Genomic DNA, 55,377 nt, shown 5'->3' with positions numbered 1-55,377 from the left:
CGGGCCGCACCAGCACACGCTGACCGGGTTTAAGTGACTCCGCCGAGACGTCACGCAGATGGCCATTGTCCATCAGCCTCGCCGTTGAGGGTGTTAAATTTGCCAAGGCTGAGATACTGCGGCGCGCCCGTGACGCAGCTACCCCTTCGAGTAGCTCACCTACGGCGAACAAGAACACGACCATCGCAGCTTCAGCAGCAGCATCGATAGCCAATGCACCAAGCGCAGCGATGCACATCAGCATTTCGATGGTAAAGGGATTGCGCATCTTGAGGGCGCCCCAGGCACTCTGCGCAATGGGTATTAAGCCGACCAGCGTGGCCAAAATGAAAGGCATATTACCCAGCGCAGGCCATGCTAAACGAAGCGCGAAGGCTACGATCAGCAGATTGCCTGTGATAATGACCAAGCGCCCTTTAGCGGTTTGCCACCAAGAGGATGAAGCACCAGATGCGCGTGTTTGGCCATCAGGGGAAGTCACTTGATAGCCTAGTTCGTTCAGGATGCCCTCAATGGTCTGTTGCGAGGGGCCTCCATGATCGCGCTGGTGAATCTTCACCGATCCCGTGACGGAGCTTGCCGTGACTTCCTCAATGCCGTCCAGCCGCTCTAGCGCCGACACAACCTTGCGCTCACAACCGCCGCAGTCCATGCCTTCAACACGCAGCGTCAAGACGGTAGGCGCTGTTGTCGGCGTTGATGTTTTCATGGTGCCTCTCCTCCCAATGGGCTATGGTTTTGAAGTGTAAACCTTGTAGCAACTACAGCTTCAAGCCCTGCGTAAGGAGTTTTACCATGTCGATGATGGGGCAAAGTATCAGCATTGGTGAGTTAGCACGACGAGCCGATTGCAAACCTGAAACGGTTCGCTATTACGAGCGTATTGGGCTGTTGCGCGATGCGACACGAACCGGCGGAGGACAGCGCCGCTATGGAGACGACGCTGTGCGGCGCTTGACCTTTATTCGTCATGCCCGAGACTTTGGCTTTTCGGTAGAGTCAGTGCGAGAGCTTTTGGCCATGTCAGATCAACCTGATATGCCTTGCCAAGAAGTCGATGCCATCGCCACGCATCACCTAAAGAAAGTGGAGTCCCGCCTTCAACGACTGTCCGCACTGCGTGAGGAGCTTCAACGGATGGTCACGCAGTGTGCCGGTGGCAAAGTGGAAAGCTGTCGAATCATCGAGGTCATCAGTGATCATCAGCTCTGTATCACTGAAAACTCACATGGAGGGGCTCACGACTTGAGTTAGAACTAACGCTACGCCCCACGCCCAATGCTTAGCCCAGCGAGACATCCAAAAACAGCATGAGTACCAATCCGATGGAGAGGCCCAGCGTGGCCTTTTTTTGGTGCCCGCTCCGATGAGTTTCGGGAATAATTTCATGACTGATCACATACAACATCGCCCCCGCCGCAAAGGCCAACCCCCAGGGCAGTAGCGCTTGTGACATGCTGACGACCCCAGCGCCTAATAAGCCACCCAACGGCTCAACAAGCCCCGTAAGGGCAGCAATCGTCCATGACCGCCAACGTGAATAGCCCACGCTTAGCAGTGATACTGCTACGGCCAGTCCTTCTGGGGCATTCTGTAGTCCAATGCCAATCGCTAGCGGCATGCCTCCTTCGCTTCCCCCTGCGCCGAAGGCCACGCCAACGGCCAGCCCTTCTGGCAGGTTGTGTATCGTAATGGCAATAATAAACAACCAGATACGACGTAGTGAGGCGGCCTCCGGCCCTTCTCGACCCTGTTCGAAGTGTTCATGAGGTAAGAGCTCGTTCAGTAGTGCGACCGTTCCAATCCCTAGCAAAATGGCCGCACAGGCAATGGCAGCAGGCACAACGCTACCTCCATAACGCAGTTCCGAGGCTTCTAAGGAGGGTATGATCAGTGAGAAGAAAGAGGCCGCTAGCATGACGCCAGCGGCGAATCCCAACGCTAAATCGCGAACACCACGATCCGGTGTTTTGGTAAACAAGACGGGAAGCGCACCGACAGCCGTCATCAAGCCCGCCGTAAGGCTTGCCAATACCCCCATGGTGAGTAACCGTCCGGTAAACCCACCTTGCGCCATGCGCTGCCAACGTCAGGATAGTGTCCACTTATTTTCTAGTGGACACTTAACATGAACGAATTAAGCGCAACCAAACCCTATCAGCGCCGTCGCCGGTTTTCTCGGGAGTTCAAAGCCCAGATCGTAGCCCAATGCCTGGAGCCCGGCGCATCTGTCTCCCGGATTTTCTTGGATAACGGCCTTAACGCCAATATGGCCCGGCGCTGGATCCAAGAGGCGCAGCAGGCGAATAAAGCACCTTCAAAAAGGACAGAGTTCGTGCCGGTCAACTTGCCGACAGTACCTCCGGCGCTTGACAATGAATCAGTCCCTGATAAGCGTAGCACCATCCGCATCGAGGTTCCCCGCGCCGGTGGCGCGGTTGTGGTGGAATGGCCTGCGGAGCAAGCTCATCAGTGTGCTGCTCTGTTGCGGGACCTGCTGGGATGATCCGCATTGAGGAGATCTGGCTGGCCACCGAACCGCTGGATATGCGAGCCGGGCCAGACAAAGCTCTGGCTCGGGTGATTCAAGTGTTTGGTTCGGCCAGGCCCCATTGTGCCTATCTGTTCGCCAACAAACGGGGCAACCGGATGAAGGTGCTTATCCACGATGGCCTCGGCATCTGGCTGTGTGCCCGTAGGCTGAACCGGGGCAAGTTCCACTGGGGCGAATCTTGGCGCGGTGACCAACTGCGCCTGACAGAGGAACAGTTATCCGCCCCGGTTCAGGGCCTGCCCTGGCAGCGCCTTGGTGCGGAAGGCATCATCTCCATCCTGTAACCACAAGTGCCGTGATGCCGCTATAGCCAGAACCGCGAATCGCTTGCGGCTCATGGGCTTGGCATACTAAGCGGCATGACTCTGCGCCCCGATATCAACCAACTCTCTGCCGATCAGCTCCGTGCCCTGGCGACGGAACTGATGGACTCATTGGACGCCAAAGATCAAGTCTTGGACCGGAAGGACCGGGCGTTGGTGCGCAGCAATGCCATCATTGAGAAGCTGACCCAAGAAGTCGCCATCCTCAAGCGTCACAAGTACGCCCGTCGCAGTGAACAACTCGATGCGGTTCAGGGGAAACTGTTGGACGAACTGATCGACAGCGACCTGGCCGCCATCGAAGCCGAGCTGGACCAGGCGGTGACCGAGGAAGAGAAGGCCTCTCGGCGCAAGCAGCAACCCAAGCGCACCCCACTACCGCCAGAACTCCCCCGCACCCTGATCCACCACGAACCGGACGATTTCCAGTGCCAGTGCGGCTGCCAGCTCAAGCGCATCGGTGAGGATGTCAGCGAGAAGCTGGATTACGTGCCGGGCGAATTCACCGTCGAGCGCCACATCCGCGGTAAATGGGCCTGCGACCAATGCGAAACCCTGATCCAGGCACCGGTACCACCGCAGGTGATCGACAAGGGTATCCCCACCGCCGGTCTGTTGGCTCAGGTGCTGGTGGCCAAGTACGCCGACCATCTGCCGCTGTACCGCCAGGAACGCATCTTCGGTCGAGCCGGTCTGGAAATCCCACGCTCTACTCTGGCCGAATGGATCGGTGCCTGCGGTGTGCAGTTGCAGCCCCTGGTGGATGCGCTGAGAAACACCTTGCTGGAACACAACGTTCTGCATGCCGATGAAACCCCGGTCAGCATGCTGGCTCCGGGCAAGAAGAAAACCCACAAGGCCTACGTCTGGGCTTACTGCACCACGCCGTTCTCGGACCTGAAAGCCACCGTTTACGACTTCGCTCCCAGCCGGGCGGGCGAACACTCCCGCACCTTCCTGGGTGACTGGCAGGGGAAGCTGGTGTGTGATGATTATGCTGGTTACAAGGCCGGGTTCGGCAACGGCATCACCGAGATCGGCTGTATGGCCCATGCCCGGCGCAAGTTCTACGACCTGCACGAAGCTAACAAGAGCGAACTGGCAGCCAAGGCGCTGGAATACATCGGCGGACTTTACGAAATCGAACGGGAAACCAAGGACCTGCCGCCGGATAAGCGCCGGGAAATCCGACAAACCAGAGCCAAACCACTTGCTGACGCACTGCATCAGTGGATGCTGGCGCATCGACAGAAGGTGCCGGATGGTTCCGGCACGGCCAAAGCCCTGGATTACAGCCTCAAACGCTGGGAAGCACTGACGCGCTACCTGGACGATGGCGCTGTGCCCATCGACAACAACTGGGTGGAAAACCAGATCCGACCCTGGGCGCTGGGACGCAGCAACTGGCTGTTCGCCGGATCACTGCGCAGTGGCCAGCGTGCTGCCGCTGTGATGACATTGATCCAGTCAGCCAAGCTGAACGGACATGATCCCTATGCTTACCTGAAGGATGTGCTGACCCGCCTGCCGACGCAGAAAAACAACGCTATCGCCGAGCTGTTGCCCCACAACTGGAGGCTGGGCGAATCTAACAAGAATCAGGATTACGTGGCAGACGGTATCTCCCTGGAATCGGAAGCCTGCGGTGAATTGCTTTGCTACTAAATTCGGTGACCACCTTAACGGTCACCTGCAACGGAATGAGCTGTTACACAGAACTATTTGAAGGCTTCCCGATTACTGTACGTTTAAATTTTTCTGGTATTGCAGCATTTGCTCCATCATCAGCTGCATTTGATCCATGCGCTCTTGCATCATCTGAATCTGTTTTTCGGTAGTCAAACCATCGCCATTTTTTGGTTGACCGCCATTCATCATGTGCTGACCGCCCATCATGCCGCTTTGTCCCTGCATCATGCCGGGTCCCATCATGCCGCGATGCATAAAATTCATTTGCTCTTGCATCGCCTCCCTGTGTTCTCGCATCAATCGTTGCCGCTCCTGCGGTGAAGCTTCATCAGGTATGCGTTGCATGAGCTGGTTCATATGGGACCAGTTCTGGTGCATCTGCTGCATTTGCTCCTGATCCATCATCATGCCAGGACCATGCCCTTGCCAGGGGCCTTGGTCACCATGCGCCAGTACCAAGGCTGGAAAAACCAATAGCGCAGCGGTTGCTGCGAGCCCTTTAAATGAAATCATATAGTTATCCCCCGAAAATGAAATGCCCACTCCATTGCACTTATCATTGTAGATCTTTATTCAGATAAACGCCGATCTTTACGACTAGAGTAAACTAGCCATTGACCCTGTAGTAACTACAGGGTTTTAAATTGCACCATTTGTACAAGACCCGGAGCCGAGAAAATGCGCAACGCCTGTGACGGACAGTGTGGCAGTGAGGAAACTGGCACAGATAATTACACTCAGAACCCCATCGTCACCACGCCGGGAGCCCAGATCAGCACCTACAAAGTGCCAAAAATGGATTGCCCCTCAGAAGAGCGAATGATTCGAATGGCGCTCACGGGCTTTGACAACATTCAGTCACTCTCATTCGACCTATCGAATCGAAAGCTGGAAATTATTCATCAGGGCGAAACCGGACCCATTACCAGCAAGTTGGAAGCCCTGGGGCTGGGCGCTTCCTTGCAGAAGTCAGAAGAGGCCAGCGCTGAATCCGTTAGAGCGGCTGAGTCGTCTAATGCCAACGAAACCGAGGAATCCGGCACTTTATGGATACTGCTGGCAATCAACGGCCTGATGTTTCTGGTCGAGATGACGATGGGCCTGATCGCCCAGTCCGCTGGCCTGATTGCAGACTCGCTAGACATGCTTGCCGATGCCGCCGTCTACGGTCTCGCACTTTACGCCGTTGGGCACGGCATCAAAATGCAGGTCAGAGCGGCCCATGTGGCAGGCATCCTCCAGCTTATCCTTGCCGCTGGGGTATTGGTTGAAGTTAGCAGACGTTTTCTGTTCGGCAGTGATCCTCAGTCGTTAATGATGATGGCCGTCGCCTCTGTTGCTCTCATTGCGAATATCAGTTGCCTGCTCCTGATCGCAAAACACCGTGAAGGCGGTGCTCACATGAAAGCCAGCTGGATATTTTCAGCTAACGATGTGGTCATCAATCTGGGGGTTATCCTCGCAGGGCTTCTTGTCGCCTGGACCGGCTCCAACTACCCGGATCTGGTTATTGGCGGCATTGTTGGTGGCATCGTCTTGATGGGTGCCAAACGCATACTCGCACTGAAAGGCTGAACCTTTCGGGGGCAGGCGGTCGATTATCGGCTTGCCGTTGCCAATCTACGGGGAGTAAACATCAATGCACAGTGAACTGAAGCCATCCTATCTTGCGGAGCTTGAGGCGGCACGCAGGGCGGAAGGCGCGGGCGATTTCCAGACAGCCTTCACCCATCTGGAACGTGCCCATATCCTCAGCCAGAAATATGCTCTGGCGCACGCTGCAACCCACTTACGGATGCTCAGACTGGGTTGGCGAACAAGAGACGTCCGTGAAGTGCTGGGGCAGTTGACCCGAACCATTGCCGCCCTGATCTTTTCCCGAATTTGGGTTCCGGTCGGAAATACCGGTCGCGCAAACGTCAGCGCGTTTGCACCCATGCCGGTGCCCGAAGACTTGGCAGAGATACTGGGAAAAACGCGCGGTCAGTAGGGTTGCTCACACCGTACCGAAGAATCAGCGGCTCCCTTGACCCTATAGTTGCTACAGGGTTCATAACTAGACCAACATCGTTGTTGATCATTGATAGAGGAAAAAATGCACGATCACAGTCACGGTCACGACCACAGTCATCATTTCGACACCCATAACCGCTCCTTTGCGATTGCTGTGTTCCTCAACATCCTGTTCGTCGTCATCGAAGCGGTGTACGGGGTCATATCCGGCTCTCTCGCCCTGCTTGCTGATGCCGGCCACAACCTAAGCGATGTCATGGGGTTGATCATGGCCTGGGCAGCGAGTTGGCTGGCCAGCAAAGCGGCAACCAACGCCAAGACCTATGGCCTGAAGAAAACCACTATTCTAGCGGCCCTGTTTAACGCTCTGATTCTGATCGCCGCTGTCGGTGGTATTACCTGGGAAGCCATTCAGCGCCTGACAGATCCTGCCGACGTCGCCGGGCTGACCGTCGTGATCGTGGCTGGCATTGGCGTATTGATCAACGGCGCAACCATGATGCTCTTTCTCAACGGGCAAAAAGGTGACATCAATATCCGTGGCGCTTTCTTGCATATGGCCGCAGATACCGCAGTGTCGGTAGGCGTCGTGATCTCCGGCACGATACTGATGTTCACCAACCTGACCTGGATTGATCCGATTGTGAGCCTGGTTATTGCCGTTGTGATCTTTGTGGGCACCTGGCAGTTGCTGAAGGACTCCGTAAACCTGGCAGTGGATGCTGTCCCAAAGGGAATTGATCCTTCGGCTGTTCATGAGCGTCTTGAAAGTTTGCCCGGCGTACAATCGGCCCATCATCTTCACATCTGGGCACTGAGTACTACTGAAAATGCGCTGACCGTTCATCTGGTGAAACCGGACCCTGGGAGTGACGATCAGGTGATCAGTGAGGCTACGGAGATGCTGAACAAGCATTTTGGCATTCAGCATACGACCATCCAGTGGGAGCGTGGTGATGAACAATGCCCTAACACTGGCCACTGCGGGACGCAGGCTCACTAAAAAGGCATGAGAGCGTGAAACTGACACTGGCAACTACCTTTCCAGCGCCCGCTGATCACGTCTGGGCGCTGGTCAAACAAAGCAGTACGCTGCTGTTTGTTTGCAAGGGTCTTCTGGGTTTCGAGCGCTCAGAGCATTTTCCTCAAGAATGGCGAGAGGGAAACAGAGAAGTCACACGCTTAATGTTTTTTGGCTACATCCCGGCGTGGAAGCACACACTGACGTTTACAAGGATTGACGACGAACAGCGAATTCTTGCGACTGAGGAAGGCGGGGGGCTGGTTCCGGTCTGGAACCACGTCATTCAGGTTGCCCCGGATGGAAGCAAGGCCTGCACCTACAGTGATGAGGTGAACATAAAGGCAGGAATATTCACGATAGTGGTGTGGCTCTACGCTCACATTTTCTACCGGTATCGCCAGCATCGCTGGCGCACCTTACTGCGAGAGATCGCACATCATCCATCTGATTCTTGAATCAACAAGGCCACAAACTCCATGCGGGAAATGATCGAACGCCACCAGGTCTGGGCCTACCTCATCGCTGTTGTTCTCGGCCTGGTTGTGGGCTGGACTTCTTCCCTCGGCGACAGAGTGCCGGATGGCGTGATCTGGGCCTTACTCGGGGTTCTGCTCTACGCCACGTTTACTCAAACACCGTTGACTCACCTGTCTGATGTGTTCCGGGATCGTCGGTTCATGGGGGCCCTGCTGACCGGCAATTTTCTGATTATGCCGGCGATTACCGCTTTGCTGGTATTGGCACTGCCAGACAATGACGCGCTGAAGCTGGGGGTGCTTCTGGTATTGCTGATGCCCTGTACCGACTGGTTTGTCACCTTCACCCATCTTGGCAAGGGGGACAGCACCCGAGCCATTGCGGCAACGCCGGTTCTGTTAATTGCTCAGTTGGCGCTTCTGCCACTTTACCTCTGGTTTTTCCTGGGCAATCAGTTCGATGTAAATCTGGAGATTGGGCGACACCTTCTGCCAGCTTTTGCCGGGCTGATTATTGTCCCGCTTATCCTGGCATTTCGGACTGAAAAATGGGCCGAAAAGTCCGAAAAAGCGACCGGATTGATTCGCTCGATGGGTCTGATGCCGGCCCCCCTGCTGACTGTCGTGCTGTTCATCATCTCAATGACACAGGTCAGTCAGATCGACAGTACCGGCGCTCTCATCTGGCCCTTGATGATAGTGTTCCCGGCTTATCTGCTTGCGGCGGCCCTGGTCGGAAAAGTTCTACGGCGGGTCTATCGATTACCGGTAGCAACCGGACGCACCGTCATCTTCAGCCTTGGAACGCGTAACTCCTTCGTCGTGTTACCTTTGGCACTGTCACTGCCAGAGGCTTGGGCTGCGGCCGTCGTGGTGATTGTCGTGCAGTCTTTGGTGGAACTGTTTGGAATGATGTTTTATCTGAGGTGGGTGCCCGACCGGCTGCTACCAAATATCTGAAAATCTGCCACTCGTTAAATTCATCTAAAATAGGAAGATCCTGCGTGCTTACCCGAAACCTGGTCATAACTCTCGTTCTTTTTTGTCTGGTTGCCTTTGCTGCCGCTTTTGTATTTTACGACCGCTCTCAGGGCACTGATCAACCGCCGTTGTTGAAAAAACGCCCCTTGTAAGAGATTACTCTCCCGTTATCGGCCCTGAGGATGCGCCGGTGACCATTGTCGAGTTCTTCGACCCATCCTGCGAAGGCTGTCGCGCCATGTACCCCTATGTAAAACAGATTATGGCGGCTTACCCGGACAAAGTGCGCCTCGTATTACGCTACGTGCTGTTTCATAAAGGCTCGGAAGAGGCCGTCAGAATCCTGGAAACCGCCCGTGAACAGGGGGTCTATGAGCCGGTACTGGACGCTGTTATGGAAGCACAACCGAAATGGCACGATGATCCAAAGGTCGCCGCAGCATGGGATGCGGCGGAGTCAGCCGGACTTGATGTCGAAGCCGCTCGGGCCGGTATGAACTCACCCGAGATTGACGGCATTATTCAACAGGATGCTGCGGACGTTAAGGCGGTTGGAATTTCCGGAACCCCAACATTCTACGTTAACGGAGACACCTTGAGCCGCCTGGGGCCTCAGGAACTGTACGACCTGGTGACATCCAAGGTAGAGTCACTGAAATAACAACAAAACAACCGGCAACGCTATGTCACTGCTTGACTACCTTTTACCCTACGATTTCTCGCCGCTGACCATACTCAGCTACATGCTCGTGATGGGATTCTATGGCGTCGGGCTAATTCGGATGCCGAAACAGGACCGGCCAGGCTCACTGCGGATCTTTGCGTTCACCCTGGGGGTACTGATCTGTTATGCGGTGATGCAGACCCGCTTCGATTACTACGCACAATACATGTTCTTCGTCCATCGGGGTCAGCACCTGATTCTTCATCATATCGGTCCGATCCTGATCGCCCTGTCCAACCCTTTACCGGTGATGCGGTTCTGGTTCGCAAAAATCAGCCCGGGCTGGAGGCATACATTGAGTCCTCTGGGCTGGGTCTATAACGTTCTGCAACAGCCTTTTATCGCCCTTTTCCTGTTTGTCGGGCTTATCTATTTCTGGCTGTGGCCATCAATCCATTTTGACGCCATGCTCAGCCGGGATCTGTATTGGGTCATGAACTGGAGCATGTTGCTGGATGGCCTGCTGTTCTGGTGGTTGATCTTTGATCCAAGACCGCCGGCGATCACCTCATCGCTGGGATATGGCAAACGCATGTTGATCCTGGCTGTGGCCGGTGTACTTCAGATGATACTGGGAGCGTGGATCGTGTTCTCGCGAGACATGGTCTACGACGTTTACGAGGTGTGTGGCCGCGCCTGGCCTCTGGACCCCGAGGTTGACCAATTCCTCGGCGGCCTTTTGACCTACATTCCCCCGGCTATGATGAGCATTATCGGGATTCTGCTTATCCTCCGTCGTGCCATGCACCAGGACGGGAAATACACGAATCATTCCAGAAATCTTGAGGGAAAGGCATCATGAGCGCTCGTTTCTGGCGGCAACGCACCAAGGCCTTACCGTCCATTTCAGTGTTGGTCATGTCGATGCTTCTTACTGGTTGCTTTGGTAACGATGAGGACTGGCATGGGAAAAACATCAGCGGCCTGATGCCCGAGCTGGAATTCGATTTGATGAACAGTCAGGGCGAGCCGGTGTCTGGCAGTGATTACGACGGCCGCGTGCGCATGCTGTTTTTTGGGTTCACCTCGTGCCCCGATGTTTGCCCGACCGCCCTGCAAAAACTCAATCAGGTAACCAGCAGCCTGGCCCCTGAACTTCAAGATGAGGTGCTAACTCTGTTCGTGAGTGTCGATCCGCAACGTGACACACCTGAGCGCCTGGCAAACTACGTAGATTTTTTCGGCGACAACATTGTGGGGCTCACCGGAACCGAACCTCAGCTTCGCGAGCTGGCCAAACGCTATCGGACAACCTTTGGTTATGACGAACCTGGCCCCGACGGAAATTATGCGGTGTCACACAGCAGCGCGATCTATGTGTTTGATCGTGACGGCAGCGCCCGCTTATTAATTCGACCTGGTCTTAAGGCTGAAGAGATCAGACATGATCTCGTTGCTCTTATTCAGGAGGATTCCTGAGTTAATGACGTTCGCTATCGGAAGGTAATCCCCAGTTGCTGGGCCATTACGGCAGTAGCGCTTGGATCAAGATGGGATTGCCGTACGCTTACCATGGTGACGAGAGAAACCTCTTCCATACCGATTACCTGTGTTGTGATAGATGAGTGATTACACGACCCGGGTTCCATAACGAGGCAAACACAAGTTCACGATGCTAATGATCCATGCAAAGCTGTTAAGCACGGGTCGATATGGCTCGTTATGGGTCTTTAAACGAGATCAAGTCATAAATGGACGCCGTGCCGATAGCATGTTCCAAGCGATCTCTTGCCTCGTAAAGTGATGCTTGATATTCACTCTGAGTCGGCTGTTCACCCAGCATGATGCGTTCACCTTGACCAAGGGGATCAACAGGCTGGTTATTAATCCTCACTTCGTAATGCAGGTTGGGGCCCGTGGCGACACCAGAGGCACCTACCTCTCCGAGCGACTCTCCCGCGTTGACTAAATCCCCAACCATTAGCTGCGGGGAGAATCGGCTAAGGTGTGTGTAGCGACTCATTGCCCCTGTTTCGTGTTCCACCTCGATCACCTGCCCGTATCCCCCTTGGCGCCCTATAAAGGATACCCGCCCAGGTGCGGTGGCAATGACTGGTGTTCCCGTTGGTGCAGCCAAGTCAATTCCATTATGAGGGCGCATCCCTCCATACACAGGATGTCGCCGATTCCCAAAGCGAGACGTTAAGCGGGCACTAAGCACGGGCAACCGCAACGTGCCTAGTAGGCTGTCGTTTTTGAAAAGAGCTACGTCCCCCTTTTGGGCGACCGGCCATATGACCTCCAAGGGCTCTGCCTGATCAGTGCGTATTCCGGCGAACGTGACCGGTCATTCCGGTGATCGTGACCGATTTGCACACGGCCTTCACGCTGGAGAGAGTTTTGTACGCTGAGCGGTCACGATGGGTCAACCGATTCCGTTTTTTGTGCGTTGGTTTTTCTCAGTGATTCCCCTTTCAGATTGAGTCGGTGAGCGCCGTGCAGGAGCCGATCCATGATGGCGTCTGCCAGCGTGGCGGAGCCGATGTAGTCATGCCAGTGCTCCGTGGGTAACTGGCTGGCGATGAGGGTGGAGCCCCGCCCGTGTCGGTCTTCGATTACTTCCATCAGGTCCTGCCGCTGCTGCGCCGTGATCTTCTGCATGCCCCAGTCATCCAGGATCAGCAGGTTGGTCTTCAGCAACTGGTTCATCAGCCGACCGTAGCTACCATCACCGTGCGCGATGCGCACCTGCTCGAACAGGCGCGGCACTCGCAGGTAGCGCACCGAGAGGCCTTGCCGGCAGGCCTGATTGCCCAGGGCACAGGCCAGCCAGGTCTTGCCGCAACCGGTAGGCCCGGTGATGCACAGGTTCAGGGACTGGCGGATCCAATCGCTGCTCGCCAGGGCCGCCATACGCGAGCGTTCCAGTCCCCGGGGATGGCGGTAATCGATGTCTTCGATGCACGCCGGCACGCGCAGGCGGGCGGCCTTGAGCAGCCGGTCCAGCCGCCGGTTTTCCCGGTGCAGCACCTCCCGATCCACTAACAGGGCCAGGCGTTCCTCGAACGCCAGGTCATGCGTTTCCGGTTGAGCGCGTTGTTGTTCCAGGGCATCGCCCATGCCCGTCAGCTTGAGGTGGCGTAAGGTATCGAGGGTGTTGTGCGTTAGCATACGTTTCTCCGGGATCAGTGGTAGTAGTGGGGGCCGCGAACGTTGGTGTGAACCGGCAGCTCGGTCAGTTCCGGTGGCTCCTCGGCCACCGGCAGCGGTAACTGATCCAGCCCCTGCTTCAGAATCGAGGTGATGCTCTGGTAACTGGCGGAGTGGATGGCCAGCGCTCGGGCACAGGCCTGCTCAAGGCGATCACGACTGTAGCGCCGACTAAGGTTCAGAAGGCCCAGGCAGGCGCGGTAACCATGTTCCGGATGAGGCCGATCCTTGAGCTGCTTCTGCACCACGCCCAGCGTGCCGGGGCCGATGTCATTGGCCCAGTTCAGGAACCGTCCCGGTGACCAGTTCTGATGGGCCTGGTGCGATTTGGGCATGTGTTCAGTCAGGGTGACGAAGCGGCCCTTACCATGACGAGGGTGTAGCGCCACTCGCTGCCCTTTGTGCATGACCTCCACGGAGGTGTCGGTCACCCGAACGTCCAGCTTCACCCCCACCAGGGCGTGGGGCACGCTGTATAGCCGCTTCTCGATCTCGATGTGATAGTCGATACCCGGCCGTGCCTTACGCCACTCGGCGTAGGTGTAGGGCGTGGCGGGGAGTGGTCGTAGTGCCGGTCGGTCGAGGGCATCGAACAGGCTTTGACGACTCTCTGTCCGTCCTTGGAACGGGCGCTGGTTCAGCGCTGGTAACAACGCGGCGATGGCGGCGTTCAACTCGGCCAGAGAGAAGAACGTCTGGTGCCGTAACCGGGCCAGGATCCAGCGCTCGACCAACAGCACGGCGGCTTCAGCCTTTGCCTTGTCCTTGGGCTTGTAGGGACGCGCGGGCAGCACCGCCGTCTGATAGTGAGCAGCCAGTTCAGCGTAGGTCTCGTTGATCTTCGGGGTGTAACGGTCCGCCTTGGTGACCGCTGCCTTGAGGTTGTCCGGAACCAGCAGTGCCGGCACCCCGCCGAAGAACGTCAGCATCCGTTGGTGGGAGGCGATCCAGTCCGGCAGGCTCTGGCTCCTGGTGGCCTCGGCGAAGGTGTAGCTGGAGGCGCCAAGCACGGCGACAAAGACCTGGGCCTGACGCATCTCTCCGGTGCTCCGGTCCACCACCGGCACGGTCGGTCCGCAGTAATCGATAAAGACCTTCTCGCCGGCCCGGTGAACCTGGCGCATGCTGCGCCGTTGCCGCCCCCGCCAGAGCCGGTAGTGGTGGCAGAATTGGCTGTAGCGGTAGGCCTTGTCGCCGTGGCGTTCCGTGTACTCGGCCCAGAGCAGTTGCAAGGTAACGCCCTTGGTCTTGAGTTCCTGGTGGACCTGGAAGTAATCCGGCTCGGCAAAGCGTGAGGGCGGTGCCTTGACGGGGAACAGCCGTACTTCCAGCCAGGCCTCATCAGCATCCTCGGGCAACGGCCAAGTGATGCCCTTCGCCTGGGCCTGGCTGACGTACTTGCCGACCACGCCTTTGGAGAGACCACAGGCGCGGGCAATGCGGTCGTGGCTCAGGCCTACTTCGTGCTTGAGGCGCAAGACCTCGATGATCTGTTGCATGGAAATCCTCGCAGCCGGCATCCGCACTTCCTCGTGATGAAAAAGAAGGGTATGCCGAATAAAGTTGAAGAATTCCAGCGTGTTGGATGTGATTCCGGGGGAACGTGACCGATGATTCCGGCAACGTGACCGGCGATTCCGGAAAACTGCCCAAAATCGGTCACGATAAAACGGAATGCGCGGTCACCATCATCCAGAACAGACGGTCACGTTCAAACGGAATGGGCGGTCACGATAGGGGGGAATACGCACATCGCCAGTCGATCAGCCGATTCGTGAAAGTGACTGCCGCCATCTACATGCAGCGGGCTGTATTCTGCTGCCTGCTCGCGCCCCTCTGCATGGTGGCTGCTGGGTTGGTGACTAACAGCACCATGCGAATGGCCTGTGTCAGCAGCGGTTTCCGGCCCGTGGACCAGGGCTTCTCCCACGCCAGACACAACCAGCCCCTGCATGACCAACAGCAGTAATATTAGGCAACCAAGGCGGTGTTGTACGTAAAGGAGCATAAAAACTACCCACATTTAATCGGTAACCGGCGTGCATTCTCAGCCATTGAACCGCTACTGCTGGCAATCACACGGCGAATAGCCTAACATCCCCTCCAGGGGGATGGGAACAAATAAGAGGAAAATATGACAACGTCTAACCACCAAACGACGCACCAGACGCACCAGACGCACCCAGATATCATCAAGCGCCTGAACCGCGCACGCGGACATCTGCAAAGCGTGACTCAGATGATAGAGGACAGCCGCGCCTGCCTGGACATTGCTCAGCAGCTGCACGCCGTCGAAAAGGCCATTCAACAGGCCAAAAAAACCTTGGTGCAAGACCATATCGACCACTGCATGGAGGAGGCGATAGGTCCCTTAACGGCGACTCAGCGTGAGCACGTCAGGGATTTTAAGGCCATCGCCCGCTACCTGTGAATGCATCTAAGCCCTCTCATTGAGGAGCGATCTATGATCGGTGTACTCGCCCATCGCGTCTATCGCCATCTCTTTTTCGCTCAGGTCATTGCACTGATTGGCACCGGTCTGAGCACCGTTGCCCTAGCGTTACTGGCTCATGATCTTGCTGGAGGGCAGGCGGGTGTCGTATTAGGCACAGCGCTGGCAATTAAGATGGTCGCCTACGTGGGCATTGCGCCACTGGTGGGTGCTTACGCCTCACGCCTGCCACGACGCATGTTGTTGGTTAGCCTCGACTTGCTGCGTGCAGCCGTGGTTTGCGCACTGCCTTTAGTTACAGAAGTATGGCAAATCTATTTGCTAATCTTTCTACTCAATGCTTGCTCTGCAACCTTCACGCCCGTTTTCCAGGCGACAATACCGGACATCCTAGAAGACGAAGATCAGTACACGCGAGCATCATCCCTGTCACGTCTTGCCTACGATTTAGAGAATCTGCTTAGCCCGATGGTGGCAGCCGCATTGCTGATGGTGATGAGTTTTGATGTCCTGTTTGTACTCAACGCCCTGGCGTTCGTGATCTCAGCTTCCTTGGCTATATCTGTGATGTTGCCTGAGTCACAACCACTAGAAGAAATTCCCGGCGTTTGGCGTCGCGTTTCTCACGGCTTACGGATTTATCTAAAAACACCTCGTCTGAGGGGGCTGTTGGCATTGAACTTGGCGGTCTCAGCCGCCGGAGCGATGCAGATCGTCAATACGGTCGTGCTTGTGCGCTCTATGTTGGGACTTGGCGAGAAAGAAGTAGCTTTGGCCTTTTCTGCCGCAGGCGGGGGCTCCATGCTGGTGGCCTTACTGCTACCCAAGATACTGGACCGAGTGACAGAAAGACCAGTCATGCTGCTAGGTGGCGTTATGATGGCACTCAGTCTCTACCTGGGCTGGCTGGGACCATCGTTTGCGGGGCTTGTCGGGCTATGGTTACTGCTGGGCGCAGGGGCCTCATTGGTCATGACGCCCACCGGTCGCTTGCTTAAGCGCTCATGCCAGCCGGAGGATCGTCCTGCGCTGTTTGCTGCCCAGTTTTCGTTGTCACACAGCTGTTGGCTGCTCACTTATCCGTTGGCTGGCTGGCTGGGGGTGAACCTGGGACTGACGGAAACGTTCGTTTTGCTCGGGACATTGGCTTTAACCGCGACAGGGCTTGCGATGCTTGCTTGGCCTCGTCGTGACCCAAGAGAGATTGCGCATGAGCACTCGCCTATAGGTCATAGCCATCTTCACTATCACGATGAACACCATAAACACGATCATGAAGGGTGGGAGGGGCCGGAACCTCATCGCCATTCCCACCATCATTCTCGAGGCTCGCATAGACACGTTTTTGTTATTGATGACCACCATGCACACTGGCCATCACAGCACAAGCTTAGGTGAAATGTTCCATTCTTCGATCTCCACCCGATGGAGGACCTTGCCATGAACGTTTCGACTCAACCCCCCTTTACTCCTGGGAATAAAGGCAAGTTGGTTGGGCAGAAGACACCTCTACGCCTCAGAGATATCTGGGCCATCCGTGTTCGGCTACAACTTGCGAAAAAGACGAGAGACCTTGCCCTCTTCAATTTAGCCATCGATAGCAAATTAAGGGGCTGCGACCTCGTCAATTTATGAGTACGCGATATAGCCCATGGTGCACGCATATCCCCACGAGCCATCGTGATGCAGCAAAAAACGCATCGACCTGTCCAGTTCGAAATAACCGAGCAAACCCGTATCGCTATTATGGACTGGATACAGCTTGCTCAACTCAGAAACGAAGACTTCTTGCTCCCTAGCCGAATCAATAGCGCAAAGCATCTCTCCACGCGCTAATATGCCCGTATCGTGAAAGTCTGGGTCACCGAAATAGGTTTAGATGCGTCAATCTATGGCACGCACACGATGCGCCGCACCAAAGCGTCGCTGATATACCGTCGCACGAAAAACTTAAGGGCAGTGCAGCTGCTCCTGGGTCACACGAAGCTGGAAAGCACTGTCAGGTATCTAGGGATAGAGGTAAATGACGCGTTGGAAATGGCTGAACAGACAGAAGTTTGATGAGGATCAACGACGGCCTATTTCGGGCCGTCGTTGTCCGGCCAAAAGCGGTCTTTTAGCGAAGGCTGGTATAATTTCAGAAGCAAATTCCATATAGAGCAACGAAGAATGCGACCACTTGCTCCAATTGGCTTCAGTCATCCATTTATTCCTAGGCCACATACAGGAAAGCTCACCAATCAAAAAATCCATCGGCTGCAATGACATATTGGCATGCTATATCGGTAATCCAGATGGACAAATGTGATCAAAAGCACGCGTTTACTGTTTTCTTATCCAGCTTTTTCTGCATGGTGACCTAGATGTCAATTTCCGTCAGCATCCCGAACCGTGATCGGTTAGCGCCTGACGCTGTCTTTTGTCCACGGCCTCAAGATCGGTATTTGCGATAGCGCGATTGATCCTACACGACGCTGTTATCTCCCGATATTCATAGTTTATTGGAAAGATAAGATACGTCCGCACGTAGCCCTGCGCCACTAAGCAAATGCCCTGACCAGGAAAAACTGAGCAGCGAAGCCGATGATAAGCGTAGCCGCAAGCGCCGTTATCACTGCGATTCCGTGCCATGGGTCCGTTGCCGCGGACGTCGACTCCCCAGCCCGGTACATCGGCACGATGACGCGGAGATATACCGCGAGAGACAGCACGCTGTTAATGATTGCCACCACAGCCAGCCAGGTAAACTGGACATCGATGGCTGCAGCAAAAAGCATAAACTTACCGACGAAGCCGGCCAGTGGCGGAATGCCGACCAGCGACAACAGGAAAATCACCATTGCGATTCCCATCAGCGGTCGCGTGCGCCCCAACCCGTCAAAATCACTCAGAGTGCGCCCGGTGGTGGCAGTAACTGAGAATGCGCCCAGGTTCATGGCCACATACGCGGCAGCGAACAGTATGATTGATGGTAAGGCAAGCTCACTGGAGCCCACCGCCAGGATGCCCAGAAGGAAATAGCCGGACTGGGCAATCGATGAATAGGCCAGCAGCCGGATAACGTTGTCCTGCACCAGCGCCGCAAGATAGCCATAGGTCATGCTCAGCACGGCCAGGCCCGCCATGACTACCGTCCAGCCAGTTTCCAGGGGCAGCTCACGAACCACCTGCGCCAGCGCAAACAGGGCACCAATTTTGGGCACTACCGACAGATAGGCGGCAATTGACAGGGGTGCACCTTCATAGGCGTCGGGTGCCCAGAAGTGGAACGGAACCAGTGATGCCTTATAGCCCAGACCCACAACCACAGCCACGAACCCAAGAATCACAGCCAGCGGCATCGTATCCATGCCCGGCAGATCGACGAGTAGCGTAGAGCCAGAGGCACCGAACCAGTAGCTCAGGCCGAAAATCATGATCGATGTGGTGACCGAAGCGAACACGAAGAATTTCATGGCGGCTTCGGTCGCCGGGTCGGTGTCCGGGTAGGCAACCAGGGCAAAAGTCGCCAGGCCGGTCAGCAGTGTGCCCAGCACCAGGAACATGGTGTCCCCTGCTCCCGCCAGCACCAGGGCACCCAGGGTGGAAAAAATCAGCAGGCTGTAGACCGTACCCTCGCGGGCGCTACCCCGGACATCAACTCTCGCCAGCAGCATCGAAAGCACTGTAGTTGGCAGCAGAATGAGCTTGGCCCAGATACTTAATGTATCGATACGGAAGCTGCCGCCAAATATCGTGGTGTCTGTGCCGAGTAGTCGCAGGGTCAGCCCCGTGGCGACGACCAGTCCAATGACGGCAACGACCAGTGAAATTCGTGGCCGGCGCAGCATCTCCGCGATCAGCGCACCGACAGCCGTCAACAGAACGGCAATTTCCGGAATTAATAGTGCGAGATCATGACCCATTACAGCACCAGTGCTGATGTGGTGCGGTGAATGACGTCCAGCACCCAGGATGGCGCCACGCCAGTGGCAACGGTGAGCACCAGCAAGGGCGCCACCGCGAGAATTTCGCGTGGGCTCAGGTCCGGCATTCTATTCCAGCGATCCCGGGGCTCACCCAGAAATATTTCACGCAGAGCCTTGAGAAAGGTTCCGGCGATAATGGCAATGCCCAAAATCACGATAACCGCAATGGGAGCAGTGCCGAGAGTCGCGAGGAATATCTGGAACTCGGCCGGGAAGTGCGCCAAGCCCGGAAGACCCAGCGACGCGAAGGCCGCCAGCACAAAGAACCAGCCAAGTAACGGTACCGTTTTGAGCAGGCCGCCAAACTCCCCCATTTCGCGGGTATGGGTGCGCTCCTGAATAATGCCCACCAGCAGGAACAAGGCACCGGTGACCAGGCCGTGACTGAACATCTGCAGCACGGCGCCATCCAGAGCGGTGGCGCGGATCGCTGGATCCAGCGTCAACGCGGCCGCAGCGACGCCGACAATGACGTAGCCCATGTGGTTGACTGAGGTATAGGCCACCAGGCGCTTGAGATCGGTCTGTGCCAGGGCGGCAAAGGCACCGTAAATCGCGCTAACTACGCCGAAGAATAGAACAACGATTCCGGCCTCGCGGAAAGCATCAGGGGTCATTTGCAGGGCGAAGCGCACCAGCCCGTAAGTACCGAACTTCAGCATGATGCCCGCCAGGATGACACTGCCGACTGTCGGTGCCTGAACGTGGGCCGCAGGTAACCAGGTATGCAAAGGTATCGCAGGAATCTTGACCGCAAAGGTAATCAGCATGGCAATCAGTGCCCACATGGCCACCGCTCCCTCCAGGGGAGGATTGGCAATCCAGGCCCGCATATCGAAGGTAGGATCAGGGCTGCCGAGGTAAAGCCCCAGAATCGCGAGCAATAATGGCAAGCTGCCCAGCAGGGTGTAGATAAAGAACATCAGCGCGGCACGCTGCCTGTCCTCGTGCCCCCAGCCGGCAATCATGAAGTACATCGACACCAGGGAAACTTCGAAGAAGACATAGAAAAGAATGCCGTCCAGGGCGGTAAAGGTGCCGATTGCCGTGGTCTCAAGAAGCAGGATCAGAGCCACATAGGCACGCGGGCGATCGCGAAGCGACGACGCATAGATGAGAGAAACCAGGAAAAGCACGGCACTCAGCAGCACCAGCGGCAGGCTGATGCCATCCACCCCGACCCGGTAGGCGGCGCCGATGACCGGCATCCACTCCAGCTCTTCGACCTGGGAAAAGCCGTCACCACTTACCCCCTGCAGCCACATGGCCAGAGCGCCAACCAGTGTCAGGGCGGCACTGACGATCGCGATGCCATGCACCGTGCGCGCCGTCGGTTTCGGCAGACACAGAATCAGCACGGCGCCGACGAGAGGCAGAAAGAGGGTCAGGGATACGAGTGGTAACATGAGTACAGGGTTCCTTTAGAAACTCAGTGAAGCTGAAAACAGGATGACAACAAAAAGCACAGCGGTGGCTACCGCGCTGATCGCCAGACTGTGGTGGATCATGCCGCTTTGCAGGGATCTTGCCCGGGCGCCCAGGGCCTGCACAGCGGCCACCAGCGCGAAGATCAGACCGTCGATTCCGCGCTCATCACCGCCCCGAACCCAGCGACCCACCGCCAGATTTGCTCGGCCGACGCCAAGTACGTCCTGATACAGGCGCTTTTCCAGGCGCTCGCCCCCACGGGCGATGCTGAGAGCAGCATCGCCAATGCCAAGTGCGGCCGCGTACAGATGGTTTTCCAGACGGTTACATCCCCCGGCAACCGCCATCGCGGGCCGACCTACCCAGGCAGTAAGCCCGCCTGCCACCACCAGCCCCGACTCTGCCCATTGATGGGCAGGGCCAAGCAGGCGTTGGGCCGGCACCAACCAACCCAAGGCCAGCCCACCCAACGCGGCGACCAGCCCAAGCACTATGACGACGATGCCCGCAGTTTCCGGAGCCGCCAGATCAAGCATTTTTTCGAGGGGACCAAAGGCCAGACCCAGGACAGCGGCAGGGATCGCCAGGCCCCAGATGCCAGCGCGCATCCAGCCAGTACCTTCGACCGGCCGGGTATCGCCCGAGCCCTGCCATAGCACCCGTAGAGCCCGGGCCATGTAGGCGCCGGTCAGCAGAGTGCCGACCAGGGCCAGAGCGCCGAGCAAGACGGCGCCCGGCGCAGACAGAGCGGCGGCGATCACCGCATCCTTGGAGAAGAACCCACTCAGTGGTGGGATGCCCGCCAGTGCCATCGCTGCCAGTGCAAAGCCGCCAAAGGACCAGGGCCTAGCGCGGCCAACGCCCTTCAACTGATCGAAACCGGTACCCTCGCGAGCATGTTGAAAGTCACCGGCGGCAAGAAACAGGGTGCTTTTAATAGCGGCATGGGCGAGCAGATGCAACAGCGCGGCCAGTGGAACCCCCGCGCCCACTGCGATGAGCATCAGGCCGTATTGGCTGGCCGTCGAAGCCGCCAGCACACGTTTGAGATCACGTTCAGCCAGCGCAATCACCCCGGCAGCCACCGTGGTGATACCACCGACAAGACCGACAGCGAACAGTGCCTCAGGCGTCAGCAGTGGCGCCGAGCGGATCAGCAGAATGGCGCCCGCCGCCACCAGTGTGGCCGAGTGCAGCAACGCCGAGACCGGTGTCGGGCCCGCCATGGCGCGCATAAGCCAGTCCTGCAGGGGAACCTGGGCCGACTTGCCCATGGCGGCCAGCAGCAACAGAAGCCCGGCAATGGTGGGCGCTCCAGCGTCAGCTTCCAGGGAAGCGGCAATCTCACTGGTACCTGCTGACCCTATGAGTATGAATATCGCAACGTAAAGCCCGAGATCCGCGCTGCGGGTATATAGGAAAGCGCGTGTGGCTGCGTTCGCGGCTTCGGGGCGTTGGAACCAGAAGCCGATCAGCAGGTAGCTGCACAGACCGATCAGTTCCCAGCTCGCCAGCAGCAGAATCCAGTCGCCCGCCAGCACCAGTGCCTGCATGGCCGCCAGGAACAGCGACATCACGGCATAGAAGCGCGCTTGGCCGGACTCCCGCTTCATATAACCGACGGCATAAATCAGAACGAATGTAGCCACCGTGGCCACTGCCATGGTCAATAGCGAGGTCATCGGCCCGGCGACCAGGCGCAGTGGCATGTCCGGCAGCCCAGGCAGAAGTAGGGTTTCGGTCTGAACGTCAACCACCCGGGCTATCAGCCAGAGACTGCCTGCCAGGTTGAGCGTCGCACCAGCCAGGGCCAACACAGCGCTCCCACGGCGCAGTAACAACACAGCCAGGGCGGCGATCAGCGGCGGTAGTATTGGCAGGAGCACTGCATTCATCCTTTCAGGTCCTCCGCTTCTTCCATCTCAACCGAGCCCTTAACCCGGAAGCGCGCAATGGCGACGCCAAATCCGACCGCCATCTCCAGTGCCATAACCGTCATCACCACCAGCACGAACATCTGGCCGGAATAGGCTTCGGGATGTAAAAAGCGCCAGAAAGCCACCAGATTCACCATGGCCCCCGCCAGCATCAGCTCCACGCCCATCATGATCATCACCAGATTGGTCTGGGACAGTGCGCCATAGACGCCGATACCGAACAGGATGGCGCCGGTCACAAGCGCTACTATCAGAACTGCGGTCATTCCGATGCCTCCTTGGCTCTTTTACTCGCCAGGTTCTGCACCGGAATCGCCACCGCGGTGGCCGCAATCATTGCGGTCAGGATGGTGATACCAGCGGTTTCAAAGATCATCATCGAGCGCCCGAGCAGCTCCATGCCCAACGCCCGTGTCTGCGCTTCCGCATCCACCACCTGCTTTGCTGCGGGGCCCCAGTCGGACAGCAGCGCAACGGCGATAGCAACAACGGCCGCACTCACCCCAGCAACGATAGAGAAACGCTTCTGGTGACTCATGTCCATACCGCCAAGCCCACCTGGATCCATCATGAACATCACCATGAAGATGGCCATGATACTCATCTCCGTGGCCATCATCATGATTTGCAGTACGCCCAGAAATTCGGTCTGCATCGCCAGAAACATGCAGCCGACGGCGGTCTGCGAAAACAACAGAGCCAGCGCAGAACGGACCATGGACGATGTGCGAAACACCACCACGCCAAAGCCGATGGCAGCCAACCCGAAAACGGCAACGAAAAAAGCCTGTGCGTACATTAGAGAACCACCAGAATCAGTAAGCCGACGACAATGATATTCACCAGTGCAAGGGGGATGCCTAGAATCCAGCACCACCGCATCAGATCCGCCTCGCGAATGCGTGGCAGATAGTGACCGACCAGCAACATCGACACGGCCACGGCCAGGGTCTTCACCAGACTCCAGGCCCAAGGTGGCAGTAGCGGCCCCTGCCAGCCGCCGAGGTAGAAGACCGTGGTTGCGGAAGCCAGGGTAACCACCAGGGTCAGTCGAGCCAGGCGAAGCACTGCCAGGCGCACCCCGGTGTATTCGGCGTCCACGCCCCCGCCAAGCTCTCCCTCTGCGGTTGGCAGATCAAACGGGGCCCGGAACGCCAGTGCCATGGCCGCAATGAAAAACAGCACGAAGCCCAGGGGCTGGTAGACGATGTTCCACAGCCCCGCCTGGGAGCCAACGATCGCGGTATTCAACATGGATTCGGCGCGCATGGCCACGGCCGTGATCGGCATGACAATAAGCATGGAATAGGCAATAAGCTGGCCCAGAAAGCGCCAGCCACCGATCATCGCGTAGGCGCCGTCCGGTCCCCAGCCCGCCATGATCACCGCAACCAGCACATAGGCCAGGGCCGCGTTGATGAACAGCGCACCAGTGCCAAGGTCCGCAATGATCAGGTCCGGTGCCAGCGGCAGGACCGCCATACCAAGTACCCCCACAACCAGGAGAAGCACCGGCGCTGCCTCGAAAAACACCCGGTCTGGCGAGCGCGGGAGAATGGATTCACGACCGAGGTGCGCCAGCCCGCTAAAAAGTGGCGCCGCCGGACTCAGGCGGCCAGTGGTCATCCAGCCCTCGATCACGGACAGCAGCCAAGCGCTGCCAAGCAATGCGAGAAGAACGCTAGCGACGGTCACGAGATCACCTCCCAGGGCGAAAGATCCAGTGAGCCGACTGCCAGCAGCGCATCGCCCAACTCCTGGCCCTCAACAAGCTTCGGGACCAGGTCGATATGGTGACTGCAGGGGGTGTCCAGCTTGTAGGATTTCACCTTTCCATGCTCCAGTTTCAGACTTAACCGGGCTTCGCCGCGGGGCGTATCAACGGTTACCTCACCGGTTCCTGATAAATCGCCAATGTCGCGCAGGGATGGCAGCGCCGGTTCGCTGCTCGCCTTTATAAGGTCGAGACTGGCGGTTATTTCGGCCAGACGTTGCCACAGGCGAGCCCAGGCGTCTCCGCCTTCGCTGGCAGCACGTGCTACGGGGCCGCGCAGATCAGAAAATTCTGAAGAGAGTTCGCCGATATCCTTCAGCCGCGATTTGAGCAAAGGCGTCCGTCCAAGACGGGTTCCTAATGTACGCAACGCTGGTTCCAGCTCAGCAAGCCTGTACCGGTTAGCCTCTCTGACTTGCAGTTGCAGAGTCGAAGCCCGCTGCGTCAGCCAAGCGAATCCGAGCTGGCGCCCCAGTTGCGCCAGCCAACCAAGATGACTGGCGATGCGCTCACGCTCAAGTCCGCCGTTCCGGGCCTGAGTGGTCGCCTGATCGTCATTCAGTCCAGCCGCTTGCTCGATCGCAAGACAGGCCAGCAGACGATAGCTCACCGGCGCCAGCGGCATTGCCGTGGCCAGATGGTCGATGAAGGTCTCGACATCTATCTCTTCGCTTTCTTCACCCTCTTCAACTTCGATGGTCATACCCGCCAGGGAGGTCGCCTGCCCTTCGGTCACCCCGTCACCATCAAGGGTCAACGTCAATTTCAGTCCGCCTGGTAAGCCCGGAAAGACTGGGCCGAACGGCACCTCAAGCCAATCCATCTGCAGGCCATCGGCGCTGCGTGGCAGATCTTTGGTGACTTCAATCATGGACATGAATCCCGAGGCGCCGTGATCGTGCCCTCCATGCTTATGCCCACCATGATCGTGTTCTCCATGATCATGGCCTGAATGTTCATGTTCTGAGTGGTGGCCAGATTCGCTATGTTGATGATTGTGGCTGTGCCCGGAGCCCTCTTCTGAGGCGCCCTCATCTTCCGCGTCCTCACGGGCTACCAGATCCATACCGCACTTGGGGCAGCTTCCAGGCTCGTCCCGAACGATTTCCAGGTGCATTGGGCAGGTATATTCGGCCGCTGCATTTTCGTGCGCGTGTTCCTGTTGGTGCTCGTTACTGTGCTCGTGATCATGGCCATGATGATGTTCATGGTGGCCCTTATGATCTTGATCATGGCAATGCTCGTGCTCGTGCTCATGGTCATGCTTGTGGCCATGGTGCTGGTGTTCGTGATCATGCTGGTGTTCATGATCGTGGTCGGGCGTGGACTCCCCTGCCTCTCGGGCTACCAGGTCCATGCCGCATTTGGGGCAGCTACCCGGCTCATCCTCGACAATTTCTGGATGCATGGGGCAGACATACTCAATCTTGGCGTGCAGGACATCGGCGTCGAACGCCTCCGGCGAGGCTACAAAGGCACCGTCAGCGAATGCACGTTGTAGTCGAACTACGGCTTCGGTCAGTCCCTTTTGCGAGAGACCTGCAGAAATATCGGCACCAGGTAAAGTTGACGGTGTCTGCCCGCCTACGATGAGAATGGCACGCGGCCGGGGCATCTGCGCGTAGAGCACGGCCACGGCGTCGCCCATTTTCTCCGACAGCTCTCCAACAATCATGAGCACGCTTGCATCGCGAGGCGTAGTACTGGTTCGCATGCCTGCCGCGGTCACGTCCAGACCATGCGCCAGGGCAATCTCAGGCCCGGGAACGATCAGACAGCCCAGATTACGCGCCAGGGCCCGAGAAACCAGCTTCTGCAGCACTGAGGGCCGTTTCTGTCGTGCGCCCGTTATGTTTATTGCTGAATCAAAACTCATTGCCGCCTGAAAGCCCCCTGGCTCCATCCGTAAAGCAGGCCAAGAAAGAGAATCGCCAGAAACACGCCCATATCAAGCAAGGCAACCAGCCCTACTTCCTTGTAAACCACTGCCCACGGGTACATGAACGCCATCTCCATATCAAAGGCTAGAAACAGCAACCCATATCCGTAGTAGCGGGCGTGATAGCGCCCCCATACCGGATCCCGCGACAGAGCTCCGGAACTCGCCGGCACATCCTTGCCCGGCTCCTGACGTGTCAGGCCTATCGCGCGGGCAAGCGAATACAGACAGAAAACGCTGCCTACGACGCCAATCGCCAGTGCCAGCAGTAAGCTGTATTGCTCCAAAAGAGTCATCATCTGACCTCCTGATTAATCAACCAAGCATGTCCCGCACCTAAGTCGATGACCACCGAGAGTCGAAAAATAGTAGAGCACCCGCAAGCTATGCGCCGTGCCTGGGAGAATAGCCCGACCCACTGATAGCATTATAGAGGGTTTATGTCCCTGATCCGTAAACGCGAATACCTAGTAAGGCTCGTCTTGCGGCCTTGGTGTACACGGTGTATCAATCGCAATACCGGCTAAACCAGTACCGTCGATATCCGGTTTTTGGTCAAACAGTGCCATCACAGCTTCCATCGGCACATGGCATCACTCCTAATTCACAAAGTGGTACTCACCAAGGCTTATTGCTGGCCATGGTGGCTTGGCATGTTTCCCTTCATCTGTTGTCGCTGCTCGTCGGTCAACAGGTCCTGCATCTGATTATGCATGCTCACTTTATCGGCCATCATGTCGCCATGTAGGTTAGCCATTTGACCGTGCAGCGCTTTTACTTCCTCCGGATCAGGCCGCTCGGCCTGCATGATTATCATCATGTCATCACTCAGGTTCATCATTTCGCCCATCCGCTCCAATTGAGTAGAGCGATGTTCCTGGCGCATCTCGCGCATCGAGCTCATTTGTTCGTCGTCGAGTATGCCGGACATCGGACCCATACCACCCATCATGGGGCAAGGCATCATGCCACCTTGGCCTCCCATCATCATGCCAGGACCCATGCCGCTTTGGCCGCCCATCATACCGCCCTGACCTTGGGCGCCTTGGTTCATGCCTTGAGCGAAGGTGGCGCTGCTTGTGGCACCAAGGCTTGCAGCCAACGCAATGGCAACGATCTTCTTATACTTAGCCATATCAATTTCCTCTCATCGTGTTGCGGGTCGAGAAGTCGCCTTACTCCAATAAAAATGGAAGAAGACAGAGTTAACTTCCGTTATAAGCCTACAACCTATAGGTAGCCCGCAGGTCAAAGAGAAACCAAACCCGATACCTCAATATTGTCACAAGTCAATTTTTGTCGACCGTTTTGAAATCTGTTTCAGGTTGATATGTTATAAAAAACTAGGCGACTTCAGATAACTACGGCGTGTAATTTCAGTTTAAATTCAGATTAACGGGCTATTTTTGGGGTAACGAGGGCATATAACCATCGACAAACAACCGTTACCTCTTTACCCCCTGAAGTGCTATAGGAGTGCCTATGAGTCAAAAAACTAGCCGTCTGCTGATGATGTGGATACCGCTTGCCGGGTTTGTCATTTTGGTGGGTTACTTGATGGGAACAGATCACCGCTTTCACCTCTTTCAGGCCTTACCTTTACTTTTTTTGGCAGCCTGTCCATTGATGCATTTTTTTATGCATCGACATCACGGTGGGCACGGCGATAAAGCAAATAAGGAGTGAAACACCCTTTAAATCATGCGGGGGATCATTATGAAACCGAAACATCAAGAGCATCGCTTAGGCGTTTCCGAAAACACATTAGTGACTCGGAATTTAAAAATCCAACGCCATGAGCGTGAGCGCATCGACGACGCAATAGCGGATATCGATCAGCTTTACGGGATGGATAAGGTAGTCTACGACGAAAAACACAGGCATATCTGTCTCGCTTACGATGCGCTGCGGCTATGCATTGATGATGTCGAAAAGATCCTTATACGCCATGGGATCGAGGTCAGCGCTGACCGATGGAACTGCTTCAAGGAAGAGTATTACCGCTTCGTCGACCAGAACGTTAAAGACAACGCCAAGAAAGAGCCTTGGAGTTGTCATTAAAACGCAGTCTTTCGTTAATCGGTACTGTAGTAGGGACTAGAAAAAAGGGGCAACGTGGTAACCATCGCCGTCGGTGGTAAGGCTCTGTGTCAGGTGGCCGTGGCTGATACCATCAAGCAGGAGTTGGTAGCAGCCATTCGCGTCATGCATGACCTCGGGCCTCCACGTCGTGATGATGATCGCCGGCACCAACGAACGCGCCGCCATCAGCCTGTTGCACCCGATAATTGGTGTTATCGACATGACCACCAGCTCGCTGTCGGTGATCAGCAACTCTTTGCTGTTGAAGCGACGCAATGCACGCGAGCAACCCGAACGACCCAGCTACAAACTCAATGTCATATCTCATGGCATGATGCTCGTCGCGTGAAAGAGGCATTCGGCCAGAGCAAGCAGCTCAATGGGGCTCGACGCATTCAGGCTACACTGGTGACCGATGGTCACCCATATGATGTCAAAACGATAGGTGCCAGTATGCGGCGCCAGTCGTAGGTGCCAAAGGCTGCCCGCAAGTTCGTCGTCACCACAGACAGCGACCATAGCTTGCCTGTGTCGCCCAACTTATTGGAGCAGAACTTTGTGGCAACCGCCCCGAACCAGAAGTGGGCCGGTGACATCACGTACCTGATGAGCTCTGAAGGTTGGCTGTATCTAGCCGTCATCATTGACCTGTATTCGCGCTCTGTCGTCGGCTGGTCCATGAATAACAGGATGACGGCAGACCTACCTGGTCTGCTATGCGCTGGAAATGGCGCTGTGGCGACGCAATTTCCGCATCGGGGTGATCTGTCACAGTGACCATGGAAGCCAGTACTGTTCACGCGCCTACCTGGATCGGCTGCGAACGCAGCAGTTGCGTCAAAGTATGAGCCTTAAAGGCAACTGCTGGGAAAACGCCTGCGTGGAAAGCTTCATCCATTCAATGAAAGTGGAAGCAATCCACTACGAGCCGATAAATTTGCGATGTCTAAAAAGGAGAATCGTCCAAAGGCGTTCACTGTGATTCTGTAGAAGCCAATACGAAAGTGTGGGCCAAGGTGTGGGTCAGTTATAAGCAGGGAACAAAAAAGCCGCTGAAATCAGCGGCTTAATCTATGTTTTTGGCGGAGGAGGAGGGATTCGAACCCTCGAAGCCTTTCGACTTACACACTTTCCAGGCGTGCTCCTTCGACCACTCGGACACTCCTCCGCATTGTTTGCTCTTTTGAGACCAGCGATGCTTTTCCCAACAGAACGGCGCGTATTTTATGGCCTAAGCTGCGAAATAGCAAGCCATTTTCAGATCAGGCCTCGGGAAGAACCACGTAGCTGCCGGTCGCCTCCAGGCACAGCGTGTTACCGCAATAGAGCTTTTGATCCAGCGTAATGCGCCCTCTACCGCGTTGCTGAAGCTTGTCGGCAAGCATTACAGGGCCTTGGGAATCATGCGGACTACATACCATGCGGTAATCTGCGGCCACCGGCGCATGGAAGCGCTGGCTCGATTCGGCGACGACCACGTCTTGCGCTCTGCCCTGCGCGCGCAGCCATAACGTTACCCAGCACCAACCCAGTAGTGTCGCTTGCGCTGTCAGCGCTCCGCCAAAACCGGTGCCTTTATCATTCAGGCTGGGCTTTAACGACAGTTGCCAGGTAAGCGTGTCACCCTGGCGATCCATCTGCATGATGCCCAGCGCGCCAACCATGGGAATTGCCTCGCCGAGCCACTGCTGAAAGGCAACAAGATCATCCGACCCTTCGGTTAACGGTAGCCGTGGGTAAGCGACACCGGCTTCTCGGCTGCTTGCCATGGCTAACTCCAGCGTTCGACAAAGTCATCAGTTTGATGTTCAGGAAGCGGCTTGTGGCGACCAGCGGGGGTTCCCAGATAAATAAACGCAACGACCTCGTCGTCGTCTTCCAGGCTCAATCCCTTGTGCACCACGGGGTCAAAGGCATACTTGCCGCTACGCCACATGGCCCCCAAACCAAGCGCATGAGCCGCCAGCAGAATACCGTGGGCCGCGCAGCCGGCGGAGATCACCTGCTCCATCTTGGGCACCTTGGCAATATCCGGCGTCACCTTGGCGATCACGGCAATGATCATCGGCGCCCGCAGTGGTTTTTTGCGCGCCGAGTCAAGCACGGAATCCTTGGCATGCGGGTCTTCCTGGAACTCGGCCTCGGCAAACAGCTCACCCAGGCGTTCACGCCCTTCCCCGCTGAATTCGATAAACCGCCAGGGGCGCAGCTCTTTATGGTCAGGGGCACGCAGCGCAGCCCGGTAGATTGCGCCAAGCTGCTCGGCATTGGGCGCGGGCTCGTTCAGCTTGCCCATGGAGCTACGTTCGTGCAGCAGCGTAAGTGCGTCCATGATGACTCCGTCGGTTCAATGAGATGAGCGCTACTTTAGCGCAATCATTTATTGTCTTGCCAGACGCAGCGGGCTGGGCGGAGCAAGCCCAGGCGTGGCACGCCAGGGGCTGATGTCCACCCCTCCGCGCCGCACATAGCGCGCCAGGACCAATAGTTCAGTGGGCTTGGTGCGCTGCATCAGGTCGGTAAAAATATGCTCAACGCAATGTTCGTGAAAATCCTGATGCTGACGATAGCCGATCAAATAGCGCAATAGCCCCTCTCGCTCGATCTGCGGACCTTTATAGCGAATCATGACGCTGCCCCAATCCGGCTGACCGGTCACCGGGCAGTTGGATTTTAAAAGGTGCGAGTACAGTGTTTCTTCCACCACCTGATCACCTGCCTTCAAATGGTCAGCACTCGGGGTGTAATCGCTTACCTCGATATCCAACGCATCCAGGCACTCCCCCGGAAGCTGCCGAGGCGCCAAGGTGTCGGCGTCAACATCAAAAAGCTCGACGCCAACCGGCGCATTCGCTGCGTCTGCTAAATCCCGGGTTAATGTCGCAATGACGTCGTCTCGATGGGCAAAGCGAGTCTGATTAAAGCTGTTGAGGTATAGCTTCCAGGATTTTGACTCAATCAGATTGGGTGAGTCAGCGGGCAAACGAAAGCGTGCAACAGCCACCACCGGCTTGCCGCGCCCGTTCAGCCAGGACACCTCAAACGCATGCCACTCGTCCTCACCGACAAACGGCAGCCTGTCCTCGACAATGCCCAACGGGGCTCGATTGGCCGCACGGGGAATCGGATACAAAAGGTCAGGATCATAGGCGTCTGGATAAACAGATTCGCGCCCCAACGGTGCCTCTATCAGTGTTTCGGGTCGATGCGACATGACTTAACTCCGGATTCCTTTACCACGTTCCAACATGCGAAGCGCTACGACAAACAGCACGACAATGAAGCCCAGCACGGCAGCCAAGGCCCAGCCAACCGGGATATCCGACACACCCAGGAAGCCATAGCGGAAGACATTCACCATGTACAGAATCGGGTTGAGCATCGACACGCCCTGCCAGAAATCGGGCAGCATGGAAATCGAGTAAAACACTCCCCCCAGGTAGGTCAGCGGCGTGAGGATAAAGGTCGGCACGATGGAAATATCGTCAAATTTATTGGCCAGCAGCGCGTTGATAAAACCACCGATGGAAAACAGCGCCGACGTCAGCACCACCACCAGCACGGTCAGAAAAGGATGCTCGACGGTCAGGCGAGTAAAAAACAGCGAAACAATGGTCACAATCAGCCCGACGCCAAGACCACGGGCCATACCGCCAAAAATGAAACCGGATAAGATGACCCAGTTAGGCATCGGCGAGACCATCATCTCTTCAATCGAACGCTGGAACTTGTTCGAGAAGAAGCTGGAGGCGACGTTGGAATAGCTGTTGGTGATCACCGACATCATGATCAGCCCGGGAACAATAAAGTCCATGTACGTGAAGCCGTCCATCGCCCCAATGCGCGAGCCGATCAGATTGCCAAAGATAATGAAGTACATGGCCATAGTAATAGAGGGTGGCAACAAGGTTTGCGGCCATATCCGCGTAAAGCGCTTGATCTCCTTGAGTACCAGCGTCCACAGGGCGATGAGCGTTTGACTGGCGTTCATACCCGCGCCTCCTGTGCTTGAGGCTGCTCTGCCCGTTGATCGATTGAGCTCTGACCGCCTTCCACCATCGACACAAACATTTCCTCCAGGCGGTTGGCGCGGTTGCGCATGGAGACAACCTGCAAGCCCTGCTCGGTTAATGCACCAAACACATCGTTGAGTCGCTGGCCACGATGGATCACCAATGATAGCTGCGAGGCTTCCACTCGCTGGATATCAAATCCCTCCACCACGGGGGTATCACTGACAGGGACAGCAAGGTCCAACAGAAAGGTCTCCCGACTCAGTTCGGTGAGCAACTCCCGCACACTGGTGTTACGGACGATTTCGCCGTGATTAATGATCGCGATATTGCGGCAAAGGCTCTCGGCCTCCTCCAGGTAATGCGTCGTCAGAATGATCGTAGTGCCTTCGTCACGATTAATGCGGCGCATGTACTCCCACATGCTACGGCGTAGCTCGATATCCACGCCCGCGGTCGGCTCGTCAAGGATCAGCAATTTAGGTCGGTGCATCAAGGCACGCGCAATCATCAAGCGGCGTTTCATGCCGCCGGACAGCATGCGTGCGCTACCATTGCGCTTGTCCCACAGCCCCAGATCGGTCAACAGCTGCTCGGCGCGAGGCAGCGCCTCACGACGCGTCATGCCGTAGTAGCCCGCTTGCGCCAGCACGATATCGAGCACTTTTTCGAACTGGTTAAAATTAAACTCTTGCGGTACCACGCCGATCTGGTATTTCGCTTTAGAGAAGTCTTTATCGATATCGATACCAAAGACCGATACCTTTCCCTGGGTCTTCTGCACCAACGAACAAACCACGCCCAAGGTAGTAGACTTGCCTGCGCCATTGGGGCCCAGGAGCGCAAAAAAATCGCCCTGCTGGACGTCGAGATCAATACCTTTTAGCGCTTGAAAGCCGTTACCGTACTCTTTGGTAAGGCCACGTATCGACAATGCCGGTTCGGCCATAAACATGTCCTGTCAGCAAAAATAAGGAAGTCATCACATGCGTAAACATTAGATATTAGGGCGCAAACTATTTTTTCAAACAGTTCTGTCCCGGAAGGCTATGAATAACTGAAGAGAAGGAAAGTAGAGATGGGTGCGCTTGGAGCGGGAAAGGAGATCGATCGGACTGGCGCTCCAGCTCACGACCCTAGGCAGTATGCCCTATCTAAGTATGCGCTTGGAGCGGGAAAGGAGATTCGAACTCCCGACCCTCGCCTTGGCAAGGCGATGCTCTACCACTGAGCTATTCCCGCAACGCAAAAGACAAGTACGAGATGGCGTCCCATAGGGGGTTCGAACCCCTGTTACCGCCGTGAAAGGGCGGTGTCCTGGACCACTAGACGAATGGGACACTGTGCAAGCATAAAATTAATTGGAGCGGGAAAGGAGATTCGAACTCCCGACCCTCGCCTTGGCAAGGCGATGCTCTACCACTGAGCTATTCCCGCACTCCGATACCTTAACGATTTAGTTGGCGTCCCATAGGGGGTTCGAACCCCTGTTACCGCCGTGAAAGGGCGGTGTCCTGGACCACTAGACGAATGGGACGTCGCAATGCCTCGTCGAGGTGGCGCGTATGTTACTCACCCCTTATTGAACTGTCAAGCATTCCCGGCCCAATCGCCCTTCCCGACTCGGCAGCGTCACTTCCATCAACGCAGGCACATAGCCGCCTCAAGGTGGTGCACAAAGCATGACGCGGCGCGCCAGCTGAGTGCAACGGCTACCACGGTAGCGGTAAGCGTCAGCCGATAAACACTGTAAAAATCTTTTATTTAAAATAAAATCGATTTTATGGCATGGCGTTTGCTAACACCTTGGTGGGACAAATTTGATTTCTCCACCGCCAAGAGGTGACTCATGACCTTTACACGCCGCAAGTTTCTTACGACCGCCGCTGTCTCTTCCACTGCAGGATTGGTATTGGGAGCTCCCAACATTGCGCGAGCACAATCGTCCGAAACCTTTAACTGGCGCATGACCAATGCCTACGGGCCAGGCTCTCCGTTTTATGTCGAGGGACCCGGCAGCCCCACCGATGTCATCGAAAAAATCAACACCATGTCGGGTGGTCGCCTCAATATTCAACACTTTGCCGCGGGTGAACTGATCCCGGCGCTCGAGGGGTTTGAAGCGGTACAGAGCGGCACTATCCAAATGAATGCGGCCAACAGCTATTTCTGGTCAGGCACGACCTTTGCCGCTCAGTATTTCACCACCGTGCCATTCGGCATGAGCTTTATGGGCCATATGGCCTGGCTTTATCACGGCGGCGGCCTCGAGCTTTGGCACGAGCTTTACGAGCCGTATGGCATGGTCGCCTTCCCGCTGAATAACACTGGCGTACAAATGACCGGCTGGTTCCGTGAACCAATTGAAGACATCAGCCAGCTTGATGGCCTGCGCATGCGCGTTCCCGGCCTGGCCGGCAAGGTCTACTCTTCCCTCGGTGTCGATGCCCGCGTATTACCCGGTGGTGAGATTTTCCCGGCGCTGGAACGCGGCGTGATTGACGCCGCCGAATTCGTCGGCCCTTTCCAGGACCGCCGTATGGGACTTCAAGACGCTGCGAAATACTATTACACCACCGGCTGGCACGAACCCTCCACCACCGGTGAGCTACTGATTTCCAAATCCCACTGGGACAGTCTGCCAGCAGATCTGCAGATGATTGTTCGCTCGGCGTGCATGGCCGCCTGCCTGGAAAGCCTGACTTGGTCGGAGGCCGTGAACGGTGAAGCCATGACCGACCTGGTCGATAATCACGGGGTCATCGCCAATCAACTGCCAGAATCAATCGTCAATGCACTGCGCGAAGCCACGCTGGATACGCTGCAAACCGAAGCCAACGCCGATCCGGCGGTACGCAAAATCCACGACAGCTACATGGCCTTCAAGGCTCAACATGACCGCTGGGCAGGTGCCAGTGAACGCGCTTGGCTAAGCGATATCATCGGAGTGTGATATGCGAGCGGTAGAAAAGGTAGTTAATAGCATAGAGGTGCTGGTCCGGCTATTTGGCCGGATCGCCGCCTGGACCTGTGTGTTGCTGGTAGCACTGGTCTCCGGTGATGTAATACTGCGTTACCTGTTCGACTTCGGAGCCCTATGGCTGCAAGAACTGCAGTGGCACTTGATATCGCCCATTGCCCTGTTCGGCATGGCGTATTTGCTACTTAACGACGAACAGGTTCGGGTAGACGTTTTTTACGAGCACTTCCCGGTGCTCGTAAAACGTACTATCGAGGTATTCGGCGGACTCACGCTGCTGGTTATGGGCTTGTATATCGCCTGGCTGACGCTTCCCTGGGTCGCGCAATCGTTTGGCCGCGGCGAGGGATCACCCAATCCTGGTGGCCTGCCCTACCGCTGGGTTTTAAAGGCCTTTCTTCCCTTTGGCTTCACCCTGCTTGCGCTGCAGGGACTGGCCCATGCACTGCGCAATGCGTTCGCACTCCCCGCACAAGGTGACTAACCGATGTCTTTAAATGAATGGCTGGCGATCGGCATGATCGGGGCTTTTTTCGTCATGCTACTGATCGGCATTCCGGTGGCGATCAGCATTGCAACGACCGCCTTTGTCTTTGGTTTTATCGGCTTTGGTCCGATGCTTTTCAACCTGCTTCCGTCGCGTATCTACGGCGTGGTAACCAACTACACCTTCATGGCTATCCCGCTGTTCGTTTTCATGGGTGTGATGCTCGAAAAGTCGAAACTTGCCGCCGAACTGATCGATGTAGTCGGTCACTTGTTCGGTAATGTATCGGGCGGAATGGGTGTGGCGATTATTTTTGTCGGTGTCCTGCTTGGTGCGGCCACGGGCATCGTCGGCGCCACCATCGTGACGCTCGGCCTGCTCACCTTGCCGACACTGCTGCGTCGCGGCTACCCCAAGGCACTTGCCAGCGGGATGATATGCGCCTCTGGCACGCTGGGGCAGATTATTCCTCCAAGCCTTGTGCTCATTCTACTGGCAGAGATCCTGGGTGAGTCGGTGGGCACTATGTTCGCTGCCGCCATGATGCCTGGATTGACCCTGGCAGCGGTGTACATTATTGCCATTCTTGCGCTCGCCGCCTGGAAACCCCATCTAATGCCACCGATCCCTGCCGAAGAGCGTGCCCAAATGGGCAAGGCGCAATTGTTACGCAAGGTCATACTGGTGGTAGGCCCGCCGGTAGGCTTGGTCGTTGCCGTGCTTGGCTCGATCATCGGCGGCATTGCCGCGCCCACTGAAGCCGCCGCCATGGGCGCCCTGGGCGCCCTGGTATTTGTTGCCAGCTCCGGGCGGCTTAGCCTTGACCTACTGACAGAGGTCGCGAAGGCAACGCTGATCATCTCATCCATGGTGTTCTTTATCCTGATCAGCGCGCAGGTATTCGGCCTGGCGTTTCGTGGTCTTGGCGGCGAGCACCTGGTAGCGCGTATGTTCGAGTGGGTACCCGGCGGTGAGATAGGTGCACTGCTCTTCATGCTACTGCTGATGTTTGTGCTCGGTTTCTTTCTCGAGTGGATCGAAATCAGCTATATCGCCCTGCCGTTGTTCTTGCCCTTTTTTATCCAGATGGGCGTTGACATGGTGTGGCTGGGCATTCTGGTGGGGCTGGTGCTGCAAACCTCGTTTTTAACGCCGCCCTTCGGCTGGTCACTGTTTTTCCTCAAAGGCGTCGCCCCCAAAGGCGTCACCACGCTGGATATCTATCTCGGCGTGCTACCGTTTATCGCTTTACAGTTTCTCGCCATTGCCATGGTGATACTATTTCCGGGTATTGCCACGTGGCTGCCTGCCGCCATTGGCTGGTAAACCTCAGGCTCAATAATAAAAGGACAGCTTATGCTCCATACGCAACGTAGCTTCAGCGGCAGCTGTGTCGCTCCGCACCACCTCGCCGCCAGTGCCGGTCGAGACGTACTCAAGCAGGGGGGCAACGCCGTGGAAGCCATGGTCGCGGCCGCGGCCACCATCGCCGTGGTCTATCCGCACATGAATGCTCTTGGCGGTGATGGCTTCTGGTTAATCCATGAGCCTGGCAAGGCACCGGTGGCCATTGATGCCTGCGGCCCAGCTGCGGGGTTGGCCAATGCGGATTTCTATGCCGGTGACACGCAGATTCCCGAGCGCGGTCCTAAAGCAGCCCTCACCATGGGAGGCACGGTAAGCGGCTGGCAGGAGGCGCTAGCGGTTGCCGCCGACTGGGGAAAACCTCTACCGCTGACAACGCTGCTGGCCGATGCCATTGGTCATGCACAAAAAGGCGTCGCGGTTTCCAAGAGCCAGGAAACGCTGACTGCCAAGCACCTGGAGCGCTTATCACAAAGCCCTGGGTTCAGCGAGGCACTTCTGGTCGATGGTCAAGCGCCCAGAGAAGGCGACCGGATTCGCCAGCCGCGTTTGGCCGCGACGCTGGAACGACTGGCCACGGCCGGTCTGGATGATTTTTATCGCGGTAAGTTGGCCGAAAGCATGGCCCGGGATTTGGAGATGCTGGGTAGCCCGCTGCGTTTGCAGGACTTCCACGAGTATCGCGCCCAGCGCGTGACACCCCTGGAAGTAGGCCTCACCGACGCCACCTTGTATAACCTCCCTGCCCCTACCCAGGGGGTGGCGTCGCTGATGATCCTCGCCATTTACGAGCGCATCAAAGCCACCGAACCCAATGGCTTTGGTCACTTGCACGGCCTCATTGAAGCCACCAAGCGCGCCTTCATGCTGCGTGACCAATACGTCACGGACCCGGCGCGGGTCCCCACCTCGCTTCAAGGGTTACTCAGCGACGAACGCATTGCCGCTGAGGCTGCCCAGATCGACTCATCCAAAGCACTGCCCTGGCCCCACGATCCAGCGCCAGGCGATACCGTCTGGATGGGCGCGGTAGATAGCGAGGGTCGAGCAGTCAGCTTCATACAAAGCATCTACTGGGAGTTTGGCAGCGGCGTTGTCCTGCCGGAAAGCGGCGTGCTATGGCAGAACCGCGGTATCAGCTTCTCGCTTGACCCGGAATCGCTTCGTGGACTGGCCCCTGGGCGCAAGCCTTTCCATACGCTTAACCCAGCGATGGCCCGGTTTAACGATGGCCGTACCATGGTCTACGGCACCATGGGCGGTGAGGGTCAGCCGCAATCGCAAGCCGCGGTCTTCTCGCGCTACGCGTTTCACCACATACCGTTGCAGCAGGCGGTTACCGCACCACGTTGGCTCCTGGGCCGTACTTGGGGCGAATCGAGCATGAACTTAAAACTCGAGGATCGCTTTGACGCCAAACTGGTGGCAGCGCTCAAGGCGGCTGGGCATGATGTCGAAGTGCTCGATGAGCCGTTCAGCGACACCATGGGACATGCGGGAGGTATCGTTCATCACCCTGACGGGCTGATTGAAAGCGCTCACGACCCGCGTAGTAACGGTGGCGCGGCCAGCGTTTGATGGCTTGGCTGGCGATTTTTGCCGATATTGCGCATCCTGAACTCAAGCAGGCCAGGCACTGTCATTGACGGTAGTGCCCTTGGCGATAAAGTCCTTTACGATAGTGATACGCTATCCTGAGTCAGGAAGCGGGAGAGGAGACCCCCATGGCAAAAATCGAAAAATCCCCGGATCAATGGCAAGAAAAACTCACGCCGGAGCAGTATCGCGTCACTCGTGAAAAAGGCACTGAGCGGCCGTTTACCGGGGACTACCAGGTCAGAGAGGTGCAAGGTATCTACCATTGCGTTTGCTGCCATGCCCCTCTATTCGAGAACGAACACAAGTTTGATGCAGGCTGCGGCTGGCCAAGCTTTGACCGTCCGCTTGGCACCCGCTGCGTCGAAGAGCATCAGGACACTACACATGGCATGGTGCGCACCGAAGTAGTGTGTTCCCACTGCGATGCGCATCTTGGCCACGTATTCCCCGATGGCCCCCCCGAGAGTACCGGCTTGCGCTACTGTATCAACTCGGTAGCCCTTGAGTTTCATCCCGACGAATAGATGTTACCCATTGCGCCCACCAAGTGGCGGGCGCAATGATCTGCGCGCACCCTAGCGTTAGAACTCATCCCATTGATCAGCAGTTTCAGTCGCCACCTCGCGCGCTTTCGTCGATGAAGAATGGCTGGGTAATGCCTTGGCGGTTTTCTGAGTGGCTTGATTCATTCTTTCCAGATGTGCGCGAGCTATTTTGATGCTCTCCTCCTGAGCCCCTTCCAGACGGAATGCATCCACCACGTTAGCCAACTCGAAAGCTTCCAGGGACAGGTTATCCGCCGACGCGGCAATCGACTGCACCTTGGTGGCGTTTTGCTGGGTGACGTTATCCATTTCAGCAATCGCCGAATTGATTTCCCCAATTCCGCTACTCTGCTCACTGGATGCCGTGCTGATCGACTCCATCAGTTCGCTTACCTGATTGACCTGGCGCATAACGGCGTCGATCGCTTTCTCGGCCTCCTCCACGGCGCTTCGCCCGCCGGTGACTTCCTGAGTGGTGCTGTCGATCATGCGACGAATTTCCTGGGCCGCTTCGGCGCTTCGCCCGGCAAGGTTACGTACCTCACTGGCCACCACCGCAAACCCTCGACCATGCTCGCCAGCCCTGGCGGCTTCCACAGAGGCATTCAAGGCAAGAATATTGGTCTGGAAGGCGATGCCGTCAATCACGCTGATCATTTCGGTCATTTTTTCAGCACTTTGAGCAATCCGCTGCATACGCTCAACCAGCTGCTGCATCTGCTCGCTGGTTTGCTGAGTGCTGTGCGAGTTCTGTACGGCCAATTCGCTCGCCTTGCGGGCATTGTCGGTATTCTGCTGCACGGTCGAGGTCATTTCTTCCATGCTCGAGGCCGTTTCCTGCAGCGACGATGCCTGCTGCTCAGTACGTGACGCCAACTCCTCATTTTCGGCGGCAATCTGCTGAATGGCCGGGGTAACCACCGAGACACGGTTTTCAACGTCACCCACAATACCTGACAGGCTAAAACGCATCGTGTCGAGCGAGTACAGAAGCTCACCTAGCTCATCACCGGTTTGGCGACGCTCCCGGGCCGCCAGGTTGCCCGCGGCAATCTGGAAGGTCACGTAGCGCGCGCCGGCCAGGCTACGCAGCACCGATTTCAGAATCAGCACGCTCAAGCCGATCATGACCGCCGCGCCCAGCCCCATCAGCACCAACTGGGCAATCATCATCTGCTGGCGGCCCTGGTCGGCCTCCGCCAGCATCTCGGCAGCAAAGGTTCGTTCGCTTTCAACCAGTTGGCTGACCTCGGCTTGCAACGTTTGCGTGCCGGGCTTGACGATATCGTTGAAGGCGACAAAGGCGTCGTAGCTCTCCTTCTCGACCAGGGCGGTCACCGCCTGATCGACCCCGTCGCTCCAGTTGCCGAGCGCTGAGCCAAAGGACTGCAGTGACTGGCTGTCGGGATCTTCATCGGCGCGGTATTCGTCCCAGCGCGCCTCGATCCTTTCCCGTTTTGTGCCGACCGACGCGGCCAGTTCATCGGCGTCCACGGCGCGCGGATTGAGCACGGCGGGATCCAGCTCATCCACTACCTGCCCGGCGGCCTGTTCGATTCCCTGCAGGCTCGCGACGTCATCCAGTCCCGAGCGGCTCAGGGTATCCAGGCGATCTCCGGAGACCATCAATCCGTAAATACCCAGTCCACCAGCAATCCCTATCAGCGCCACGGACGCCAGCACCATGCCGATCAGCTTTGCGCGCAGGCTGGTGAGCTTGAAGCGCGAGACGATGCCGATAACCCCCTTGCGTCGAAGCTCACCGCGTACCAGGGTGTAGTGCCTGGATTTGCCTTTCTCACGCATCTCGGCGTAGACCTTTTCCGCCTTGGCAACGGCCTTGGGACTCGCCTTTCGGCGTACCGATGTATATCCCACGATACGGTCACCGTCACGCAGTGGAGCAAGCGTGGCATGCACCCAGTAATGATCACCGTTTTTACGGCGGTTCTTGACCAGGCCCTGCCAGGTAGTGCCTGCCTGCAGGGTTTTCCATAAATTCGCAAAGGCCGCTTCGGGCATATCCGGGTGTCGAATTAAATTATGCGGCGCGCCAATCAACTCATCGCGAGAGTAACCACTTACTTCAACAAACGTCGGGTTCGCATAGGTCACGTTGCCTTTCAAGTCCGAGCGCGATATCAGCACGGTCTCTTCAGTTAATGGGTATTCTTGCTGCGTGACGGGTTGGTTGTTGCGCATAGTGATCCCTGTGAAGAATGTATTTTTTCTAAGAAGCTTTTATGCATATCGACCTTGAGCGTAAAAACTAAATAGTGATCTACAAAGAAAAAACGCTATCCGAGAGGATAGCGTTTAAAGGTTATACAGGACTAAACGTTAATGGCCAGAAAGCCTGATTTAACGATGATAATCGTTAGCAGTGTCATCAATTAAGCAAGTCAATGACTAATTCGCTTAATGAGCTATTTGAATACAACCTTGGCCACATCACGATAGCGATTGGCAAAGTGCACTGTCATGCCTTCTCTGAGGTAATCAGGCAGCTCTTCATAATCACGCCGATTTGCCTCCGGCAGGATGACTTCAAAGATGTCACTGCGGCGCGCCGCAATCACTTTTTCGCGAATCCCGCCCACAGGCAGTACCTGGCCGGTGAGCGTCAGCTCACCCGTCATGGCCAGAGGACGGTCAATAGCCTGATGCCTGGCCAGTGATAGCAGCGCCGTGGTCATGCTGACCCCTGCCGAGGGACCATCTTTGGGCGTGGCACCTTCCGGCACGTGCAAGTGTACAAAGGCAGAGTCGAAAAAGTCGCTATCGGCGCCGTATTCCTGCAGATGGCCAAGCGTATAGCTGTAGGCAATATTGGCAGACTCCTGCATCACATCGCCAAGTTTGCCGGTAAGCTTGAAGCCACGATCCAGAGAATGAACCTTGCCCGCTTCGATGGGCAAAGTGGCACCGCCCATTGCCGTCCAGGCAAGACCGGTAACCACGCCCTCACCTTTGAGGACTTTTTCCTTGCGGAAGATGGGCGCGCCCAGGAATTCCTCGAGGTTCTTCACCGACACCTTGACGGTCTCAACGTCGTCTTCCAGCAGCTTGACGGCTGCCTTGCGCACGATGCGGTGCAGCTGTTTCTCCAGCTGACGCACCCCCGCTTCCCGGGCGTAGCCCTCAATCACCTGCTTTAGAGCGGCGTCACTGAGCTGAATACGCTTTTTGGGCAGGTTGTCGCGCTTGAGCAGCTTGGGCCAAAGGTGATGCTTGGCTATCGCCAGCTTTTCCTCGGCAATGTAGCCCGACAGACGAATTTGCTCCATGCGATCCAGCAGCGCACTCGGTATGGAATCCAGGGTATTGGCCGTACACACGAACAGCACCTTGGAGAGATCCATACGGACATCCAGATAGTGGTCGAGGAAATCGACGTTCTGCTCCGGGTCGAGTACCTCGAGCAACGCAGATGCCGGATCCCCTTGGAAAGACTGGCCCAGCTTGTCGATTTCATCCAGCATGATCACCGGATTCTCGACTTCGACTTCCTTGAACGACTGAACCAGCTTGCCGGGCATCGCGCCCACGTAGGTACGGCGGTGTCCCTTGATCTCGGCCTCATCGCGCATGCCGCCGACGGAAAAGCGATAGAACTGACGACCCAGCGCTTCGGCAATCGAACGCCCAACAGAGGTTTTACCCACGCCAGGCGGGCCTACCAGCAGCAGAATCGAGCCGCCAACATCGCCCTTGAAGGACCCTTCGGCGAGGAATTCGACAATCCGTTCCTTGACGTCTTTCAAGCCGTCGTGATCACGGTCCAGGACTTGTCTGGCATGATTCAGATCCAACTGGTCAGGACTGGTCACGCCCCATGGCAGCGACGTCAGCCAGTCAAGATAATTGCGTGTCGTGCCGTACTCAGGCGAACCGGTTTCCAGTACGCTGAGCTTGTCCAGTTCATCGTCGATCCGCGACTGGACCCGCTCGGGCACCACCAGCGATTCCAGGCGGGCGCGGAAGGTATCGACATCGTTTTCACGGTCGTCCTTGGAAATACCCAATTCGCGCTGGATCACCTTGAGCTGCTCGCGGAGGAAAAACTCACGCTGACGCTCCTGCATCTGCGCGTTGACCTGCTCGCTGATTTCGCTTTGCAGCTGTGCAACGTCAATCTCCTTGCGCAGCAGTGGCAGTACCTTCTGCATGCGCTCAGCAACATCCAGCGTCGACAGCACATCCTGAAGCTCCGGACCCTTGGCAGAGGTAATCGCCGCGGCAAAGTCGGTCAGCGGACCGGGTTCGTGCGGGCTGAAACGGTTCAGGTAGTGCTTGAGCTCTTCGCCGTACAGCGGATTAATGGGCAGCAATTCCTTGATCCCATTAATAATCGCCATCGCATAAGCGCGGGTTTCTTCGTTTTCTGCATCCACCGGCTCTTTGGGGTAACTCACTTCAACCAGGTAAGGCGGCGTGCTGGATAGCCAACGCTGAATCTTGAAGCGCTGCACACCCCGGGCGATAAACTGGATCTGCTGATCCTCACCCTTCATCTTGTGAACTTTGACCGCCGTGCCAATGGTCGGAAAGCCTTCACTATCCAGGGAGTCGATACCCTGCTCACCCACATAAGCAACCCCTACAGTCTGGTGCGGGGTATTACCCACCCGGCGCATGGTCTCTTCCCAGCGTTCACGATTGATGACCAGCGGTTGCACCTGGGCGGGAAAGAAGGGCCGATTATGGATCGGTAGCAGATAGATACGTTCGGGAAGCATGTCACTGGCGGGCACCATTGAGTTGACACGCTCACCGTCTGATCGGAATTGGTCGTCCTCACCCTGCGAGGTCGGATCGTTGTCGTCCTGCACGTTAAAGTGGTCGTCTCGGTCAAATTCCTGGTCGCTCATGAACCCTCCAATCAACACCTGCCGGTGGCGATTGCCGCTCGGCTTTGTGATGGAAATGCGGGCACATCAGACAAACTTCAACCGTTGACGCTCAGGGCCATAGATTGGGCATTGGACGACCATTGACGCGCCACTGGCCACGCACCACGTCGAACGCCAGTTCCTGAGTACCCAACGGCAGCCCCAACCAGAGGGCCGCGACGGTCGGGGCATCGTGCCAGGTAAAGTCCCCGTCGATACGCTCACGCCAACGCGCCTGCTCTTCAGGCTCATCCAGCTTGGTGATGTCCAACTTGTCCAGCTGGCGGTTGTCAAAGAACAGCGCGCCATCGGCATCCAATCGAATCCCAAGCAGCGGACTGTCGACAGCGATGGTCGAGACATCCAACCGCGGTGAATCGCTTAACAGCTGACGCAAGTCGGGCTGGAGGCGAGTCAGGGTTCCCTCCGCCAAGGGTAAGCGAGCATCGCCCCATGCGGCTTCCTGGCGCAGTTGACGTATGGTATCGCGCACCGCATCGGCATTGATCCGGGAAAGCTCCATTTCCATATGGCCGTTTTGCAGTAACGGCGTGTCCGGCGCTTCGGAAGGCACCCTGACCTCGCCAATATGCAGCTCTCCTTTCACGCGCAACTCCTGCTCGTCGAGCATCATCCGGCTACTGACATCAAGCGGGGCTATTTGCACATCAAAAGCAGGGTAGGACAGCGCCACATTCTCGATATGTAGAGAATCGTACTGGGTAAAGTGGTAGGCGTCTTCGGTGTAGGTGTAGCGGCTCTCCAACGTCGAGGGCCCGACACGCAGCTCGGCCGGCCCATCGGTAATGGTCAGTTGATCCATCAGCGCCCGTAGCCGCCAATCGCCGTAAACGCCCTCTAGGCGCAGCCGACCACCGCGCACGGCTAATTCCCTGCCGTTTTGCTGAATAACGAAGGGAGCAAGCGCCAGACGCAGTTCGCTGTGACCGCTCAATGTGTGGTAAGTGCCTTGCCAACGCGGTACGGAAGGCGCAGATACCTCCCCCAACGCTTGCTGAAGGACGGTATCGAGGCGAGGCAAAAGCGTGCCTTCCACGTCGGTGCTTAAAAGACCGTGACGGGCCGTGTAGCTAAGCTCCAGTCGCCAGGGCCGCCCGAGCAAAGGCGAAAGAACCAATCGGCCTTGTGAGGTTAACCATCCCTGATCGCTTTCAGTACGCGTCACCCGCCACTCACCGCGGGCGGCCAGGTCATCCAGCGCCTGACGCAGGCTGCGCTCGAACAATACGCTTGAAAGCAGCTGTGCCGCTACCCATAGCACGGCTATTACCGCCAGAACGGGGACAATCAAACGTTCCTTGCGCATGGCATCTCCCTTGAGCCAAACGCGCCAACGGGCAGCGTTATTAAACGGTCAATGCAGCCAAAACCACAGATGCATTATGCTCCAGGCGTAGATCCCTGCCATCACATCATCGATCATGATGCCAAACCCGCCGGCCACCCTCCGGTCCGCCCAGCGGATAGGCCAGGGTTTGAATACATCGAAAATGCGGAACACCAAAAAGCCCCACAGTGCAGATTCCCATGAAAACGGCACCGCCGCCATGGTAATCCAGTAGCCGACAAATTCATCCCAAACGATCCCGGAATGATCATGCACCCCTAAATCGTGGGACGTTCTATCGCACAGCCATACGCCGATCACAAAGGCGACAAAAACAATACTTAAGTACCAGCCTAGCGACAGATCGGCCATTAACCAATAAAAAGGAATCGCCGCCAGCGTGCCAAACGTACCCGGCGCAAAAGGCACGGCACCACTGCCAAGCCCAAAGGCAAAAAAATGCGTGGGCCGACGCCAAACGCTTGCAGGGGCATGATTCATGGCGTCTCTCCCTTGAAATGCTGCCAGCCGTGATAGCGCTGAACGGGAAGTCCATGCACGCCCAAGATGTCGCTGCACTCACCAATCACGTGGAGTGGAACGCCTGACGCAGCAAGCTGCTGGCGCGCTTGTTCGACGTGAGTCGAGGGCAACGTCACCAGTAGTTCATAGTCGTCGCCGCCGGTCAATGCGGCCTGTCGAGCCGCTTCTGGCCCCAAGGCATGTTCCAGGCCTTCAGCCAGCGGCAATGCGTCCAGCGATAACGTTGCCCCTACGCCAGATGCCTCACGCAGATGGCCCAGATCAGCTAACAGTCCGTCTGAAATATCAATCGCCGCGGTCGCCCACTCGCGCAACGCTTCGCCTGCCGCCAAGCGCGGCGTCGGCCATAAATAGCGCTCAAGCAGCGGGTGAGCCTTATCGCGTTCACCCTCTCGCCACAGCGCCAAACCGCCGGCTCCCCCGCCCAGCGCGCCGGTAACGGCAATCACGTCGCCAGGCCGGGCGCCGCTTCGTGTCAGCGCTGTGGCATTGGGCACGTCACCCATGACAGTCACGGCGATGGAAAGCAGGCCGGACGTGATGTCGCCACCCACCAGCGTTGTTGCGTGCCGGTCAGCCAGTGCGGCAAACCCCCGCGCATAGCCCGAGAGCCAGGCATCAGCAGCGTTATCATCGGCAAATTGCGCCTGATCAATGGTCAGCGCCATCACGCACCAACGTGACGTCGCCCCCATGGCGGCCAGGTCACTCAGCGCCACAGCCAGCGCACGGTGTCCAATGGCTTCAGCGGGTGCTTCGCCGGGGAAGTGAACATCTACCACCGAGGTATCCACACTCACCACTAGCTGGCGGCCCGGCTGTGGCGTCAGTACGGCAGCATCATCACCGACCCCCAGCGCCACGCTCCGAGAGCTCGCATCGCGACACGGCGACGTAAAATAACGTCGAATCAGATCAAATTCGGCAAGCACAAAGGCCCCTTGAACGCAACGTCAGCAAGAACGCGCAGTCACCCGGTCCATGGGGCCGGTTAGCGGCGACGCGCACTGACTTCGGCACTCCGCAAGCGAATGGCTAACTTGTCGAGAATGCCGTTCACGTATTTATGGCCGTCAGTGGCACCAAACGACTTGGCCAGCTCAACGCCTTCGTTAATGACCACACGATAAGGCACTTCCATACGCCGCGACAGCTCGTAGGCTCCAAGGCGAAGAATGGCCAGCTCGACGGCATCCAGGTCTTCCAGACGACGGTCAAGCAACGGTGCTATCTCCCGGTCCAGCTCCGCACTGAAACGCGACGTATTGATCAGCAGCTCATGAAACAGCGCCTTGTCAGCAATCTCCATCACCTTGGCCCAATTCTCATGATCTTCCATGTCGGCATCAGGTAGATGGCTGCGGAATTCGGCCTCAATGGTGTTGATCGGCTTACCCGTCATGTGCCACTGATAGAGCCCTTGCACCGCCAGCTCACGCGCCGCTTGTCGGCCCTGCTGGGCAGCCGAAGGCTTGCGCTCACGACGTTCACTCATGAGTATCACCCGGCGCAATAGCGCGCAGCAACGAAACCATTTCCATGGCCGCCATGGCCGCTTCAGTACCCTTGTTACCCGCTTTGGTACCGGCACGTTCAATGGCCTGCTCGATCGACTCGACGGTCAGCACGCCGTTGGCGATGGGCGTATCGAACTCGATCTGTAGTTGGTTGAGGGCGGTATTGCAGCCACCCGCCACATATTCAAAATGCGGGGTTCCACCCCGGATCACCGCCCCCAGGGCGATGACCGCGTCAGGCTTCACCACCTTGAGGACACGCTTGACGGCCAGCGGCAGCTCCCAGGCACCGGGGACGTGCACAATGTCGATGTGCTCCATATCAACGCCATGACGAACCAGGCTATCGACGGCGCCCTCCACCAGACTGTCTACGACATGGTGATTGAACCGGCCAACCACGATGACGTAACGGCCATCGACGTCGACAAAGGTACCTTCAACTTGAGAAAGGGATTGCATCAATTTATTCCTGCTAAAGTGTATAACGGCTAAGCGGTGGACTCATCGGACGTATCGTTCGGCCCCAGCCGCTCGACGACTTCCAGGTCAAAGCCGGAAAGTGCCGAGAATTTCCAGGGCGAACTGAGCAAACGCATTTTACCCACGCCAAGATGGCGAAGTATTTGCGAGCCGGTACCGATAGTTAAGTAATTTCCCGCGCCGTCAGAATCGCTGGTGCGCGGTTGGCGCACGCGCTCTAAAAAGACATCCAACTGGTCTTTGAGGTCTTGATGCGGGCGCCCGTCATCGATCAGCACCAACACGCCCGCAGGAGCCTCGGATATTTCGACAAGCGCTCGTTGGGCATCCCATCGACATTGCTCGTCTTTGGTCAACCCCAGCACATCACGCAAGGTGTCGGCCAGATGGACGCGCACCGTCGTAGGCTGCTCAGGCGCTAGCTGGCCCTTGACCAGGGCTAAGTGATGCGCGCCCTGAATGCGGTCGCGAAACACATGCAGCGTCATCTCGCCCTGGGTGGTAGTAATCGGCGAGGCTTCGAGATGATCCACCGTCTGCTCATTGACGATGCGGTAGTGAATCAAATCGGCAATGGTGCCCATCTTGATGCCGTGCTCTTCAGCGAAAGCTTCAAGCTCAGGACGGCGCGCCATGCTGCCGTCATCGTTCATGACCTCACAAATCACGCCGCTCGGGTCACAACCTGCCAGGGCTGCCAGGTCACAGGCGGCCTCGGTATGACCGGCACGACGCAGAACGCCACCGGGCTCGGCCATCAGCGGGAAGATGTGTCCCGGCTGGACGATATCGGTGGGTTTGGCATGCGGGGCAACGGCGGCCTGGACGGTCCGCGCCCGGTCGGCGGCGGAGATCCCCGTGGTCACGCCTTCGGTCGCTTCGATCGACAGGGTGAACTTGGTGCCAAACCCGGAGCCGTTGTCGCGCACCATCAGCGGCAGATTCAGCTGTTCGCAGCGCGCCCGTGTCATCGGCAAACAGATCAGGCCGCGGGCAAAGCGTGCCATGAAGTTGATATGCTCCGCCTGGACTTTTTCAGCGGCCATGATGATATCGCCTTCATTTTCGCGATCCTCGTCGTCCATGAGAATCACCATTTTGCCCTGGCGAATATCATCGACCAGTTCAGCAATGGGGGCTAGTGTCCCAGAGGAAGCGTGCGCCATGGAATCTCCAGTAAAGTTGTCGCAAGGGTGCGATTTCGCGCGTCAGGGTACCTTGGTATCGTCGCTCGTGCCAGTCACCACTGGCGAGGCGATAATTCGCCAATCCTGTCCAACGGCCCGCATATCGTGAATAGTGAGGCGCTGCTGGTCGGCCATCTGGACAAGCCCCGGGAGTGCAAACAGCGGCCTGGCGTCTCCGCCCAACAGCGTCGGCGCGACAAATAGCTGCATTTCATCGATCAATCCCGCGTTTAGCATGGCGCCGGCGAGCGTGGCGCCAGTTTCAACCAGCAGCTCATTAACCTCTTCGTTTGCCGCCAGCCACTCAAGCAGAGCCGACAGATCAACACGACCCTGGGCATCGGCGGCTAACACCTGCACCTCAGCCCCAGCGTCTATCAGTCGCCCGCGCTTCTCAGTATCCCTGGACGTGGTAACAATCAGCGTACGCCCGGGCGCTCGCAAACAGGCGGCTGCCAACGGCAATCGCAGTTGGCTATCGACAATTACCCTCAGCGGCTGGCGCCTGGCGATGTCAGCGGCATCATCCAAGCCGAGTTGCTCGGCACGAACCGTCAGGCGTGAATCATCCATGATGACGGTCTCCACACCACTCAATATCGCACTTGAACGGGCACGTAATCGTTGAACCTGCGCGCGCGCCTCAGGGCCAGTAATCCACTGGGATTCACCCGACCCCATGGCGGTGCGACCATCGAGGCTCATCGCCATCTTCATGCGCACAAAGGGACGTTTGCTCGCCATACGGGCGATAAAGCCAGGATTGAGCGCGCGGGCGTCTGCCTCCAGCAACCCGACTGACACCTCGATCCCCGCATCTTCCAAAAGGCGAATGCCCCGGCCACTGACCTGAGGATTGGGGTCTACCATGGCCACCACTACGCGCGCCACCCGAGCGTCTTGCAACGCCACGGCGCAGGGGCCAGTGCGGCCAATATGTGAACACGGCTCTAACGTGACATAGGCGGTCGCGCCACGAGCGTTCTCGCCCGCCGCAACCAATGCATTGACCTCCGCATGCGGCTCACCCGCGTAGCGGTGATAGCCCTCGCCCACAACCTCACCATCGCGGACAAGTAAGCAGCCCACACGAGGGTTGGGGTCGGTGGTGTACAGACCGTATGCCGCTAACGCCAGCGCGCGGGCCATGTAACGATGGTCATCGGTACTGAACAAGGCCACGCTCACGTTGAGGGCCTGCCGTCAGCAGGTTCCTGGGACAAGCGATCAATTTCAGCCCGGAATTCGTCCAGATCCTGAAACTTGCGATACACGGATGCAAAGCGAATGTAGGCCACCTGATCGAGGGTGTTCAAGGCCTGCATGACCGACTCACCAATATCGCGGGCGTCAATTTCCCGGTCTCCCCGCGCGCGAAGCGTCTGGCGTATCCGCTCGACGGACGCCTCAATAGCTTCTGCGCTGACCGGCCGCTTTTCGAGCGCCCTCAGCATACCGGCACGCAGCTTGGTTTCGTTGAAGCTTTCGCGCGAACCGTCAGACTTGACCACACGGGGCATGACCAGCTCGGCGGTTTCATAAGTGGTAAAACGCTCCTGGCAACTTGCACATTGGCGACGGCGACGCACCTGGTCACCGTCGGCTACCAGCCGCGAATCGGTCACGCGAGTATCGTTAGCACCACAAAAAGGGCAATGCATGGCGTTCAACCTGTTGTCGGCCCGTGCGAAAGCGCTGCACGAGAAAGCAAAATACGACCTGTTAATGCGCTATTAACCGCCTATTGTAACGTTTTGGCACACAAGCTGCACCGTTTGTGGAAGCCTGTTTACTGGGACACCCTTATGACCGCCTTCGACGACACTGTGCACGTTTATCTGGATCACCTTTACGGGCCCCGCGCCACGGAGGTTCAGCGCCGCCTGAATCAACGCCTGGCGCATTTTTGCCCAGCGTCGGAGCCGCAACTTTCCATCGAGCAGCAGGGTCAGCGTGCACCATCGTGGAGCGAGAAAGACCAGTGGCTGATCACCTATGGTGACTCTATCGTTGATGACCCAGCGCCCCCGCTGGCAGTGCTCGACGACTTTTTGCAAGCGCGTCTCGGTGAACGTATCAGCGGCGTCCACGTACTGCCGTTTTTCCCGTGGAGCAGCGACGACGGCTTTTCAGTAATCCACTACCGGGAAGTAAACCCCGACCTGGGCGACTGGCAGCATATTCAGACCCTTGCCCGCCACTACGACCTGATGGCGGACCTGGTGCTCAACCATGTGTCCCGGGAGTCGTTATGGTTTGTCGACTATCTTAGCGGTAGCCTACCGGGGCGCGATTATTTTATCGAAGTCGACCCCGACACCGATGTGTCGGCAGTGGTTCGGCCACGTAGCAGCCCGCTGTTGGTGCCGATATCCACCCGCCGGGGAACAAGTTACCTATGGGCGACGTTTTCCGAAGACCAGCTCGACCTGAACTTCGAAAACCCCGATGTGCTGCTGGAATTTGTCGGCATCCTGCTGTTTTACCTCGAGCAGGGCACCCGTATCGTGCGCCTGGACGCCGTCGCCTTTCTATGGAAGCGGCTGGGAACCAACTGCATTCACTTGCCGGAAACCCACACCGTCGTGCGATTGCTACGCGCCATTGTGGACCACGTTGCCCCCGGCACGCTGCTGATCACCGAAACCAACGTGCCGCATCACGAAAACATCAGTTACTTCGGTCTTGACCGCCTCGCCGACGGCCCGCCCGACGAAGCCCACATGATCTACCAATTCACCTTGCCGCCGCTGCTGTTGCACACCCTGACACGGGGCGAAACGCATACCCTGCAAGGCTGGCTGGCCAGCCTGCCGCCGCTACCCGACCACTGCACCTATCTCAATTTTACCGCCAGCCACGATGGCATTGGCGTACGCCCACTGGAAGGCCTGTTACCCGATCACGAACGCGATGCGCTGCTCGAACTGATGCACCGATTTGGCGGCTTTGTCAGCATGCGCAGCAACCCCGACGGCAGCGACACCCCCTATGAAATCAACATCACCTGGTTTGAAGCCATGCAAGGCACGCGCAAAGGCCCCGATCCGTGGCAAATTGCACGTTTCTTGTGCAGCCAGGCGATCATGCTCAGCCTTCAAGGCATTCCGGCCCTGTATATCCATACCCTGACCGGCACGCTCAACGACGTGGAAGGCGTTGAGCGCAGCGGTCGCTTACGCTCTATCAATCGCCGCCGCTGGCAGCGCCGCGAACTCGATTTACTCCTCGACAGCACCGCCACACCCACCCATGACGTTTTCAATGCGCTGAGTCGATTGCTGGACTGCCGACGCCGAGAGCCCTGTTTCCACCCCAATGCCGCACAGCGCGTACTGACTTCGGATCCATCGTTGCTGGCCATCGAACGTGGTCCGCTGGCCAACGGTCGCCGCCTGTTGGCGCTATACAATGTCACCGAGGTGCCCCTATCATTTGATCAGCTCGGTGATGACGTCCAGCACGCCTTATCGTCAGTCCCATGGCAAGACCTCAACGCCCGATCCTCTGGTCAAGCCACCGACCCTTTGCCTCCCTATGCCGTGCGCTGGCTGGTTCATGGCCCTTGATATTCCTGGCATCGATTTATTAGCGGAAAAAGATGCCGATTCAGGCCCTGCGCGTTAGGCTATCTCCTCGATTCTGCAACGATTGAGGAACGCTATGCGCGATGGGTTCACCCTGCACCGCTTATTCCAACCCCGGCCAGCATCACGCCGTTCGCCCCTATTCGGCAGCGCGATGCTCGGCATGCTCATGATGCCGACAGCCCAAGCGGACTCTCTCCCCGCCCCTGTACAGGCACTGGCGGATCAAGGACTGGAGATTCACGGCGAATTTGACGCCCCTGGCGGCATGCGTGGCTTTGGCGCCAGCCGTCAGGGCCAGGAAGTGGCCATCTACCTCACCCCCGACGGCGAGCACGCCATTACCGGCTCGCTGACCGACCAGGAGGGCGACAACCAGCTCGAGGAAGCAGCGCTGGACAAGCACGTACGGGCACCACTTGAAGCACAAACCTGGCAACTCCTCGAAGACAGCTACTGGATTCAGGATGGCCAGCGTGACGCGCCACGGGTGGTTTACACCTTTACCGACCCCAACTGCCCCTACTGCCAGGCTTTCTGGGAAGCCGCACGGCCCTGGGTTGAAGCAGGCGAGGTGCAACTACGCCATATCGTGGTGGGCATTCTTGACGCCGACAGCCCCGCCAAGGCCGCATCGCTACTCGCTGCCGACGATCCCGCCGACGCCCTTGCCCGCCATAAGCAAGGCGACCACATCCGCGCCAGCGCCCAACCTCGTGAAATTGAAGAGCAGGTATACAGCAACAACCAGCTGTTTGACGGTCTGGGCCTCTACGCCACCCCGACCAGCGCTTTCAAGCGCCAGACCGATGACGGCGTCACCCGTCTGGACCGCGTCGAAGGCATGCCGGATGAAGAGCGCCTGGAAGAAATGATGGGCGGTCCGGCACCTGAGCAATAGCGTCGTCAACGCCTGGCGATCACCCAGCCCAGCACCATGGTCGCCAGCATTGCCACCAGCGGTAGCGTGGCACCGCCCAGCGACGCGATGGCGGGCCCCGGACAGTAACCTGAAAGCCCCCACCCCACGCCGAACAACGCCGCCCCGATCAACAGTCTGGCATCCAGCCCCTGCTTATCGGGCAGTTGAAAACGCTTTGCCAGCAGAGGTACCGGCTGCTTCAGCACGAAACGGTAGCCGATAAAGGTGGTAATGACCGCCCCGCCGAGTACAAACATGAGCGTCGGATCCCAGTTGCCGGCGACATCCAGGAAGCCGACCACCCTGGCCGGATCAGTCATGCCCGATACCGCCAGTCCCAGACTGAACAGCAGGCCGGCTACATAGCTCGCCACCAGGGTCAGAGCCTGTCTGCTCATGCTCCACCTCCCAGGACGTGACGCACGACATAGACGGTCACCAGGGCAGCACCCAAAAACGTGACCGTCGCCGCCAACGACCGCGGTGAGAGTCGTGCCAGACCGCACACCCCATGACCACTGGTACAGCCACTGCCGAGCCCGGTGCCCAGCCCCACCAGCAGGCCGGCCACCAGCATCAGCGGCACGCCGCCCAGCGGCTGGCCGATAACCGCGCCGGGGTGATTGACGACATTGCCCCATCCAGCACCTAGCCCCATTAATAGTAATGGCCCGCTGACCAGGCCGACGAGAAACGCCGCCCGCCAAGCGCTATCGCCCTTAGGCCGCTGGGCGATCAAGTTACCGACAATACCGCTGATACCGGCGATTCGTCCCAGGCTTGCCATCAGCCAGACCGCCGAGATACCGATCAATATGCCACCTGCAAGCCCCTGCAGGCTCGATGACAGTTCCATGTATTGCTCCTCTTCAGCGATTATTTAGCGGCATCATACCGCTCCATTAACTATATACTTATATCACAAGCGAATATATGACCGGCATCACGCGTTAACAACCGTTTAGCCACCTCCTTCTGTTAAGATGCACCGCATTAGCAATTTGCAGGAGAGACCCATGCTCGGCTGGTTCCCCGGACATATGAACAAGGCCCGCCGCCAGATCCAGGAGGCGCTGCCGGAAATCGACGTGGTCATCGAAGTGCTCGATGCGCGGCTACCCTACTCCAGCGCCAACCCCATGCTGGCCGAGTTGACCCGCCACAAGCCGGTGCTCAAGATTCTCTCCCGCGCGGACCTGGCCGACCCGGAGCGTACCGCCGAATGGGTCGCATTTTTCGACGCCCAGGACGACACGCGCGCGCTGGCAGTCACCACCACCAATACCCGAGAACTGAAAAAAATTCCCCAGCTCTGCCACGAGCTGGCGGGGGCCGTTCGTGTCGACCGCGATGTACGTGTCATGGTGATGGGCATTCCCAACGTGGGTAAGTCGA

At 57.3% G+C, this 55,377-nt stretch carries 58 protein-coding genes, 5 tRNA genes and 2 pseudogenes (2 of these 65 running past the window's edge); 28 read left to right on the top strand and 37 right to left on the bottom strand.

The features are described from left to right. A protein-coding gene (locus QC816_RS03225; RefSeq protein ID WP_309766713.1) for a heavy metal translocating P-type ATPase crosses the window boundary here: on the bottom strand, positions 1-709 show its 5' end (the start). It extends 1,478 nt beyond the left edge of the window; only the first 709 of its 2,187 coding nucleotides appear in the window; it begins with the start codon at positions 707-709; the stop codon falls past the left edge of the window. 86 nt (positions 710-795) lie between these two features. Between QC816_RS03225 and QC816_RS03220 the strand changes: the two genes are divergently transcribed. Then, positions 796-1,254 (top strand): MerR family transcriptional regulator, encoded by a 459-nt coding sequence (locus QC816_RS03220; RefSeq protein ID WP_253026807.1) that lies wholly within the window; start codon positions 796-798, stop codon positions 1,252-1,254. Positions 1,255-1,282: 28 nt separating this feature from the next. On the opposite strand, the gene QC816_RS03215 is transcribed toward QC816_RS03220, so the two are convergent. Then, positions 1,283-2,077, bottom strand: a complete 795-nt coding sequence (locus QC816_RS03215; RefSeq protein WP_309780918.1) for a ZIP family metal transporter — start codon at positions 2,075-2,077, stop codon at positions 1,283-1,285. 51 nt (positions 2,078-2,128) lie between these two features. Here QC816_RS03215 and tnpA point away from each other — a divergent pair, with 51 nt between their 5' ends. From tnpA to tnpC, 3 genes and pseudogenes are all read left to right on the top strand, one after another. Next, the gene (gene tnpA / locus QC816_RS03210) at positions 2,129-2,506 is read left to right on the top strand and encodes an IS66-like element accessory protein TnpA (RefSeq protein WP_309766707.1); all 378 of its coding nucleotides are present in this window, start codon (positions 2,129-2,131) and stop codon (positions 2,504-2,506) included. Next, positions 2,503-2,838, top strand: a complete 336-nt coding sequence (gene tnpB / locus QC816_RS03205; RefSeq protein ID WP_309780917.1) for an IS66 family insertion sequence element accessory protein TnpB — start codon at positions 2,503-2,505, stop codon at positions 2,836-2,838. The genes tnpA and tnpB overlap by 4 nt, the downstream gene beginning before the upstream one ends. 75 nt (positions 2,839-2,913) lie before the next feature. Continuing rightward, positions 2,914-4,452, top strand: a pseudogene (gene tnpC, locus QC816_RS03200) (IS66 family transposase); the annotation flags it as partial. A 162-nt stretch (positions 4,453-4,614) separates the two neighbouring features. On the opposite strand, the gene QC816_RS03195 reads toward tnpC, so the two are convergent. Continuing rightward, positions 4,615-5,079 (bottom strand): hypothetical protein, encoded by a 465-nt coding sequence (locus QC816_RS03195; protein ID WP_309766703.1) that lies wholly within the window; start codon positions 5,077-5,079, stop codon positions 4,615-4,617. Between the two features lie 165 nt (positions 5,080-5,244). Here QC816_RS03195 and QC816_RS03190 point away from each other — a divergent pair, with 165 nt between their 5' ends. The 8 genes from QC816_RS03190 to QC816_RS03155 all read left to right on the top strand — a co-directional run bounded on the left by QC816_RS03190 (position 5,245) and on the right by QC816_RS03155 (position 11,203). Then, a complete protein-coding gene (locus tag QC816_RS03190; RefSeq protein ID WP_309766701.1) occupies positions 5,245-6,141 on the top strand; it encodes a cation efflux transmembrane domain-containing protein in 897 nt (298 codons plus the stop codon). A gap of 64 nt (positions 6,142-6,205) precedes the next feature. Further along, positions 6,206-6,556, top strand: coding sequence for a DUF3703 domain-containing protein (locus tag QC816_RS03185; RefSeq protein ID WP_309766699.1), 351 nt, complete (start codon positions 6,206-6,208; stop codon positions 6,554-6,556). Positions 6,557-6,661: 105 nt separating this feature from the next. Then, positions 6,662-7,582 (top strand): cation diffusion facilitator family transporter, encoded by a 921-nt coding sequence (locus QC816_RS03180; protein WP_309766698.1) that lies wholly within the window; start codon positions 6,662-6,664, stop codon positions 7,580-7,582. A gap of 14 nt (positions 7,583-7,596) precedes the next feature. Beyond that, positions 7,597-8,058, top strand: a complete 462-nt coding sequence (locus QC816_RS03175; protein WP_309766696.1) for a hypothetical protein — start codon at positions 7,597-7,599, stop codon at positions 8,056-8,058. A gap of 21 nt (positions 8,059-8,079) precedes the next feature. Next, a complete protein-coding gene (locus QC816_RS03170; RefSeq protein ID WP_309766694.1) occupies positions 8,080-9,039 on the top strand; it encodes an arsenic resistance protein in 960 nt (319 codons plus the stop codon). A gap of 190 nt (positions 9,040-9,229) precedes the next feature. Beyond that, positions 9,230-9,721 carry a DsbA family protein gene (locus QC816_RS03165; protein ID WP_479694311.1) on the top strand — a complete coding sequence of 164 codons (492 nt, stop codon included), beginning with the start codon at positions 9,230-9,232 and terminating at the stop codon, positions 9,719-9,721. 22 nt (positions 9,722-9,743) lie between these two features. Further along, entirely contained in the window at positions 9,744-10,586 is an 843-nt protein-coding gene (locus QC816_RS03160) for a cytochrome c oxidase assembly protein (protein ID WP_309766691.1), read from the top strand. Further along, positions 10,583-11,203 carry an SCO family protein gene (locus tag QC816_RS03155; protein ID WP_309766689.1) on the top strand — a complete coding sequence of 207 codons (621 nt, stop codon included), beginning with the start codon at positions 10,583-10,585 and terminating at the stop codon, positions 11,201-11,203. The genes QC816_RS03160 and QC816_RS03155 overlap by 4 nt, the downstream gene beginning before the upstream one ends. A 241-nt stretch (positions 11,204-11,444) precedes the next feature. Here the strand turns inward: QC816_RS03155 and QC816_RS03150 are convergent, their stop codons facing one another. From QC816_RS03150 to istA, 3 genes are all read right to left on the bottom strand, one after another. Beyond that, positions 11,445-11,885, bottom strand: coding sequence for a M23 family metallopeptidase (locus QC816_RS03150; protein WP_309766687.1), 441 nt, complete (start codon positions 11,883-11,885; stop codon positions 11,445-11,447). 254 nt (positions 11,886-12,139) lie between these two features. Next, positions 12,140-12,895: an IS21-like element helper ATPase IstB gene (gene istB / locus QC816_RS03145; RefSeq protein WP_022522218.1), complete on the bottom strand. Its 756-nt coding sequence runs from the start codon at positions 12,893-12,895 to the stop codon at positions 12,140-12,142. A gap of 14 nt (positions 12,896-12,909) precedes the next feature. Next, on the bottom strand, positions 12,910-14,454 hold the full coding sequence (gene istA, locus QC816_RS03140; protein WP_309780916.1) for an IS21 family transposase: 1,545 nt from the start codon (positions 14,452-14,454) through the stop codon (positions 12,910-12,912). Positions 14,455-14,537: 83 nt separating this feature from the next. Here istA and QC816_RS03135 point away from each other — a divergent pair, with 83 nt between their 5' ends. The 4 genes from QC816_RS03135 (at position 14,538) to QC816_RS18320 (ending at position 17,447) form a co-directional block, all read left to right on the top strand. Beyond that, the gene (locus QC816_RS03135; protein ID WP_309780915.1) at positions 14,538-14,903 is read left to right on the top strand and encodes a hypothetical protein; all 366 of its coding nucleotides are present in this window, start codon (positions 14,538-14,540) and stop codon (positions 14,901-14,903) included. Between the two features lie 165 nt (positions 14,904-15,068). Continuing rightward, positions 15,069-15,365, top strand: a complete 297-nt coding sequence (locus QC816_RS03130; RefSeq protein WP_092825681.1) for a metal-sensing transcriptional repressor — start codon at positions 15,069-15,071, stop codon at positions 15,363-15,365. 33 nt (positions 15,366-15,398) lie between these two features. After that, on the top strand, positions 15,399-16,784 hold the full coding sequence (locus QC816_RS03125) for an MFS transporter (protein WP_199283599.1): 1,386 nt from the start codon (positions 15,399-15,401) through the stop codon (positions 16,782-16,784). A 450-nt stretch (positions 16,785-17,234) separates the two neighbouring features. Further along, a complete protein-coding gene (locus QC816_RS18320; protein WP_442786520.1) occupies positions 17,235-17,447 on the top strand; it encodes a tyrosine-type recombinase/integrase in 213 nt (70 codons plus the stop codon). Between the two features lie 479 nt (positions 17,448-17,926). On the opposite strand, the gene QC816_RS03115 is transcribed toward QC816_RS18320, so the two are convergent. From QC816_RS03115 to QC816_RS03075, 9 genes are all read right to left on the bottom strand, one after another. Further along, on the bottom strand, positions 17,927-19,291 hold the full coding sequence (locus QC816_RS03115; RefSeq protein ID WP_092825683.1) for an NADH-quinone oxidoreductase subunit N: 1,365 nt from the start codon (positions 19,289-19,291) through the stop codon (positions 17,927-17,929). After that, positions 19,291-20,760 carry a complex I subunit 4 family protein gene (locus tag QC816_RS03110; protein WP_309780914.1) on the bottom strand — a complete coding sequence of 490 codons (1,470 nt, stop codon included), beginning with the start codon at positions 20,758-20,760 and terminating at the stop codon, positions 19,291-19,293. The genes QC816_RS03115 and QC816_RS03110 overlap by 1 nt, the downstream gene beginning before the upstream one ends. A gap of 15 nt (positions 20,761-20,775) precedes the next feature. After that, complete coding sequence (locus tag QC816_RS03105) at positions 20,776-22,677, bottom strand: NADH-quinone oxidoreductase subunit 5 family protein (RefSeq protein WP_309780913.1); 1,902 nt, start codon at positions 22,675-22,677, stop codon at positions 20,776-20,778. Then, positions 22,674-22,985: an NADH-quinone oxidoreductase subunit NuoK gene (nuoK, locus tag QC816_RS03100; RefSeq protein ID WP_092825689.1), complete on the bottom strand. Its 312-nt coding sequence runs from the start codon at positions 22,983-22,985 to the stop codon at positions 22,674-22,676. The genes QC816_RS03105 and nuoK overlap by 4 nt, the downstream gene beginning before the upstream one ends. Then, on the bottom strand, positions 22,982-23,518 hold the full coding sequence (locus QC816_RS03095; RefSeq protein WP_309780912.1) for an NADH-quinone oxidoreductase subunit J family protein: 537 nt from the start codon (positions 23,516-23,518) through the stop codon (positions 22,982-22,984). The genes nuoK and QC816_RS03095 overlap by 4 nt, the downstream gene beginning before the upstream one ends. Further along, positions 23,518-24,414 (bottom strand): complex I subunit 1/NuoH family protein, encoded by an 897-nt coding sequence (locus QC816_RS03090; protein WP_309780911.1) that lies wholly within the window; start codon positions 24,412-24,414, stop codon positions 23,518-23,520. The genes QC816_RS03095 and QC816_RS03090 overlap by 1 nt, the downstream gene beginning before the upstream one ends. After that, complete coding sequence (locus QC816_RS03085; RefSeq protein ID WP_309780910.1) at positions 24,411-26,315, bottom strand: heavy metal-binding domain-containing protein; 1,905 nt, start codon at positions 26,313-26,315, stop codon at positions 24,411-24,413. Before QC816_RS03085 ends, QC816_RS03090 begins: the two co-directional genes overlap by 4 nt. 50 nt (positions 26,316-26,365) lie before the next feature. Next, entirely contained in the window at positions 26,366-26,731 is a 366-nt protein-coding gene (locus QC816_RS03080; protein WP_253024462.1) for an NADH-quinone oxidoreductase subunit A, read from the bottom strand. 329 nt (positions 26,732-27,060) lie between these two features. Next, positions 27,061-27,567: a Spy/CpxP family protein refolding chaperone gene (locus QC816_RS03075; RefSeq protein ID WP_309780909.1), complete on the bottom strand. Its 507-nt coding sequence runs from the start codon at positions 27,565-27,567 to the stop codon at positions 27,061-27,063. 347 nt (positions 27,568-27,914) lie between these two features. Between QC816_RS03075 and QC816_RS03070 the strand changes: the two genes are divergently transcribed. From QC816_RS03070 to QC816_RS03055, 4 genes and pseudogenes are all read left to right on the top strand, one after another. Continuing rightward, positions 27,915-28,118, top strand: coding sequence for a DUF2933 domain-containing protein (locus tag QC816_RS03070; RefSeq protein ID WP_309780908.1), 204 nt, complete (start codon positions 27,915-27,917; stop codon positions 28,116-28,118). 30 nt (positions 28,119-28,148) lie between these two features. Continuing rightward, complete coding sequence (locus tag QC816_RS03065; protein WP_309780907.1) at positions 28,149-28,493, top strand: cation transporter; 345 nt, start codon at positions 28,149-28,151, stop codon at positions 28,491-28,493. Between the two features lie 148 nt (positions 28,494-28,641). Next, on the top strand, positions 28,642-28,863 hold the full coding sequence (locus tag QC816_RS03060) for a hypothetical protein (protein WP_309781432.1): 222 nt from the start codon (positions 28,642-28,644) through the stop codon (positions 28,861-28,863). Further along, positions 28,857-29,457, top strand: a pseudogene (locus tag QC816_RS03055) (IS3 family transposase); the annotation flags it as partial. The gene QC816_RS03060 and the pseudogene QC816_RS03055, both read left to right, overlap by 7 nt. A gap of 137 nt (positions 29,458-29,594) precedes the next feature. On the opposite strand, the gene QC816_RS03050 reads toward QC816_RS03055, so the two are convergent. The 10 genes from QC816_RS03050 to QC816_RS03005 form a co-directional block, all read right to left on the bottom strand. Beyond that, positions 29,595-29,682, bottom strand: a tRNA-Ser gene (locus tag QC816_RS03050). A 94-nt stretch (positions 29,683-29,776) separates the two neighbouring features. After that, on the bottom strand, positions 29,777-30,283 hold the full coding sequence (locus tag QC816_RS03045) for a YiiD C-terminal domain-containing protein (RefSeq protein WP_309780906.1): 507 nt from the start codon (positions 30,281-30,283) through the stop codon (positions 29,777-29,779). 2 nt (positions 30,284-30,285) lie between these two features. After that, entirely contained in the window at positions 30,286-30,846 is a 561-nt protein-coding gene (locus tag QC816_RS03040) for a nitroreductase family protein (RefSeq protein ID WP_085917798.1), read from the bottom strand. 48 nt (positions 30,847-30,894) lie between these two features. Continuing rightward, positions 30,895-31,728, bottom strand: coding sequence for an NADPH-dependent 7-cyano-7-deazaguanine reductase QueF (queF, locus tag QC816_RS03035; RefSeq protein ID WP_309780905.1), 834 nt, complete (start codon positions 31,726-31,728; stop codon positions 30,895-30,897). A 3-nt stretch (positions 31,729-31,731) separates the two neighbouring features. Continuing rightward, on the bottom strand, positions 31,732-32,505 hold the full coding sequence (locus QC816_RS03030; RefSeq protein ID WP_085917796.1) for an ABC transporter permease: 774 nt from the start codon (positions 32,503-32,505) through the stop codon (positions 31,732-31,734). Further along, positions 32,502-33,476 (bottom strand): ABC transporter ATP-binding protein, encoded by a 975-nt coding sequence (locus tag QC816_RS03025; protein WP_309780903.1) that lies wholly within the window; start codon positions 33,474-33,476, stop codon positions 32,502-32,504. Before QC816_RS03025 ends, QC816_RS03030 begins: the two co-directional genes overlap by 4 nt. A gap of 218 nt (positions 33,477-33,694) precedes the next feature. Further along, positions 33,695-33,769, bottom strand: a tRNA-Gly gene (locus QC816_RS03020). A 22-nt stretch (positions 33,770-33,791) separates the two neighbouring features. Continuing rightward, positions 33,792-33,867 (bottom strand) — tRNA-Glu (locus tag QC816_RS03015). A 22-nt stretch (positions 33,868-33,889) separates the two neighbouring features. Continuing rightward, positions 33,890-33,964 (bottom strand) — tRNA-Gly (locus QC816_RS03010). A 24-nt stretch (positions 33,965-33,988) separates the two neighbouring features. Continuing rightward, a tRNA-Glu gene (locus QC816_RS03005) sits at positions 33,989-34,064 on the bottom strand. A gap of 312 nt (positions 34,065-34,376) precedes the next feature. Between QC816_RS03005 and QC816_RS03000 the strand changes: the two genes are divergently transcribed. The 5 genes from QC816_RS03000 to msrB all read left to right on the top strand — a co-directional run bounded on the left by QC816_RS03000 (position 34,377) and on the right by msrB (position 39,482). Beyond that, on the top strand, positions 34,377-35,480 hold the full coding sequence (locus tag QC816_RS03000) for a TRAP transporter substrate-binding protein (RefSeq protein ID WP_309780902.1): 1,104 nt from the start codon (positions 34,377-34,379) through the stop codon (positions 35,478-35,480). 1 nt (position 35,481) lies between these two features. Beyond that, positions 35,482-35,991, top strand: coding sequence for a TRAP transporter small permease subunit (locus QC816_RS02995; protein ID WP_085917794.1), 510 nt, complete (start codon positions 35,482-35,484; stop codon positions 35,989-35,991). 3 nt (positions 35,992-35,994) lie between these two features. Continuing rightward, a complete protein-coding gene (locus QC816_RS02990; RefSeq protein WP_085917793.1) occupies positions 35,995-37,320 on the top strand; it encodes a TRAP transporter large permease in 1,326 nt (441 codons plus the stop codon). 30 nt (positions 37,321-37,350) lie between these two features. Then, on the top strand, positions 37,351-38,937 hold the full coding sequence (locus tag QC816_RS02985; RefSeq protein WP_309780901.1) for a gamma-glutamyltransferase family protein: 1,587 nt from the start codon (positions 37,351-37,353) through the stop codon (positions 38,935-38,937). A 146-nt stretch (positions 38,938-39,083) separates the two neighbouring features. Continuing rightward, positions 39,084-39,482, top strand: a complete 399-nt coding sequence (msrB, locus tag QC816_RS02980) for a peptide-methionine (R)-S-oxide reductase MsrB (RefSeq protein WP_085917791.1) — start codon at positions 39,084-39,086, stop codon at positions 39,480-39,482. Positions 39,483-39,539: 57 nt separating this feature from the next. On the opposite strand, the gene QC816_RS02975 is transcribed toward msrB, so the two are convergent. The 10 genes from QC816_RS02975 to nrdR all read right to left on the bottom strand — a co-directional run bounded on the left by QC816_RS02975 (position 39,540) and on the right by nrdR (position 51,134). Beyond that, on the bottom strand, positions 39,540-41,705 hold the full coding sequence (locus QC816_RS02975) for a methyl-accepting chemotaxis protein (protein WP_309780900.1): 2,166 nt from the start codon (positions 41,703-41,705) through the stop codon (positions 39,540-39,542). Between the two features lie 224 nt (positions 41,706-41,929). Beyond that, on the bottom strand, positions 41,930-44,374 hold the full coding sequence (lon, locus tag QC816_RS02970) for an endopeptidase La (protein ID WP_085917789.1): 2,445 nt from the start codon (positions 44,372-44,374) through the stop codon (positions 41,930-41,932). A gap of 91 nt (positions 44,375-44,465) precedes the next feature. Then, positions 44,466-45,722 carry a DUF945 family protein gene (locus tag QC816_RS02965; RefSeq protein ID WP_085917788.1) on the bottom strand — a complete coding sequence of 419 codons (1,257 nt, stop codon included), beginning with the start codon at positions 45,720-45,722 and terminating at the stop codon, positions 44,466-44,468. Between the two features lie 48 nt (positions 45,723-45,770). Beyond that, a complete protein-coding gene (locus tag QC816_RS02960) occupies positions 45,771-46,244 on the bottom strand; it encodes a phosphatidylglycerophosphatase A family protein (RefSeq protein WP_085917787.1) in 474 nt (157 codons plus the stop codon). Continuing rightward, entirely contained in the window at positions 46,241-47,218 is a 978-nt protein-coding gene (gene thiL, locus QC816_RS02955; RefSeq protein WP_085917786.1) for a thiamine-phosphate kinase, read from the bottom strand. The genes QC816_RS02960 and thiL overlap by 4 nt, the downstream gene beginning before the upstream one ends. A gap of 59 nt (positions 47,219-47,277) precedes the next feature. After that, positions 47,278-47,781: a transcription antitermination factor NusB gene (nusB, locus tag QC816_RS02950; protein ID WP_309780899.1), complete on the bottom strand. Its 504-nt coding sequence runs from the start codon at positions 47,779-47,781 to the stop codon at positions 47,278-47,280. Then, the gene (gene ribH, locus QC816_RS02945) at positions 47,774-48,265 is read right to left on the bottom strand and encodes a 6,7-dimethyl-8-ribityllumazine synthase (protein ID WP_309780898.1); all 492 of its coding nucleotides are present in this window, start codon (positions 48,263-48,265) and stop codon (positions 47,774-47,776) included. Before ribH ends, nusB begins: the two co-directional genes overlap by 8 nt. A 29-nt stretch (positions 48,266-48,294) precedes the next feature. Next, entirely contained in the window at positions 48,295-49,452 is a 1,158-nt protein-coding gene (gene ribBA, locus QC816_RS02940) for a bifunctional 3,4-dihydroxy-2-butanone-4-phosphate synthase/GTP cyclohydrolase II (protein WP_309780897.1), read from the bottom strand. A gap of 42 nt (positions 49,453-49,494) precedes the next feature. Next, positions 49,495-50,655, bottom strand: coding sequence for a bifunctional diaminohydroxyphosphoribosylaminopyrimidine deaminase/5-amino-6-(5-phosphoribosylamino)uracil reductase RibD (gene ribD / locus QC816_RS02935; protein ID WP_264823672.1), 1,161 nt, complete (start codon positions 50,653-50,655; stop codon positions 49,495-49,497). A 2-nt stretch (positions 50,656-50,657) separates the two neighbouring features. Then, positions 50,658-51,134: a transcriptional regulator NrdR gene (gene nrdR / locus QC816_RS02930; RefSeq protein ID WP_085917782.1), complete on the bottom strand. Its 477-nt coding sequence runs from the start codon at positions 51,132-51,134 to the stop codon at positions 50,658-50,660. Positions 51,135-51,278: 144 nt separating this feature from the next. Between nrdR and QC816_RS02925 the strand changes: the two genes are divergently transcribed. Then, on the top strand, positions 51,279-53,042 hold the full coding sequence (locus QC816_RS02925) for a sugar phosphorylase (protein ID WP_309780896.1): 1,764 nt from the start codon (positions 51,279-51,281) through the stop codon (positions 53,040-53,042). 172 nt (positions 53,043-53,214) lie between these two features. Then, positions 53,215-53,961 (top strand): thiol:disulfide interchange protein DsbG, encoded by a 747-nt coding sequence (gene dsbG / locus QC816_RS02920; RefSeq protein ID WP_309781422.1) that lies wholly within the window; start codon positions 53,215-53,217, stop codon positions 53,959-53,961. A gap of 5 nt (positions 53,962-53,966) precedes the next feature. Here the strand turns inward: dsbG and QC816_RS02915 are convergent, their stop codons facing one another. Beyond that, the gene (locus QC816_RS02915) at positions 53,967-54,380 is read right to left on the bottom strand and encodes a DUF6691 family protein (RefSeq protein ID WP_199283664.1); all 414 of its coding nucleotides are present in this window, start codon (positions 54,378-54,380) and stop codon (positions 53,967-53,969) included. Next, positions 54,377-54,838 (bottom strand): YeeE/YedE family protein, encoded by a 462-nt coding sequence (locus QC816_RS02910; protein ID WP_085917779.1) that lies wholly within the window; start codon positions 54,836-54,838, stop codon positions 54,377-54,379. The genes QC816_RS02915 and QC816_RS02910 overlap by 4 nt, the downstream gene beginning before the upstream one ends. A 160-nt stretch (positions 54,839-54,998) precedes the next feature. Between QC816_RS02910 and ylqF the strand changes: the two genes are divergently transcribed. Next, positions 54,999-55,377 carry the start of a ribosome biogenesis GTPase YlqF gene (gene ylqF / locus QC816_RS02905; RefSeq protein WP_085917778.1) on the top strand. The gene runs 575 nt beyond the window's last position, so 379 of the gene's 954 nt are visible here — the first part of the coding sequence; it begins with the start codon at positions 54,999-55,001; the stop codon falls past the right edge of the window.

The sequence above is a fragment of the Vreelandella janggokensis genome, assembly GCF_031451615.1.
In the GTDB taxonomy this organism is placed as follows: Bacteria; Pseudomonadota; Gammaproteobacteria; order Pseudomonadales; family Halomonadaceae; genus Vreelandella; species Vreelandella janggokensis.
The sequence above is the reverse complement of the archived record's forward strand: the minus strand, read 5'-3'. Positions and strand labels throughout refer to the sequence as shown.

What these genes read in the sequence shown, in the direction of transcription:
- QC816_RS03220 (WP_253026807.1), top strand. Translation starts at nt 796, where the DNA reads ATGTCGATGATGGGGCAAAGTATCAGCATTGGTGAGTTAGCACGACGA.
- QC816_RS03215 (WP_309780918.1), bottom strand. Translation starts at nt 2,077, where the DNA reads ATGGCGCAAGGTGGGTTTACCGGACGGTTACTCACCATGGGGGTATTG.
- tnpA (WP_309766707.1), top strand. Translation starts at nt 2,129, where the DNA reads ATGAACGAATTAAGCGCAACCAAACCCTATCAGCGCCGTCGCCGGTTT.
- tnpB (WP_309780917.1), top strand. Translation starts at nt 2,503, where the DNA reads ATGATCCGCATTGAGGAGATCTGGCTGGCCACCGAACCGCTGGATATG.
- QC816_RS03195 (WP_309766703.1), bottom strand. Translation starts at nt 5,079, where the DNA reads ATGATTTCATTTAAAGGGCTCGCAGCAACCGCTGCGCTATTGGTTTTT.
- QC816_RS03190 (WP_309766701.1), top strand. Translation starts at nt 5,245, where the DNA reads ATGCGCAACGCCTGTGACGGACAGTGTGGCAGTGAGGAAACTGGCACA.
- QC816_RS03185 (WP_309766699.1), top strand. Translation starts at nt 6,206, where the DNA reads ATGCACAGTGAACTGAAGCCATCCTATCTTGCGGAGCTTGAGGCGGCA.
- QC816_RS03180 (WP_309766698.1), top strand. Translation starts at nt 6,662, where the DNA reads ATGCACGATCACAGTCACGGTCACGACCACAGTCATCATTTCGACACC.
- QC816_RS03170 (WP_309766694.1), top strand. Translation starts at nt 8,080, where the DNA reads ATGCGGGAAATGATCGAACGCCACCAGGTCTGGGCCTACCTCATCGCT.
- QC816_RS03160 (WP_309766691.1), top strand. Translation starts at nt 9,744, where the DNA reads ATGTCACTGCTTGACTACCTTTTACCCTACGATTTCTCGCCGCTGACC.
- QC816_RS03155 (WP_309766689.1), top strand. Translation starts at nt 10,583, where the DNA reads ATGAGCGCTCGTTTCTGGCGGCAACGCACCAAGGCCTTACCGTCCATT.
- QC816_RS03150 (WP_309766687.1), bottom strand. Translation starts at nt 11,885, where the DNA reads ATGCGCCCTCATAATGGAATTGACTTGGCTGCACCAACGGGAACACCA.
- istB (WP_022522218.1), bottom strand. Translation starts at nt 12,895, where the DNA reads ATGCTAACGCACAACACCCTCGATACCTTACGCCACCTCAAGCTGACG.
- istA (WP_309780916.1), bottom strand. Translation starts at nt 14,454, where the DNA reads ATGCCGGCTGCGAGGATTTCCATGCAACAGATCATCGAGGTCTTGCGC.
- QC816_RS03130 (WP_092825681.1), top strand. Translation starts at nt 15,069, where the DNA reads ATGACAACGTCTAACCACCAAACGACGCACCAGACGCACCAGACGCAC.
- QC816_RS03125 (WP_199283599.1), top strand. Translation starts at nt 15,399, where the DNA reads ATGATCGGTGTACTCGCCCATCGCGTCTATCGCCATCTCTTTTTCGCT.
- QC816_RS03115 (WP_092825683.1), bottom strand. Translation starts at nt 19,291, where the DNA reads ATGGGTCATGATCTCGCACTATTAATTCCGGAAATTGCCGTTCTGTTG.
- QC816_RS03110 (WP_309780914.1), bottom strand. Translation starts at nt 20,760, where the DNA reads ATGTTACCACTCGTATCCCTGACCCTCTTTCTGCCTCTCGTCGGCGCC.
- QC816_RS03105 (WP_309780913.1), bottom strand. Translation starts at nt 22,677, where the DNA reads ATGAATGCAGTGCTCCTGCCAATACTACCGCCGCTGATCGCCGCCCTG.
- nuoK (WP_092825689.1), bottom strand. Translation starts at nt 22,985, where the DNA reads ATGACCGCAGTTCTGATAGTAGCGCTTGTGACCGGCGCCATCCTGTTC.
- QC816_RS03095 (WP_309780912.1), bottom strand. Translation starts at nt 23,518, where the DNA reads ATGTACGCACAGGCTTTTTTCGTTGCCGTTTTCGGGTTGGCTGCCATC.
- QC816_RS03080 (WP_253024462.1), bottom strand. Translation starts at nt 26,731, where the DNA reads ATGATGACTCTTTTGGAGCAATACAGCTTACTGCTGGCACTGGCGATT.
- QC816_RS03075 (WP_309780909.1), bottom strand. Translation starts at nt 27,567, where the DNA reads ATGGCTAAGTATAAGAAGATCGTTGCCATTGCGTTGGCTGCAAGCCTT.
- QC816_RS03070 (WP_309780908.1), top strand. Translation starts at nt 27,915, where the DNA reads ATGAGTCAAAAAACTAGCCGTCTGCTGATGATGTGGATACCGCTTGCC.
- QC816_RS03065 (WP_309780907.1), top strand. Translation starts at nt 28,149, where the DNA reads ATGAAACCGAAACATCAAGAGCATCGCTTAGGCGTTTCCGAAAACACA.
- QC816_RS03060 (WP_309781432.1), top strand. Translation starts at nt 28,642, where the DNA reads ATGACCTCGGGCCTCCACGTCGTGATGATGATCGCCGGCACCAACGAA.
- QC816_RS03045 (WP_309780906.1), bottom strand. Translation starts at nt 30,283, where the DNA reads ATGGCAAGCAGCCGAGAAGCCGGTGTCGCTTACCCACGGCTACCGTTA.
- QC816_RS03040 (WP_085917798.1), bottom strand. Translation starts at nt 30,846, where the DNA reads ATGGACGCACTTACGCTGCTGCACGAACGTAGCTCCATGGGCAAGCTG.
- queF (WP_309780905.1), bottom strand. Translation starts at nt 31,728, where the DNA reads ATGTCGCATCGACCCGAAACACTGATAGAGGCACCGTTGGGGCGCGAA.
- QC816_RS03030 (WP_085917796.1), bottom strand. Translation starts at nt 32,505, where the DNA reads ATGAACGCCAGTCAAACGCTCATCGCCCTGTGGACGCTGGTACTCAAG.
- QC816_RS03025 (WP_309780903.1), bottom strand. Translation starts at nt 33,476, where the DNA reads ATGGCCGAACCGGCATTGTCGATACGTGGCCTTACCAAAGAGTACGGT.
- QC816_RS03000 (WP_309780902.1), top strand. Translation starts at nt 34,377, where the DNA reads ATGACCTTTACACGCCGCAAGTTTCTTACGACCGCCGCTGTCTCTTCC.
- QC816_RS02995 (WP_085917794.1), top strand. Translation starts at nt 35,482, where the DNA reads ATGCGAGCGGTAGAAAAGGTAGTTAATAGCATAGAGGTGCTGGTCCGG.
- QC816_RS02990 (WP_085917793.1), top strand. Translation starts at nt 35,995, where the DNA reads ATGTCTTTAAATGAATGGCTGGCGATCGGCATGATCGGGGCTTTTTTC.
- QC816_RS02985 (WP_309780901.1), top strand. Translation starts at nt 37,351, where the DNA reads ATGCTCCATACGCAACGTAGCTTCAGCGGCAGCTGTGTCGCTCCGCAC.
- msrB (WP_085917791.1), top strand. Translation starts at nt 39,084, where the DNA reads ATGGCAAAAATCGAAAAATCCCCGGATCAATGGCAAGAAAAACTCACG.
- QC816_RS02975 (WP_309780900.1), bottom strand. Translation starts at nt 41,705, where the DNA reads ATGCGCAACAACCAACCCGTCACGCAGCAAGAATACCCATTAACTGAA.
- lon (WP_085917789.1), bottom strand. Translation starts at nt 44,374, where the DNA reads ATGAGCGACCAGGAATTTGACCGAGACGACCACTTTAACGTGCAGGAC.
- QC816_RS02965 (WP_085917788.1), bottom strand. Translation starts at nt 45,722, where the DNA reads ATGCGCAAGGAACGTTTGATTGTCCCCGTTCTGGCGGTAATAGCCGTG.
- QC816_RS02960 (WP_085917787.1), bottom strand. Translation starts at nt 46,244, where the DNA reads ATGAATCATGCCCCTGCAAGCGTTTGGCGTCGGCCCACGCATTTTTTT.
- nusB (WP_309780899.1), bottom strand. Translation starts at nt 47,781, where the DNA reads ATGAGTGAACGTCGTGAGCGCAAGCCTTCGGCTGCCCAGCAGGGCCGA.
- ribH (WP_309780898.1), bottom strand. Translation starts at nt 48,265, where the DNA reads ATGCAATCCCTTTCTCAAGTTGAAGGTACCTTTGTCGACGTCGATGGC.
- ribBA (WP_309780897.1), bottom strand. Translation starts at nt 49,452, where the DNA reads ATGGCGCACGCTTCCTCTGGGACACTAGCCCCCATTGCTGAACTGGTC.
- nrdR (WP_085917782.1), bottom strand. Translation starts at nt 51,134, where the DNA reads ATGCATTGCCCTTTTTGTGGTGCTAACGATACTCGCGTGACCGATTCG.
- QC816_RS02925 (WP_309780896.1), top strand. Translation starts at nt 51,279, where the DNA reads ATGACCGCCTTCGACGACACTGTGCACGTTTATCTGGATCACCTTTAC.
- dsbG (WP_309781422.1), top strand. Translation starts at nt 53,215, where the DNA reads ATGCTCGGCATGCTCATGATGCCGACAGCCCAAGCGGACTCTCTCCCC.
- QC816_RS02915 (WP_199283664.1), bottom strand. Translation starts at nt 54,380, where the DNA reads ATGAGCAGACAGGCTCTGACCCTGGTGGCGAGCTATGTAGCCGGCCTG.
- QC816_RS02910 (WP_085917779.1), bottom strand. Translation starts at nt 54,838, where the DNA reads ATGGAACTGTCATCGAGCCTGCAGGGGCTTGCAGGTGGCATATTGATC.